Origin of the sequence: Blastococcus saxobsidens, from assembly GCF_010682065.1 — a bacterium.
In the GTDB taxonomy this organism is placed as follows: domain Bacteria; phylum Actinomycetota; class Actinomycetes; order Mycobacteriales; family Geodermatophilaceae; genus Blastococcus; species Blastococcus saxobsidens_B.
Map to the genome: position 1 here is coordinate 1 of NZ_JAAGWG010000031.1, position 52,735 is coordinate 52,735.

Genomic DNA, 52,735 nt, shown 5'->3' on the forward strand with positions numbered 1-52,735 from the left:
CACCGCGGCCACACCGCGCTCGGCGGACGAACCCCCGCCGCCCGCGTCACCAACCTGGCGGGTCAGTACACCTAGGGTCGGCACATGAGCGCTTCGGACTCCCCCACCGATCTGTCCGTCCTCGCCGGCGAGCTGCTGACCAGGGCACGCACCGAGCACGCCGGCCGAGCAGGGCACACGCTTCCGCACCCGGTCGACGGGCTGCGCCAGACGGTGATCGCGCTGCGGGCGGGCGCCGAGCTGGCCGAGCACGAGAGCCCCGGCTCCGCATCGCTCCAGGTTCTCCGTGGCCGGGTGCGCCTGGTGGCAGGCGAGCAGTCGACCGAGCTGACCACCCAGCAGATGAGCCCGATCCCCGACCGGCGGCACAGCCTGCACGCCGACGAGGACTCCGTCGTCCTGCTCAGCGTCGCCGTCCCGCAGCGCGCGCCCGCCGCGGACTGACGTGACTGCCGGCGGTCAGCCGACGCCGAGGTCGCGGGCGATGAGCATCCGCTGCACCTCGGATGTGCCCTCACCGATCTCCAGGATCTTGGCGTCGCGGTAGAACCGGCCGACCGGGAACTCGTTCATGAACCCGTACCCGCCGTGCACCTGGGTGGCGTAGCGGGCGTTGTCCATCGCGACCTCGGAGCTGTACAGCTTCGCGATCGAGGCCTCGCGCTTGAACGGCTCCCCGCGCAGCATCTTCTCCGCGGCGCGGTAGTAGGCCAGCCGCGCGGTGGAGGCCCGGACCTCCATGTCGGCGATCATGAACTGCACCGCCTGGTTCTTCCCGATGGCCTGCCCGAACGCCTCCCGCTCAGCGGCGTACTTCACCGACTCGTCGACGCAGCCCTGCGCCAGACCGACCGAGAGCGCGGAGATCGCGATGCGGCCCTCGTCGAGGATCGAGAGGAACTGCGCGTAGCCGCGCCCCCGCTCCCCCACCAGGAACTCCTGAGGCACCCGGCAGTCGTCGAAGGCGAGCTCCCGGGTGTCCGAGGCGTTCCAGCCGACCTTCGAGTACCGCTTGCCCACGGTGAAGCCGGGAGTCCCCGACGGCACGATGATCGCCGAGATCTCCTTGCCGCCGTCCGGCCGCGTGCCGGTGACGGCGGTGACCGTGACCAGGCCGGTGATGTCGGTGCCGCTGTTGGTGATGAACGCCTTCGAGCCGTTGATCACCCAGTGCCCGTCCTCCAGGCGCGCGGTGGTCCGCGTGGCGCCGGCATCCGAGCCGCCACCGGCCTCGGTCAGCCCGAACGCGCCCAGCAGCTCACCGGTGCACAGCCGGGGCAGCCACTGCTGCTTCTGCTCCTCGGTGCCGAACCGGTAGATCGGCATGGCGCCGAGCGAGACACCGGCCTCCACGGTGATCGCCATCGACGAGTCGATCCGCGCCAGCTCCTCGAGCGCGACGCAGAGGTCGAAGTAGGTGCCTCCCGCGCCGCCGTACTCCTCGGGGAACGGCAGCCCGAACAGCCCGAGCTCCCCCATCTGCCGCACGATGTGCGTCGGGAACTCGTCGCGCTCGTAGTACTCGCCGATCTGCGGGGCGATGACCTCGCGGGCGAACTCCCGCACGGTCGTCCGCAGGGCCTCGGTCTCGTCGCTGAGCCGGTAGTCCAACATCAGTTCTCCTGCTGCTCGGGCGCGGCCGCCGGGGTCACCAGCGCCAGCCGCTCGTCCAGCGCGACCGTCTGGCCCGCCGTCACTGCGAGCTCGGCCACCGTCCCCGCGACGGGGGCGGTGAGCACGTGCTCCATCTTCATCGCCTCGACGACGAGCAGCGGGGTCCCCGCCTGCACCTCGTCGCCGACGGATGCCTGCACCACCGTGACCGTGCCCGGCATGGGCGAGGTGACGACGCCGTCGCCGGCCGTCGCGCCGGCCGTCGACGACAGCCGCTCGTGCTCGCGCAGCCCGGTCACGTGCCCGTCGGCGGCCAGCCACACCGTGCCGCCGGAGTGGACGACGGCGTAGGAGGTGGTCTGGTCCCCCACGGTCACGCTCAGGCGGTCGCCGTCCACGACGGCCCGGGCCGGCACCACACCGCCGGCCACCTGCACCTCGGCCGCCGCCGCACGGCCCCGGAGCCGCACCTCCACCGGCTCGCCGCCGGCCGCCTGCAGCCGGCGCACCGTCCACGCGGGCTCGCCGATCCGCCAGCCGTCGGGCACGTCCCAGCGGTCGACGACGGGGCCGGTCGGCTCGGACTCGACCAGCAGGGCCAGGGCCGCCGCGGCGTACACGGTGAACGGCACGGGCTCGGCGGCGGTGAGCTCCTCGCCCCGCCGCTCGATCAGCCCGGTGTCCAGCTTCCCGGCGACGACGTCGGGGTCGGTGAGCAGCGCGCGCAGGAAGGCCGCGTTGGTCGTGACCCCGAGGACGGAGGTCCGGCCCAGCGCCCCGACGAGCCGGGCGCGGGCGGTCTCGCGGTCCGGCGCCCAGGCGATCACCTTGGCCAGCATCGGGTCGTAGTCGGTGCCGACGACCGAGCCGACGGCCAGCGAGCTGTCCACCCGGATGCCGGGGCCGGAGGGCTCCGCCAGCCCGAGCACCGTGCCGGCCTGCGGCAGGAAGCCGCGCACCGGGTCCTCGGCGTAGAGCCGCGCCTCGATGGCATGCCCGTCGAGGGAGACGTCGCTCTGGTCGATCGGCAGCCGCTCGCCGGCCGCCACCCGGATCTGCTGCTCCACCAGGTCCAGGCCGGTGATGCACTCGGTGACCGGGTGCTCCACCTGCAGCCGAGTGTTCATCTCCAGGAAGAAGAAGTCGCGCGGCCGGTCGGCGTCGACGATGAACTCGACGGTGCCCGCCCCGGTGTAGCCGACGGCCCTCGCCGCCTCGACGGCGGCGCGGCCCATCGATGCGCGCCCGGCCGTGTCCAGCAGCGGCGACGGCGCCTCCTCGATCACCTTCTGGTGCCGGCGCTGCAGGCTGCACTCGCGCTCGCCGAGGTGGATGACGTTGCCGTGGGAGTCCCCCAGCACCTGCACCTCGATGTGCCGGGAGTTGCCGACGTAGCGCTCCACGAGCAGCGTGTCGTCCCCGAAGGAGCCGCTCGCCTCGCGGCGGGCCGAGGCGATGGCGTCGGGCAGCTCGTCCTTGGCCCGCACCACGCGCATGCCCTTGCCGCCCCCACCGGCGCTGGGCTTGAGCAGCACCGGGAAGCCGACGGCGACGGCCGCGTCGGTGACCTGCGCGTCGCTCATCCCCGGCTCGGTGCGACCGGGCACGACCGGGACGCCGGCGGCCATCACGGTCTGCTTGGCGCGGATCTTGTCGCCCATCGCCTCGATCGCGGCGACCGGCGGCCCGATGAACACCACTCCGGCGTCGGCGCAGGCCCGGGCGAAGTCCACGTTCTCCGACAGGAACCCGTAGCCCGGGTGGATCGCCTGCGCCCCGGTCGCGCCGGCCACCGCCAGCACCCGCTCGATCGACAGGTAGCTCTGCGCCGCGGGTGCGGGGCCGAGCCGGACGGCGACGTCGGCCAGCCGGGTGTGCAGCGCGCCGGCGTCGGCGTCGCTGTGGACGGCGACGGAGCGGATGCCCATCTCCCGCAGCGTGCGGATCACGCGGACGGCGATCTCGCCACGGTTGGCGACCAGGACTGTGTCGAACACCTACGCCACCGCCCCTGCGCCGACCCCGTGTGCTTTTCCGCGGAAAAGCACACGGGGGTTTCCGCGGAAACTCACGTCGGGGTTTCCGGGGTCACATGCGGAAGACGCCATAGCCGACCTCCTCGAGGGGCGCGTTGGCGCAGGCGGACAGGGCGAGCCCCAGGACTGTGCGGGTGTCGGCTGGGTCGATGACGCCGTCGTCCCAGAGCCGTGCGGTGGCGTAGTACGGGTGACCCTGCGCCTCGTACTGCTCACGGATCGGCGCCTTGAACGCCTCCTCCTCCTCGGCCGGCCACTCCTCGCCGCGGGCTTCGATCCCGTCGCGGCGGACCGTCGCCAGCACCGAGGCCGCCTGCTCCCCGCCCATCACCGAGATGCGGGCGTTGGGCCAGGTGAAGAGGAAGCGAGGCGAGTACGCCCGCCCGCACATCGAGTAGTTGCCGGCGCCGAACGAGCCGCCGATGACGACGGTCAGTTTCGGGACGCGGGCAGTGGCGACGGCGGTGACCATCTTCGCGCCGTGCTTGGCGATGCCGCCGGCCTCGTAGTCGCGGCCGACCATGAAGCCGGTGATGTTCTGCAGGAACAGCAGCGGGATCTTGCGCCGGTCGCAGAGCTCGATGAAGTGCGCGCCCTTGAGGGCCGACTCGGCGAACAGCACCCCGTTGTTGGCGATGATCCCGACCGGGTGGCCGTGCAGGCGCGCGAAGCCGGTGACCAGCGTCTGCCCGTAGAGCGGCTTGAACTCGGCGAACCGGGACCCGTCGACGAGCCGGGCGATGACCTCGCGCACGTCGTAGGGCGTGCGCGGATCGGTCGGGACGACGTCGTAGAGCGACTCCGCCCGGTGCAGCGGCTCCTCGACCGGGTCGACGTCCCACGGCAACGGCTCGCGCGGGCCCAGCGTGCCCACGATCTGCCGGACGATCTGCAGCGCGTGCGCGTCGTCGTCGGCCAGGTGGTCGGTGACCCCGCTGACCCGGCTGTGCAGGTCTCCCCCACCCAGGTCCTCGGCCGTGACGACCTCGCCGGTCGCGGCCTTCACCAGCGGCGGCCCGCCCAGGAAGATCGTGCCCTGCTCGCGGACGATCACCGCCTCGTCGCTCATCGCCGGCACGTAGGCGCCACCGGCGGTGCAGGAACCCATGACCGCGGCGATCTGCGCGATGCCCGCCTTGGACAGGTTCGCCTGGTTGAAGAAGATCCGGCCGAAGTGCTCGCGGTCGGGGAAGACCTCGTCCTGCATGGGCAGGAACGCCCCGCCGGAGTCCACGAGGTAGATGCAGGGCAGCCGGTTGTGCAGCGCCACCTCCTGCGCCCGGAGGTGCTTCTTCACCGTCATCGGGTAGTAGGTGCCGCCCTTGACGGTGGCGTCGTTGGCCACGATCACGCACTCGCGGCCGGAGACCCGGCCGATGCCGGTGATGATGCCGGCCGCCGGGGCGTCGCCGTCGTACATGCCGTGCGCGGCGAGGGCGGAGAGCTCCAGGAACGGGCTGCCGGGGTCCAGGAGTGCGTCCACCCGTTCGCGCGGCAGCAGCTTGCCGCGGGAGGTGTGCCGCTCCCTCGCCCGTTCACCACCGCCCAGCGCCACCCGCCGCAGCTGATCGGCCAGGTCGGCGACCAGCTCGGCGTGCGCGGCGGCGTTGCGGGCGGCCACGTCGGGGGGAGCCACAGCTCTGGGCAGCACCGGTGCGTCCACGAGCCGAGGTTAACGGTGGTTCACACCGCCAGTCCACTCATCCCGACGAGGAGTTAACAGCGGTTCACGGCGGGGCTAGCATCCCGGCATGACCTCGACGCGGGACGCGGCGCTGCACGCCGACGTGGACCGCCCGTCCCGTCGGGAGCAGATCCTGCAGGCCGCCGCGCAGTTGTTCGCCGAGCGCGGCTCGCGGGCGGTCGGGGTCGACGACGTGGGCGCGGCCGTCGGCGTCACCGGCCCGGCGATCTACCGGCACTTCGCCAGCAAGGACGCGATGCTGGCCGAGATGCTGCTGCGCATCAGCGAGCGCCTCGCCGAGGGCGGCCGGGAGCGCGTGGCGGCCGCCGGCGCGGAGCCGGCCGACCAGCTGCGCGCGCTCATCGAGTTCCAGGTGGAGTTCGCGCTGGACAACCCCGCGCTGATCGTCGTGCACGACCGCGACCTGACGTCCCTGGCGGAGAGCGAGGCCGGCCAGGTCCGCCGGCTGCAGCGCCGGTACGTGGAGGTGTGGGTGACCGTCCTAGCCCGCCTGCACCCGACAGACGAGGCGGCGGCCTGCCGCGCCCGCGCGCACGCCGTCTTCGGGCTGATCAACTCCACCCCGCACAGCGCCGGGCGGCTGGACCGGCCGGCCATGCAGGAACTGCTGTGCCGCATGGCGTGGGCGGCCGCGACCGCCTGAGTCAGCTCTCGGGCAGCGGGAGGGTCGGCAGGGACAGGCCGTCGGTGGCCACCGCGGCCAGGGCCCCTGCGCTGCCGGCCGCGGCGGGGTCGAACCACGAGGTCTCGACGATCGTCACCGTGGGCCCGGAGACGGCGCTCGCGTACTCAGCCGAGGCGAGCCTGGCCGGCCCTCCGTCGAAGGTCACGCCCTCCCGCAGCAGGTCGCTGACGTTGCCGCTGCCGTTGGTGTCGGTCAGCACGCGCAGCTGCCGGGCCGTCGCCGGGTCGGCCATGGTCACCCGCACCACCGAGACGACCACCGGCGCACCCTCCACCGAGGCCGAGTACAGCGCCCGGGACAAGCCCGTGCAGTCGTTCACGGCCAGGGCGGTCTCGACGTCCCCGTAGGCGTGGCCGGCGCACGTGTCCGTCAGATCCGTGGCCTGGAGGGTGTACCGCGTCCCGTCGACGAGCTGGACGTCGCCGGGCCGGGGGCCGGCCTCGACCGTGGGAGTCGCGGGCGTGCCGGCACCGCCGCCGTCGTCGTCCCCTCCGGTGCCGGGCAGGAGCCAGACCACGACGCCGACGATCGCGACGAGCGCGACCAGCGCAGCGGCCAGCAGCACGGTCCGACGGCGGCCGCTCGCGTCCCCGTCCGAGGGCGGACGCTCCCGGGCGGGTGGTGGCGGACTGCCCCATGCCGGCGACAGCGGCGGGCGCTCGCGCGGTGCGGCGGTGGCCCCCGAGGCGGTGGCCCCCGAGGCGGCCGGCAGCACCGAGGTCTGCGGCGAGCCGGCGGAGGCGTCGGGTCCGGCGGAGGCCGCGGGCCTGGAGGGCGTGGGCCGGTCCTCGACCTCGACCGTGTCGCGCTGCTCGGTCAGGCCGGGCACCGGTCGGGGCGGCGCCGCGGCCGCGACGGCGGCGGCGTTCGCGGCGGCGACCGACGCCGCCACGGCGCGGGCCACCGACGTGGCGCTCAACTGCTGGGGAACACCGGCGGCCGGGGCCTCGGCCTCCGACTCCTCCTCCGCAGCGGCCTCGTCGGACGGCGCCAGCTGGATGGGCGAGGCGGCCATGGCCGCGGGGGCGACCAGCTGCCGCCGGCGCAGCACGTACGGCGAGTAGGGGAACGCCTCGCCGTTGAGCTCCTCCACGGTCGGGCCGCGACCGGGGAGCTCGAGGGCCTGCAGCGCCGCGCGCACGTCCGCCGTCGTCCAGAAGCGGGGGTTGTCCACGCCGGCGTGCCGGCTGGCCCGGGCGAAGGCGAGCAGCAGGGAGCGGGGGTCCAGGGTCGCGACGATGTCCCCCTCGCCCAGGTCGCCATCGGCCGGCACCAGGCCGGTGACCTCGCCGACCAGCACGGTCAGCCGCGCGATGCGCCCGGGCTCCAGTCCGGCCCGGCGGAGCTTCATGGCGGTGTCCATGCCCGCCCGCATGAGCCCGTCCAGGGGGCTGGACCCACCGCCGACCAGCTGCAGCACCTGGCTCGGCCCACCCTCGGCGGCGATGCTCCAGGCGCCCTCGGGGGTTGCGGTGACGACCCCGGACTGCCGCAGCACCTCGACGATGCGGATGACGGCGACGCCCTCGGGGACGAGGAGCACCGCGTCGGACTGGCGACGACCCAGCGGACCGTCGACCAGCGGGATCGAGGCGACGACCGCGGCGCGCACCGAGGCACCGGTGTCCCAGCGCGCGAGCTCGCCGAAGAAGGCGCGTTCCCCTGCCGTCTGCAACGGCTCCGGGGTCAGGGCCAGCACGTCGTCGTCCTCCGGGCGTTCGGTCGGGCGGGTCGGGGCCGGCGCCCGTCCGGACGCGGCCAGGGGCGCGGCTCGGCGGACGCCCCCGTGACGCAGCCGCCATCGACGCTACGTCATGCCGCGGACGGCTCCGGCGCTCCGCGCCGGGCCTGGGTCGATCAGGCGGCGGCGGACGCCGACAGCGCGGCGGGCTCGTCGGCCGTGCGCCAGCGGTCGAACCACGAGCTGCCCGCGACGAGGTCGACCAGCGCCCACAGCGCGGCGAAGCCGACGGCGACCGGCAGCGCCGACCACCAGTTCCACGGCGGGAGCAGGCCCATCGCCTCGAGCGGGAAGGCCGCACCGTAGACGGCGGCGGTGACCGCGACCCCGGCGATCCAGCCGGGCACGTGGTGGGTCACCGCGAGGTCGACGAGCACGGCGCCGAGGATCAGCACGACCGGGAGCACCGAGGGCGGGAAGCCCGTGGCCACCAGGCCGAGCCACATGACGCCCCGGTAGCCGAGGTACACCACGGCGATGACCGTCGCGGTCCAGCGCAGGGCGACGACCTTGCGGGCCACCACCAGGGAGAGCAGGCCGGCGCAGATCAGCCAGGCAGGGTGCACCCACGACGGCACCGGGAGCATGAACATGGCCGGGGTCTGGCCCTGGGCGGCCGCGAAGTCCAGCAGCGAGGCCTCGGCCGTCGTCCGTCCGGCGTCGTACGCCTCCAGCGACAGGACGCCGTACTCCTGGTGCTGGTTGGGGAAGACCACGTTCTCCACGAAGAACAGCCACAGCCCCAGCGAGACCAGCTCGCGGATCCGCCCCGGGGCGGCGTAGAGCCACCAGCCGCGGAGCGCACCGGCCAGCATGATCGCCGTCCCGATGTAGAGCAGCGCGTGGCTGGGGCTCCAGCTGGTGATGTCCAGGCCGTTGATGCGGTGGTTGACGATGTCGATCGGGATCGCGATCAGGAAGGTGCCGATGCCCGCCTGCATCAGCCGCAGCGCCCGGCGGTCCACGCCGTAGCCGCTGTAGCTGTGGAAGACCACCAGCGCGACGACCACCGCGGTGCCGACCGTGTTGAGCAGGTGCGGGGGCGCCAGGTCGTCGCGCAGCCACTTGAAGTGCCAGGAGACGTCCCAGGACGAACCGAGCATCTTGAGCAGGAAGGCGCCGAGCCAGGCGGTGTAGATCCAGCGCAGCTCGGTCTGGTCGGTGGCGCGCCCGGGGCGGCCCGGCGTCATGTACGCCACCCAGAGCCACCTCAGCAGGGCCACCGGGTGGGTGAGACCGGCGCGGAGCGTGCCCGGCGCCTGCGGCACCGGGGTCGTGGTGGGGGCGGGTGCAGAAGACACTGGCTTTGCTTCCTGACGTGGGGCGTTCCGGCGACACTAGCCGTGATGGGCGCCGATTCCGAGACATTCGAGTCGCGCCACGGAGCCCGATCCGGTAGCCGGCGAACGCACGGGGTGTGCGGGGCGCCCGGTGCCGGCGGTGCGTACTGTGAGCCGACGTGGCGGAGAGCGCGGGGCACCTGGTCTGGATCGACTGCGAGATGACCGGTCTTGACCTCACCAAGGACAAGCTCATCGAGGTCGCGGTGCTGATCACCGACTCCGAGCTCAACGTCCTGGACCCGGGACTGGACCTCATCATCTCGGCCGAGGACGCCGACCTCGACGGGATGACGGAGTTCGTCGCCGAGATGCACGCGAAGTCGGGGCTGACCGAGGAGGTCCGTGCCTCGACCCTCACCTTGGCCGAGGCCGAGCAGCAGATCCTGGCCTACGTGAAGCGGTTCGTGCCCGAGCGCCGGACCGCCCCGCTGTGCGGCAACTCGATCGGCACCGACCGCGGCTTCCTCGCCCGGGACATGCCCGAGCTCGACGACCACCTGCACTACCGGATGGTCGACGTCTCCTCGGTCAAGGAGCTGGCCCGCCGCTGGTTCCCGCGGGTCTACTTCGCCCAGCCGGCCAAGGGGCTGGCGCACCGGGCACTGGCCGACATCATCGAGTCGGTGCGGGAGCTGGCGTACTACCGGGACACGCTCTTCGTCGCCGCGCCCGGGCCGAACAGCGACCAGGCGAAGAAGGCCGCCGACGGGGTCGTCGGCAGATTCGCCGACCTGCTAGCCGCGGGCGACGCCGGCACCGCCTGACCGCTGCCACTCCCCCGGCGGGCCGCCGTCCGGCCTCCGGTATCGTTGTGCCGTTCCCCCGGGCGTCCGCGCCCGGTGGAGTCACGGTGGGTGTAGCTCAGTCGGTAGAGCACCAGGTTGTGATCCTGGGTGTCGCGGGTTCGAGCCCCGTCACTCACCCCACCGGTGAAGGCCCTGGTCAGTTCGCTGACCAGGGCCTTCACCCGTTCCGGCACCGTTGGCGGCGCCCCGCACCGCGCGTACTGGCGCCATGGCGTCCCCCGCCTCCCCGCCCGGTCCCACTGCGCCTGCTACGCGGCGGCCGAGCCGTTCGTCAGCTGGGCACGTCTGCTCGAGCTGGAGACCAACCGCCGGGCGATCTCCACCGCGGATCCACTGGTAGCCGCCGCGCTGCTGCCGGCTGCACCGGCCGGGCACGGCCTCGCGCCGGCCACCCCCGCGCCGCAGCCGGCGTCCGTCGACGCGTTCCGCAGCACGGTTCGCGAGGACGCCGGTCCGCGCATCAGGTACGCCGCGACGGACTCGAGAGGCCCTCGACCCGTCCTCCCTCGGGCGAGGGACGCAGTCACCGCTGCATCAGGTGCCGCCGCGAGCTCCGCCCCGAAAGCGGGTGCCTCCATCCCACTGGCGAGCATCCGTTGCGACCCCTACCCCCTAGGGGTATGTTCGCCGTGTACCTCGAGCACTGCCCCGCAAGGGGCCGTGGTCGGCGAAGACACTCGGCGCAGGAGATGACAGGTCATGTCACATCCCATGAACCGCTCCGGTCACGACCACACGGAGCCGCGTACCGGGCACCAGACCCACGGGCAAGGCATGCCCGTCACCGGCGGCGCCTCCGGCACTCGTTCCACCGTCGAGGACCCGCTGCACGCAGCCACGCAGTCGGCCCTCGGCGAACACCCCGGGTCCGGCGTCGACCACGCCGATCACCGCGGTGGAAGCGCACCGGCGGGGCACACCGGCCATGGGGGTCACGGCGGCCACGGAATGGGCCACGGCGGCGGCGACCACGTGGCGATGTTCCGCCGGCTGTTCTGGCTCATGCTGGTGCTGGCTGTGCCGACGGTACTGCTCAGCGGCATGTTCGCCGACATCATCGGCTACCCGCTGCCCGACGCCCCCGGCCTGGCCTGGGTCTCCCCGGTGCTGGGCACGGTCATCTACATCTGGGGTGGGCGACCGTTCCTCACCGGCGCAATCGGTGAGATCCGGAGCCGCAAGCCGGGGATGATGCTGCTCATCGGCATGGCCATCACCGTGGCCTTCGTCGCGTCCTGGGGCTCCACCGTCGGCCTGCTCTCCCACGAGCTGGACTTCTGGTGGGAGCTGGCGCTGCTGATCGTGATCATGCTGCTCGGGCACTGGCTGGAGATGCGGTCGCTGGCGCAGACCTCCTCCGCGCTCGACTCGCTCGCCGCGCTCCTGCCGGACGGGGCGGAGAAGGTGGTCGGCGACGACCTCGTCACCGTCTCCCCGGCCGAGCTGGCCGTCGGCGACGTGGTGATCGTCCGCCCGGGCGGCCGGGTACCGGCCGACGGCGAGGTCGTCGACGGCACCGCCGACGTCGACGAGTCCATGATCACCGGCGAGTCCAAGCCGGTGCGCCGAGGGGTCGGTGACACCGTGGTCGCCGGCACGGTGGCCACCGACACCGCGATCCGGGTGCGGGTGGCCGCGGTCGGCGAGGACACCGCGCTGGCCGGCATCCAGCGGCTGGTCGCCGAGGCACAGTCCTCCACCACCCGGGCACAACTGCTGGCCGACCGGGCGGCCGGCTGGCTGTTCTGGTTCGCCGTGGCCGCCGCGGCGGTCACCGCCGTCGTGTGGAGCCTCTACGGGGCGCCGGACAGCGCTCTGGTCCGGGTGATCACGGTGCTGGTCATCGCCTGCCCGCACGCCCTGGGCCTGGCGATCCCGCTGGTCGTGTCGATCTCCACCGAACGGGCTGCGCGCGGCGGCGTGCTCGTCAAGGACCGTGGGGCGATGGAGCGGATGCGCACGGTCGGCACCGTGCTGTTCGACAAGACCGGCACGCTGACCAAGGGGGAACCGGCGGTCGACCACATCGCCGGAGTCGGCCGGACCGAGGACGAGGTGCTGGCGCTGGCCGCCGCAGCGGAGGCCGACAGTGAGCACCCGCTGGCCCGCGCGATCGTCGCCGCTGCCCGCCAGCGGAACCTGCCTGTGCCCCCGGCGACGGAGTTCCGGGCGTCGGCCGCGGTGGGGGTCACCGCCACCGTCGACAGGCAGACCGTCGCCGTCGGCGGCCCGAACCTGCTGACCGAGCACGGCCTGGCGCCGCTGCCGGACGCGCAGCCGTGGGCCGAGGACGGGGCGACGGTGCTGCACGTGCTCGTCGACGGGCGCGTCGCCGGAGCCCTGGCCCTTGCCGACGAGATCCGGCCGGAGTCCCGCCAGGCGGTCGATGCGTTGCACGCCCTCGGCGTCGACGTGGTCATGATCACCGGCGACGCCGAGCCGGTCGCCCGCGCGGTGGCCGCCGAACTCGGCATCGACCAGGTGTTCGCCGGTGTGCGCCCGGAGCACAAGGCCGAGAAGGTGGCCGCCCTGCAGCGACAGGGCCGGGCCGTCGCCTTCACCGGAGACGGCGTCAACGACGCCCCCGCGCTGGCGCAGGCCGACGTCGGCATCGCGATCGGGGCCGGCACCGACGTCGCCATCGCTTCCGCCGGGATCATCCTGGCCTCCTCCGACCCGCGCGCGGTGGTGTCGGTGATCCGGCTGTCGCGGGCCGGCTACCGCAAGATGCAGCAGAACCTGTGGGCCGGAGCCGGGTACAACCTGATCGCAGTCCCGCTGGCCGCCGGCGTGCTCGCCCCGATCGGCTTCGTCCTCCCGATGGAGGTCGGTGCGTTGCTGATGAGCCTGTCCACCGTCGTCGTGGCCTCCAACGCCCAGCTTCTGCGGCGGCTGGACCTGCGTCCGGAGGCAAGCGTCGCCGAGGTCACCAGCGGCCGAGCGGCACCCGCCCGGGGCGCCGCAGCCGCCGAGCCGGCCGCCGCCGGCCGGCGCTGATCGGCTACGCGCCGCCGGGCACCGTGCCCGGCGGCAGGTGACCGCAGGCGTCGTAGCCTCGCAGAGGAAAGGGGTGGGCATGGCGGCACGAGCATGGACAGCGCTGCTGCTGCTGGCCGCCGTCTTCGCGATGCACGGCCTGCAGTGCACCGCCGCCGGTACCGCGCACACGACCGGGCACGGCGCCGCTCCGGTGGCCTCAGCCCCTGCCGGGCTGCTGGAGGACGGTCCGCATCCGGCGATGGCGAGCCCCGGCCTCGAGGCGCACAGCGGCGACCACGACACCGCCGCAGTGGCTGCCGCCGCCCCGCTGGCCGGACTGCTCGGCGCCGGGCACGACAGCGCACCGGCTGGGGCGGGCGGGCACCTGTGGGCGCTGTGCCTGGCGGTGCTCGCCGCCGGGCTGGCGGTGCTGGTCGCCCTGCTGCTGCCCCGCCTCCTGACGCTGCTGCCCGCCGCGTGGGCGCGGCTACGCACGCACACCTCCACCAGCCTGGCGCCACTGCGTCCGCCGGACCTGCACTCCCTCTGCCTGCTGCGGATCTAGGCCGACCGCCTCCACCGCCCCGCCCCAGCTCCGCGCTGGCCCGGCGGCGGTCTGCGCGCACGCCCACCGATCACATCCGCAGCATCAGGAGAACCAGTCATGACCCGCACCACCACACGCCTGACCGGCCTCACCGCCGCCCTGCTCACCGGCGCGCTCGTCCTCACCGGCTGCGCCGACGACACCGACGCCGCCGGACACGGCTCGATGATGAACGGCAGCAGCTCCTCGGCCGGCCCCTCGGCCGCGCAGGGCGAGTTCAACGACGCCGACGTCGCATTCGCCCGCGAGATGATCGGGCACCACCGGCAGGCGATCGCCATGGCCGAGCTGGCCGAGGGGCGCACCGCCGAACCCCGGGTGCTCGACCTGGCCGCCCGCATCCGGGCAGCGCAGGGCCCCGAGATCGAGACGATGTCCGGCTGGCTGCAGGAGTGGGGAGCCGACGGCAGTCACATGGACGACGGGATGGGGGGCATGGGTCATGGCGAGGGCGGGATGATGTCCCCGGACGACATGCACGCGTTGATGTCCGCGGCCGGTCCGGAATTCGACCGCCTCTTCCTCTCCGGCATGATCGTCCACCACCAGGGCGCGGTGGAGATGGCCGCCGAGCTATCCGCGAACGGCCGCAATGCCGAGGCACTCGCGCTGGCCGGCTCCATCCGCGACAGCCAGAACGCCGAGATCGCCGAGATGGAGCAGCTGCTGACCGAGCTCGGCGGCTGACCCGGCCTGCGGCGGGGCGGGCGCACCGGCTCGCCCCGCCGCACCCCAGCCGGGCCGGCAACGCACCGCACCGCACCGCACCGATCTGGAGTCCTCTCATGCGCTTGGAACGCACCGCTCGTCTCGCTCTCGCGGGCGCCGTCCTGCTCATCCCGCTGACCGGCTGCGCAGCCACAGACGGCACCGCCGCGCCCGAGTCGGGCGACACCAACGGCAGGCTCCCGGCCGCGCATGTGCACGGCATCGCCGTCGACCCCGGCGACGGTGCGCTGCTGCTGGCCACCCACGAAGGGCTGATCACCATCGGCGACGACGGCCGGCCGGCAGCCGTCGGCCCGGTCATCGATCTCATGGGGTTCACCGTCGCCGGGCCCCACCACTACCTGGCGTCGGGGCACCCCGGGCTGCGCACCGACCTGCCCAACCCGGTCGGGCTCATCGAGAGCACCGACGGCGGGAAGAGCTGGACGCCGCTGTCGCGGGCCGGCGAGTCGGACTTCCACGCCCTCACCGCCCTGCCCGGCGGCGGGGCGCTGGGCTACGACGGGTCGCTGCGCCGCACCGCCGACGGCAGTGGCTGGGAACCGCTGGAGACCCCGGCCGAGCCGCACACCCTCAGCGCCGCGCTCGATGGCCCGGTGCTGGCCACCACCGGAGCGGGGCTGCTGCGCTCCACGGACGCCGGAACGACGTGGGCGCCGGTGGACGGCGCTCCGCTGCTGCAGGTGGTGACCTGGTCCGGCGACGGCACGGCCGCGGTCGGCATCACGCCGGACGGGTCGGTGTGGACCAGCACCGATGCCGCGGTCAGCTGGGTCCAGCGGGGGCAGCTGGACGCGGCGCCGGAAGCCGTGGCCGCGACCACCGCCGACGGCGACCTGCGCATCCTCGTGGTGACCGACGACGGCCTGCTGGAGTCAACCGACGGCGGCGCCTCGTTCACCACGTTGTTGCCCACCTGAGCCCGGGGCCCCGGGCAGCGAGCGCGGACGTCCCGACGGGCGGCTCGTCGCTCACGGGGTCTGCCGACGATGTGCGCGGGCGGCGCGTTCCGGGTCCCGGAAGGCGCCGCCGGCGCACAGCGCTCAGGTGGCCGCCGCCTGCTGGGCCGGCGTCTCCCCGCCTTCGAGGTCGCCCTCGGTGTCGAGGTAGGCCTGCTGCAGCTCGGCGAGCAGCGCCGGGTCCGGCTCGGCCCACATCTTCCGGTCGACGGCCTCGAGCAACCGCTCGGCGATGCCGTGCAGCGCCCACGGGTTCGACGTCTCCAGGAACTCGCGGTTCTCCGGGTCCAGCACGTAGGTCTGCGCCAGCTTCTCGTACATCCAGTCGGCGACCACGCCGGTGGTGGCGTCGTAGCCGAACAGGTAGTCGACGGTCGCGGCCAGCTCGAAGGCGCCCTTGTAGCCGTGCCGGCGCATCGCCGCCAGCCACTTCGGGTTCACCACCCGGGCGCGGAACACCCGGGAGGTCTCCTCCACCAGCGAGCGGGTGCGCACCTGCTCCGGCCGCGTCGAGTCACCGACGTAGGCGGCGGGAGCCGTCCCGGTGAGCGCGCGGACCGTCGCCACCATGCCGCCGTGGTACTGGAAGTAGTCGTCGGAGTCGGCGATGTCGTGCTCGCGGGTGTCCACGTTCTTGGCCGCGACGGCGATCCGCTTGTAGGCGGCCTCCATGTCCGGCCGGGCCTGCACGCCGTCGAGGTCGCGGCCGTAGGCATAGCCGCCCCAGACGGCGTAGACCTCGGCGAGGTCGGCGTCCCCCCGCCAGTTGCGGCTGTCGATCAGCGACAGCAGACCGGCCCCGTAGGCGCCCGGCTTGGAGCCGAAGACCCGGGTGGTGGCCCGCCGCCGGTCGCCGTGGGTGGCGACGTCGGCGTCCACGTGCGCCTTCACGAAGTTGACGTCGTCCGGCTCGTCGAGGGAGGCGGCCAGGGTGACGGCGTCGTCCAGCATGGTGACCACGTGCGGGAAGGCGTCGCGGAAGAACCCGCTGATCCGGACGGTGACGTCGATCCGCGGCCGGCCCAGCTCATCGAGGGGAACGGGTTCGAGCCCCGTCACTCGCCGAGAGGCGTCGTCCCAGACCGGGCGGACGCCGAGCAGCGCGAGCACCTCGGCGACGTCGTCGCCGGACGTGCGCATCGCCGACGTGCCCCAGACCGAGAGCCCCACCGAGCGCGGGTACTCGCCGGTGTCGGTGCGGTAGCGCTCGACGAGCGACTCGGCCAGCGCCTGCCCGGTCTCCCACGCCAGCCGCGACGGCACGGCGCGCGGGTCGACGGAGTAGAAGTTCCGGCCGGTCGGCAGCACGTTGACCAGTCCGCGCAGCGGCGACCCGGACGGGCCGGCCGGCACGTACCCGCCCTCGAGGGCGTGCAGGGTGGCGTCCAGCTCGTCGGTGGTGCGCTCCAGCCGGGGCACCACCTCGTCGACGGCGAACCGGAGCACGGCGGCCACGGCGTCGTCGTCGCGGCCGAGGACCTCGCGCACCACGACGTCCACCGCCTCGGCGGTCCAGCCGCGCTCCTCCATGCCGCCGACGAGCGCCGCCGCCTGCGCCTCGACGGCGTCGGTGGCGTGCAGCCCGGCGGTGCCGTCCTCGGTCAGCCCGAGCGCCTCGCGGAGGCCGGGCAGCGCCACCGACCCGCCCCATATCTGCCGGGCGCGCAGCATCGCCAGCACCAGGTCCACCCGGTTCTGCCCCGACGGCGGCGTGCCCAGGACGTGCAGGCCGTCGCGGATCTGGGAGTCCTTGATCTCGCAGAGCCACCCGTCGACGTGCAGGATCATCTCGTCGAAGTGGTCGTCCTCCGGGCGCTCGTTGAGCCCCAGGTCGTGGTCGAGCTTGGCGGCCTGGAGCAGCGTCCAGATCTGGGCCCGGACGGCCGGCAGCTTGGCCGGGTCCATCGCCGCGACGTTGGCGTGCTCGTCGAGCAGCTGCTCCAGCCGGGCGATGTCGCCGTAGGAGTCGGCCCGGGCCATCGGCGGGACCATGTGGTCGACCAGGGTGGCGTGCGCGCGGCGCTTGGCCTGGCTGCCCTCCCCCGGGTCGTTGACCAGGAACGGGTAGACCAGCGGCAGGTCGCCCAGCGCCGCGTCCGGCCCGCAGGAGGCCGACAGGCCCACGTTCTTGCCGGGCAACCACTCCAGGTTGCCGTGCTTGCCGACGTGGACCAGCGCGTGCGCGCCGAACACCTCGCGCAGCCACCAGTAGGCGGCCAGGTAGTGGTGCGACGGCGGCAGGTCGGGGTCGTGGTAGATCGCGATGGGGTTCTCCCCGAAGCCGCGCGGCGGCTGGACCATCACGACGACGTTGCCGGCGCGGAGTGCGGCGAAGACGATCGCCTGATCCGGGCCGGAACCGTCCACGAACAGCGACCCGGGCGCCTCGCCCCAGTGCTCGACCATGGCCTCGCGGAGGTCGGCCGGGAGGCTGTCGAAGTGCCGGCGGTACTCGGCGGCCGGGATGCGCACCGGGTTACCGGACAGCTGCTCCTCGGTGAGCCAGTCGGCGTCCTGCCCGCCCGCGGCGATGAGGGCGTGCACCAGCGCGTCGCCGTCGAGGTCGGCCACGCCGGGCAGCGCGTCGGGACCGTCGAACGAGCCGATGTCGTAGCCCTGGCCCTGCATGGCGGCCAGCAGCCGGACGACGGACGCCGGGGTGTCGAGACCGACGGCGTTGCCGATCCGGGCGTGCTTGGTCGGGTAGGCGCTCAGCATCACGACGATGCGGCGCTCGGCGGGCGCGGTGTGCCGCAGCCGGGCGTGCGCGACGGCGGTGCCGGCCACGCGGGCGGCCCGCTCGGGGTCGGCGACGTACTGGGTGAGGCCGTCGGCGTCGGTCTCCTTGAACGAGAACGGCACGCTGATCAGCCGGCCGTCGAACTCCGGGATCGCGACCTGGTTGCCGACGTCCAGCGGCGAGAGTCCGTCGTCGTCGGCCGCCCACTCGGCCCGCGACCGGGTGAGGCAGAGCCCCTGGATCACCGGGACGTCCAGGGCGGCCAGCTCGCCCACGTCCCAGGCGCCGTCGTCGCCGCCGGCCGAGGCCGTCGCCGGGCGCGAGCCGCCGGCGGCGAGCACTGTCACGACCATCGCGTCGGCGCCGCGCAGCGTCTCCAGCAGCCCGGCGTCGACCGACCGGAGCGAGGCGGTGAACACCGGCAGCGCGGTGCCGCCGGCGTCCTCGATCGCGCGGCAGAGGTCCTCGACGAAACCGGTGTTCCCGGAGAGGTGGTGGGCCCGGTAGTAGAGGACGGCGACCGTCGGGCCGTCGCCCGAGCTGTCCCGCTCGAGCACGCCCCAGTCGGGAGCCACCGACGGCGGCTCGAAGCCCTCGCCGGTGAGCAGCACCGTGTCGGAGAGGAACCGCTGCAGCTGCACGAGGTTGTCCGGCCCGCCCTGGGCCAGGTAGCCGTGCGCCTCGGTGGCCACGCCCATCGGCACGGTGGAGAGCTCCATGAGCTCGGCGTCGGGGATCTGCTCCCCGCCCTGCACGACCACCGGGGCCGGGCCGGCCAGCAGCGGCGCGAGCATCTCCTCGTACTGCCGTCGCACACCCAGGATGCGGACCACGACGACCGCGCTGCCCTCGACCAGTGCGGCGATGCCGGCCTCGTCGAGCCGGGACGGGTTGCCCAGCCGCCAGTCCGCCGCGCTGGCGCGCGCGGAGAGCAGGTCGGTGTCGCTGGTGGACAGCAGGGTGAAGACGGGGTCGCTCACGGCGCGTTCCTCACTCGGGGTCCGCGCCCCGGGTCGTCGGGCACGGCAGCCGGAGTGTCTGGCTCACCCACGCTCCTGAATGTGCAGAGCCGGGCTCACAGTGGCGGGACCGCGTCGGAGTTGCACCGACTTCCTCGCTGACTGCCGTGATGCCGGGACCGTACCCGGCGCCCGGCCCCGCCCCGCGACGGACGTCCCTCCGGCCGGCCGACGTAGCCTCGCCAGCGCCATGACCGACGCCCTCCCGATCCGCGTCCGCGCGGACGCCTGCCCCGGCGCCCTGCAGACGCATGCCGCCGCCGACGGCGCGCTGGCCCGCGTCCGGGTGCCCGGGGGCGTGCTGACCCATGCCCAGCTGCGGGTGCTCGCCGCCGCCGCGCGGGACCTCGGCGACGGCGCGCTGGAGCTGACCAGCCGGGGGAACGTGCAGCTGCGCGGCCTGCGGGCGGGGTCCGAGCCGGAGCTCGGCGCGCGGCTGTCCGAGGCCGGCCTGCTGCCCAGCGCCACCCACGAGACCGCGCGCAACCTCCTGGCCAGCGTGCTGAGCGGTCGGGCCGGCGGGCTGCTCGACGTGCGGCCCTGGGTGCCGGCCTTCGACGCGGGCCTCTGCGCCGATCCGCGGCTGGCCGACCTGCCCGGGCGGTTCCTCGCCGCCTTCGACGACGGGCGCGGCGACGTCGCCGGGCTGAGGGCCGACGTCGGGCTGCTGGCCCTCGACACGCGAACCGTGGCGCTGCTGCTGGCCGGGGCCGACACCGGGCTGCGCACCGGGCCGGACGGCGCGGTGGCGCTGGCGCTGGCCGCGACCCGCTCCTTCCTCGACGTCCGCGCGCAGCAGGGCGGCACGGCCTGGCGGGTCGCCGAGCTGGTCGAGGGGCCGGACCGCATCGCGACACGCCTGGGGGGCGACCGCTCGCCGGCTGTCGACGTCCCGGCCGCACCGGGCACCGGGCCGGTGGGCCGCGTCGTCCAGGACGACGGCCGCACCGCCCTGGTCGCCGTCGTCCCGCTCGGCCGGCTCACCGCCGCGCAGGCGGAGGTGCTCGCGGGCACCGCGACCGGCGAGGTGCAGCTGACCCCGTGGCGGAGCGTCGTGCTGCCGGACCTGCCCGGCGCGGGAGCCGCCCCGGAGCTGACCGCTGCCGGTCTCGTCCTGGACCCCGGCAGCCCCTGGGCGCGGGTGACCGCCTGCGCCGGACGACCGGGCTGCGCGAAGTCCCTGGCCGATGTGCGGGCCGACGTCACCGCCGCCGTGGCGGCCGGCACGCTGCCCGCCGGAGGGGGCCGCCAGCACTGGGTCGGCTGCGCCCGGCGGTGCGGGCGGCCGCAGGGGGACGTCGTGGACGTCGTCGCGACGGGGAACGGGTACCGGGTCGGCTGAGCGGTCGCCCGTGCAGCGTGCCGACGACGTCGGGCCCGGCCGGAGCCGGTGTCGTCAAGGGGCGCCCGAGATCTGTGGAAAGCAGCCCTGACCTGCGGATATCCGTGGTGGACGACAGCTTCGCACGGTAGAATTCGTACATGTGTTCGAGTGGCTGCGAGACCCCGGTGCAGTGCCTCACGGGTGCTCTCGACACGCTCGCCGCACAGGACCTGAAGCCGCTGTTCGGGCCGGCTGTCCTGGAGCGACTGAGGCCGTTGCTCGTTGCCGGGAACCGGCTGTCGGCCGAGGTGGCGCGCACGGTGCGGGAAGGCGAGCTGACGCAGGCCGCCGAGCACGACGGCAAGGCGTCGATGGCTTCCTGGCTGCGCGGACACCACCGGTTGTCGCAGGGGAAGGCGAGCCGGCTCGTCCGCAACGGGCGGGCGCTGGAGCAGTTGCCGGCCCTCGCCGTCGCATCGGCGGCCGGAGCGGTGACCGCCGAGGCGGTGGACGTCATCGCGCCGGTCGCGTCGGCGGAGAACCTGGCCCGCGCCGGAGCTCAGGGCGTGGACGTCGCCGCGGTCGACGCCGCACTGGCCGAGGTGGCGGCCACCCGCCCGCACGCCGAGCTGCGCCAGGTGGTCGGGCACTACCTGGCGCGGCTGGACCCCGACGGCACCGAGCCGGACCCCACCGAGTCCCGCAGCCTCGTCACCGCCCGGGACAGCAACGGCCTGGTCACCGGCCGGTTCGTGCTCGACCCGGTCGGCGGGGAGAAGCTGCTGGCGGCGGTCGAGTCGATCGTGCAGGCCTCCCGCCCGGCCGGCGACATGCGCACGCGCGCCCAGCAGCAGGCCGACGCCTTCGTCCAGCTCTGCGACAACGCCCTGGCCTCCGGCGACCTGCCCACCCTGCGCGGGCACAAGCCGCACGTGGTGGTGACCATCGACCTCGATGACCTGATGGACACCTCGACCGGGGGCGCAGGTGCGGGGCGGACCGGGTTCGGCGGGGTCATCTCCGCGGCGAAGGCCCGCTGGCTGGCCTGCGGCGGCAACGTCACCCGCATCGTCATCGGTCCCGAAGGTCAGCCGCTGGACCTGGGCCGCAGCAAGCGGCTCTTCCCGCCGCACCTGCGCCGCGCGGTCGAGGTCCGGGACGAGCACTGCGTGTTCGCCGGCTGTGACGCCCCCAGCCACTGGTGCGACGTCCACCACCTGCTGCACTGGATCGACGGTGGAGAGACGTCGCTGGAGAACTCAGCACTGCTCTGCGAACGGCACCACACCAGGGTGCACCACGGTTTCCGGGTCGAGCGACAACCCGACGGCCGATGGCGCACCTGGCGCCCCGACGGCACCGAGATCCTCCTGCCCGAACCGCTCCTCGTCGGCGCCTGACTGCCCGCCGGCCGGGGCCGGTCGTCGTCGGGTGCCCGGGAGCCGGGACGTAGCCTCGCCCCCGCACGGCGCTCGACCGCGCCGGCACCGAGTGCGATGGAGACCCCGCAGCGCATGTACGAGTACGAGAAGGACGGCGCCGAGATCTACCGGCAGTCGTTCGCCACGATCCGCGCCGAGGCCGATCTGGGCGGCATGCCCGAGGACGTCGCCCGGGTCGCGGTGCGCATGATCCACGCCTGCGGGCAGGTCGACCTGGTCGAGGACGTGGCGTACTCCCCCGCCGTGGTCGAGCGCGCCCGGGCCGCCCTCGACGCCGGCGCACCCGTGCTCTGCGACGTCCAGATGGTCGCCTCCGGCGTGACCCGGCGCCGGCTGCCGAAGGACAACGACGTGGTCTGCACGCTGAACGACCCGCGCACCCCCGCGCTCGCCGCCGACCTGGGCACCACCCGCACCGCCGCCGCGCTCGAGCTCTGGCGCGACCGGCTCGACGGCGCGGTCGTCGCGATCGGCAACGCACCGACTGCGCTGTTCCACCTGCTGGAGATGGTCGCCGCCGGTGGCCCCCGCCCCGCCGCCGTCCTCGGCATCCCGGTCGGCTTCATCGGCGCGGCCGAGTCCAAGGACGCCCTGGCCGCCAGCGACCTCGACTTTCTGGTCGTCCGCGGCCGGCGCGGCGGCAGCGCGATCACCGCAGCGGCCGTGAACGCGATCGCGAGCGACGTCGAATGAGCGCCGAGCAGCGAACGACCGGGCGCCTCTACGGGGTCGGGCTCGGCCCCGGCGACCCCGAACTGGTCACCGTCAAGGCCGCCCGGCTGATCGGCGCGGCCGACGTCGTCGCCTTCCACGCCGCCCGGCACGGCCGGTCGGTGGCCCGCGGGATCGCCGAGCCCTACCTGCGCGAGGGGCAGGTCGAGGAGCTGCTGGTCTACCCGGTGACCACCGAGACCACCGACCACCCCGGCGGCTACCAGGGCGCCATCGACGAGTTCTACGAGGCCGCGGCCGCGCGGCTGGCAGCCCACCTGGACGCCGGTCGCGACGTCGTCGTGCTGGCCGAGGGCGACCCGTTCTTCTACGGCTCGTACATGCACATGCACAAACGGCTGGCGCACCGGTACCCGACCGAGGTCGTGGCCGGCGTGACCAGCGTCAGCGGCGCGGCGGCAGCGGTCGGCCGGCCGCTGGTGGAGCGTGACGAGGTGCTCACCGTCCTGCCGGGCACGCTCGGCGCCGACGAGCTCACCGAGTGGCTGTCGACGACGGACTCGGCCGCGGTGATGAAGCTGGGCCGTACGTTCCCGGAGGTCCGCGAGGCCTTCGACCGCGCGGGCGTCCTGGACCGCGCCCTCTACGTCGAGCGCGCGAGCACCGACCGCCAGCGGACCCTGCCCCTCGCCGAGGTGGACCCGGCGACCGTCCCGTACTTCTCCCTCGCGCTGCTGCCGAGCCTGCTGACCGACGAGCTGCCCGCCGCGGACCGGCCGGGCGACGACGACGAGCCCACCGGCGAGGTCGTCGTGGTCGGCCTCGGGCCCGGCGCGCGCCACTGGACGACGCCGGAGGCCGCGGACGCACTGGTCTCCGCCGAGGTGCTCATCGGCTACGGCCCCTACCTGGACCGCGTGCCCGCCAACCCGCGGCAGGAGCGGTTCCCCACCGACAACCGGGTGGAGGCCGAGCGGGCCGCCCACGCGCTCGAGCTGGCCCGCTCCGGGCGGCGGGTGGCGGTGGTGTCCAGCGGGGACCCGGGGGTGTTCGCCATGGCGGCCGCGGTGCTGGAGGTGGCCGGCCGGCCGGAGTTCGCGGGCGTGCCGGTGCGCATCGTGCCCGGGCTCACCGCGGCCCAGGCGGTGGCCTCGAAGGTCGGCGCGCCGCTCGGGCACGACTTCTGCGTCCTGTCGCTGTCCGACGTCCTCAAGCCGTGGCACGTCGTCGTCGACCGGCTGCGGCACGCGGCGGCCGCCGACCTGGTGATCGCCCTCTACAACCCGCGGTCCAAGCACCGTCCGCACCAGCTCGGCGAGGCGCAGCAGGCGCTGCTCGAGACCCGCTCGGCCGACACCGTGGTGGTCGTCGGCCGGGACGTCGGCGGCCCCGAGGAGCAGCTCACCGTCACCACGCTCGGCGACCTGGACCCCGCGACCGTCGACATGCGCTGCCTGCTGATCGTCGGGTCCTCGCAGACGCGGGTGGGCCCGTCCGGGCTGGTCTGGACGTCGCGCACCTATCCCGGCTGACCGCGCAGCCAGGTCAGCGCCTCGTCGACGGTCGCGACCGTCGGCAGACCGGGCGGCAGCGGTGGACGCCGGACCAGCACGACCGGCAGCCCGAGCGTGCGGGCGGCGGCGAGCTTGGCCTCCGTCATGGACCCGCCGCTGTCCTTGGTGACGACGACCTCCACGGCGTGCTCGCGGAGCAGCGCCAGCTCCTCGTCGACGCCGAACGGGCCGCGCCGGAGGACGACGCTGGTGCGTGCCGGCAAGGGTGGCTCCGGCGGGTCGACGGCCCGCACCAGGCAGTGCGCCGTCAGCCCGGCGAAGGCGGCCAGCCCCTGCCGGCCCGTGGTGAGGAAGACGCAGCCGAACCCCCGCACCGCCTCGGCCGCCTCCTCCGGCGAGTCGACCCAGCGCCAGTCGTCGCCCGGCTGCGCGGACCACCCCGGCCGCTGCAGCCGCAGCAGCGGAACGCCGGTGACGTCGGCGGCCGCGGCGGCCGACGCGGTCATCGCGGTGGCGAACGGGTGCGTGGCGTCCACGACCGCGTCCACGGGGTGCGCCCGCAACCAGGCCGCCAGACCGGCGGCCCCGCCGAAGCCACCGATGCGCACCTCGCCGGGCGGCAGCAGCGGATCGGCGACCCGACCGGCCAGCGAGCTGAGCACGTCGACCCCGTCGGCCACCAGGGCGGTGGCCAGCCGTCGCGCCTCCCCCGTGCCGCCCAGGACGAGCACCCGGCCGGTCACCCGCGGCGCCCAGGCATGCTGGTCCCGTGAGTCGGGACGGCGCCACGGGGCTGCGCTACGGGTGGACGACGGGCGCCTGCGCGACCGCGGCCACCACCGCGGCCTACACCGCGCTGCTCACCGGCGAGTTTCCCGACCCGGTGCGCATCGACCTGCCTCGCGGCTTGCACCCGTCGTTCGCGCTGGCGAAGGAGCTGCTCGCCGACGGCGCGGCCACGGTCGGCGTCGTCAAGGACGCCGGGGACGACCCCGACGTCACCCACGGCGCCCTCGTCTCGGCCCGGGTCACCGCCGGGGAGCCGGGCACCGGGGTCACCTTCCGCGCCGGGGAGGGCGTCGGCACGGTGACCAAGCCCGGGCTGCCCCTGGCGGTCGGGGAGCCGGCGATCAACCCCATGCCCCGGCAGTTCATGCGCGAGCACGTCGCCGCAGTCGCCGCCCGGCACGGGGGCACCGGCGACGTCGTCGTCGAGATCTCCGTCGAGCACGGCGAGGAGCTGGCCCGGAAGACCTGGAACCCGCGGCTGGGCATCCTCGGCGGGCTGTCGATCCTGGGCACGACCGGCGTCGTCGTCCCGTACTCGTGTTCGTCGTGGATCGACTCGATCCGCCGCGGCATCGACGTCGCCCGGGCCGCCGGGCACCAGCACGTGGCCGGGTGCACCGGCTCGACCAGCGAGCGGGTGGTCACCGAGCTGCACGGCCTGCCGGAGGACGCGCTCCTGGACATGGGCGACTTCGCCGGCGCGGTGCTCAAGTACCTGCGCCGGCACCCGGTCCCCCGGCTGACCGTCGCCGGCGGCATCGGCAAGCTGGCCAAACTCGCCGACGGTCACCTCGACCTGCACTCGGGTCGGTCCCAGGTGTCGACCGAGTCGCTGGCGACGATGGTGCGTGACGCGGGCGGCGCACCGGCGCTGGTGGACGGTGTCCGCGCCGCCAACACCGCGCTCGACGCGCTGCAGCAGTGCTCGGCCGCCGGGCTGCCGCTGGGCGACCTCGTGGCCGCGGGCGCCCGCACCACCGCGCTCGGGGTGCTGCGCGGCGCCCCCGTCGAGGTCGACGTCGTGGTGATCGACCGCGGCGGGACGGTGGTCGGTCGGGCCTAGCGGCATCGCGTCGTCGAGTAGAGGTGGCTGTCGGGGAACTCCCCGGCGGTGAGCACGGCCCCGACGATCACCACCGCCGTCCGCTTCACCCCGGCCGCCTCGACCTGCGCCGCGATGTCGGCGAGGGTGCCGCGGAGGATCAGCTCGTCGTCCCGGCTGGCGCGGGCGACCACGGCCACCGGGCAGTCGGCGCCGTAGTGCGGGACGAGCTCGGGCACGAGCTCGGTGATCCGCTGCACGGCCAGGTGCAGCACCAGCGTGGCGCGGGAGGCCCCCAGCGTGGCGAGGTCCTCGCCGTCGGGCATCGGCGTCGAGCGGGCCGAGGTGCGGGTGAGGATCACGGTCTGGCCCACCCCCGGCACGGTCAGCTCCCGCTTGAGCGACGCCGCGGCCGCCGCGAACGCCGGCACCCCGGGCACGACCTCGTAGGGCACGCCGTGCGCGTCGAGACGGCGCATCTGCTCGGCCATCGCGCTGTAGACCGACGGGTCGCCGGAGTGCAGCCGGGCGACGTCGAGACCGGCCTCGGAGGCACCGACGAGCTCCGCGGTGATCTGGTCCAGGTCGAGGTCGGCGGTGTCCACCAACCGCGCGTCCGCGGGCGCGGTGTCCAGCAGCTCACGCGGCACCAGCGCACCGGCGTACAGGCAGACCGGGGCGGTGGCGATGAGGCGGGCGGCCCGGACGGTGACCAGGTCCGCGGCGCCCGGGCCGGCCCCGATGAAGTGCACGGTCATGGCGCTACCGAACCACGGAGAAGATCGTCACCGGCATCGCCGGCCGCCAGCCGGTGAACGAGCCGACCGGCCGGGCACGGTCCACGCCGATCCGGACCAGCTCGCCGCCGACGCGGGCGAACCAGCCGGCGAGCACCGCCTCGCTCTCGACGGTCACCGCGTTGGCCACGAGCCGCCCACCGGCCGGAAGGGCCGCCCAGCAGGTCTCCAGCAGCTCCGGCGTCGTCGCCCCGCCACCCACGAAGGCGGCGTCCGGGGCCGGCAGCCCGGCGAGCGCGTCGGGCGCCCGTCCCTCGACCACCTGCAGGCCGGGCACCCCCAGCTGCGCGGCGTTCCGCGCGATCCGCGCGGCCCGTTCCGGGTGCGACTCGACCGCGACGGCGCGGCAGGAGGGGTGGGCACGCATCCACTCGATGCCGATCGACCCGGCGCCGGCGCCCACGTCCCACAGCAGCTGCCCGGGCAGCGGGCCGAGGTGGGCCAGCGTCACGGCGCGGACCTCGCGCTTGGTCAGCTGGCCGTCGTCCTCGAAGGCGGCGTCGGGCAGGCCGGGAACGGTGGGCAGCGGCACCGTGCCCGGATCGGCGAGGACCTGCACCGCGGTGACGACCAGCGGGTCGACCACCCCGTGCGGCCAGCCGGCGGCCGAACCGGTCAGCACCCGCTCCACGGGCCCGCCGAGCTGGGCGAGGGCGCTGATCCGGCTGGCGCCGTAGCCGAGCCGCGCGCACAGCGCGGCGACCTGCGCCGGGGTGCCGCCGTCGGAGCCGAGCACGACCAGCCGCCGCCCGGGCGTCACGTGCGGGGTGACCAGTTCCAGCGCGCGGCCGACAACGGTGACCACGGCGGTCTCCTCGACCGCCCAGCCCAGCCGGGCGCAGGCGAGGCTGACCGAGGAGGGGTGCGGGAGGACGTGCACCGCGCCCGCGCCGTGCAGTCGCACCAGGGACGTGCCGACGCCGGACAGCATCGGGTCCCCGCTGGCCAGGACCACGATCCGGCGGCCGGCGTGGGCGGCGGGCAGGGTCGCCAGCGCCGGTCCCATCGGCGAGGGCCACGGCACCCGCTCGGCGGGCACGTCGTCGGGCACGAGCCCGAGCTGGCGGTCGCTGCCGCGCAGCACGTCGGCCTGCCCGACGGCCCGCTGTGCCGCCGGCGACAGCCCGTCCCACCCGTCGGCGCCGATGCCCACGACGGTCACCTGCGCGGTCGTCTCCCGCTCGTCGGCACGCACGACGGGCGATCCTAGGCACCTGCCCTCGCCGGCCGGTTGACACGATGAGCGGGTGGACCTCCCGATGACGACCTGCCGATGAGCGGCGCCCTGCTGGTCGCCGGCACGACGTCGGACGCCGGCAAGTCGGTCGTCACCGCCGGCATCTGCCGCTGGCTGGTGCGCCAGGGCGTCTCGGTGGCACCGTTCAAGGCGCAGAACATGAGCAACAACTCGATGGTCACCCTGGACGGCGCCGAGATCGGCCGCGCGCAGGTCATGCAGGCGGCCGCCGCGCGGGTGGAGCCCGAGGCGGCGATGAACCCGGTGCTGCTCAAGCCGGGCGGGGACGACTCCAGCCAGGTCGTCGTCCTCGGCCGGGCGATCGCCGACGTGACCGCGCTGTCCTACCGGCCGATGAAGGCCGCGCTGCTGGAGCAGGTCCTCAGCAGCCTGGCCGACCTGCGCGCCCGGTTCGACGTGGTCGTCTGCGAGGGCGCCGGCTCCCCCACCGAGATCAACCTGCGCGCCGACGACATCGCCAACATGGGCCTGGCGACGGCGGCGGAGCTGCCCGTGCTGGTCGTCGGCGACATCGACCGCGGTGGGCTCTTCCCGGCCCTCTACGGCACCGTCGCGCTGATGCCGCCGGCCGACCAGCGCCTGGTCGCGGCGTTCCTGGTCAACAAGTTCCGCGGGGACGTCCGCCTGCTCGAGCCGGGGCTCGTCGAGCTCCAGCGCCTCACCGGCCGTCCGACGCTCGGCGTGCTGCCCTGGCTGGGCGGTCTCGAGCTCGACGTCGAGGACTCCCTCGGCCTGCCGACCACGGCCACCCTGTCGGCCCCACCGCACGGCGAGGACGTGCTCCGCGTCGCGGTCGCCCGGCTGCCGCGGCTGTCGAACTTCACCGACCTCGACGCGCTGGCCGCCGAGCCCGGGGTCCTCGTCCGGTACGTCACCCGGCCAGAGGAACTGGCCGACGCCGACCTCGTCGTGCTCCCGGGCACCCGGTCGACGGTCGCCGACCTCGCCTGGCTGCGGCGGACGGGCCTGGCCGAGGGGGTGCACCGGCACGCAGCGGCAGGTGGTCCGGTCCTCGGGATCTGCGGCGGGCACCAGATGCTGGCCCGCACCATCACCGACGACGTCGAGTCGCGGGCCGGGACCGTCCCCGGGCTGGGGCTGCTGCCCGCCGACGTGACGTTCGCCCGCGAGAAGACCCTGGGCCGTCCCACCGGCGCGGCGCTGGGCCGGCCGGTCCGCGGCTACGAGATCCACCACGGCGTGGTCACCGTCGACGACTCCGCCGAGCCGTTCCTGGACGGCGCCCGCGCCGGGTCGGTGCGGGGCACCACCTGGCACGGCGCCCTGGAGAACGACGGGTTCCGGCGGGCCTTCCTCGCCGAGGTGGCCGAGACCACCGGACGGCGGTTCGTCGCCGCCCCGGACACCGACTTCGCCGGTGTCCGGGAGGCCAGGCTGGACCGGCTCGGCGACCTGATCGCCGAGCACGCCGACACCGATGCGCTGTGGCGGCTGATCGAGAGCGGCCCGCCGGGCGGGTTGCCCCTGCTCCCCCCGGGGTCGGCGGCCCGCTGACCCGGGGGTCTGTCGGCGCCCCGACCGGCTGTGGTCTGATGACGCCGCCACACGCGACGGCAGTGGAGGAAGCCCGGTGAGATTCCGGCGCGGTCCCGCCACTGTGAGCCGGCCCTCGGGTCGGTGAGTCAGGAACTCCCGCCGTCGCGCTCCTGCCACCTCCGGGCGTGGACACCCGGGGAGAGGACGCGTGTTCCGTGCGCCGTTTTCACGCATGACCTACCCCTTCAGCGCCGTCGTCGGCATGGACGACATGCGGCTGGCCCTGCTGCTCAACGCCGTCTCCCCCGCCGTCGGCGGCGTGCTGGTGCGCGGCGAGAAGGGCACGGCGAAGTCGACGACGGTCCGCGCGCTGGCCGCGGTGCTGCCGCCGGTCGCCGTCGTCCCCGGGTGCCGCTTCGCCTGCGACCCCGATGCGCCCGACCCCGGCTGCCCCGACGGCCCGCACGAGCCCACCGCGAGCGGCCCGGTCCGCCCGGCCCGGCTGGTCGAGCTGCCCGTCGGCGCGTCGGAGGACCGCGTCGTCGGCTCCCTGGACCTCGAGCGCGCGCTCACCGAGGGCGTGAAGGCGTTCGAGCCGGGCCTGCTGGCCGCGGCCCACCGGGGCGTGCTCTACGTCGACGAGGTCAACCTGCTGCACGACCACCTGGTCGACCTGCTGCTGGACGCCGCCGCCATGGGCACCGCCTACGTCGAGCGCGAGGGGATCTCGGTCCGGCACGCCGCCCGCTTCCTGCTGGTCGGGACGATGAACCCGGAGGAGGGCGAGCTGCGCCCGCAGCTGCTCGACCGGTTCGGGCTCACCGTCGAGGTCGCCGCGCCGCGCGACCCGGCCGAGCGCGCCGAGGTGGTGCGCCGGCGGTTCGCCTCCGACGCCGACCCGGCCGGGTTCGCCGCCGCGTGGTCGGCGCAGGAGACCGGCCTGGCCGAGCGGATCGCCGCCGCCCGCACCCAGCTGCCGCACGTCGTCCTCTCCGACGCCGCGCTGCAGCAGGTCACCGCGGTGTGCGCCGCCTTCGACGTGGACGGCCTGCGCGCCGACCTGGTCACCGCCCGCGCGGCGATCGCACACGCCGCCTGGTGCGGCCGCGACGAGGTGACCGAGGACGACGTCCGGGTGGCCGCCCGGCTGGCACTCCCGCACCGCCGCCGGCGCAACCCGTTCGACGCCCCGGGGCTCGACGAGGAGACGCTGGAACAGGCGCTGTCCGACAGCCGTCCCGACGACGGCGGCCCCGACGACCAGGGCCCCGACGACGACGGCCCCTTTCCGGGCCGAAGTGGCGACAATGGCCCCGACGACGGCGGTGGCTCCCCTCCGCCGCCGTCCGGCGCCCCCGACGGCCCGGCTCCCGAGGGCCGAAGTGGCGACAATGGCCCTGGAGGGGCGGAGGGGCCGACGACGGCGCCGCAGGGCGAGGGCGGCGGACGGACCGACGCGGCCCCGGCCGGGGACAGGGCCGCGGTCGCGCCCTCCGACCCGTTCCGTGCCCGCCGCCTGGAGGTGCCGGGCATCGGCGCGGGCGCGGCCGGCCGCCGGTCGCGGGCCCGAGCCGAGCGCGGCCGGGTCGTCGGCTCCACCCGCCCGAGCGGCACCGTCACCAAGCTGCACCTGGCGTCCACCGTGCTCGCCGCCGCGCCGCACCAACGGGCGCGCGGCCGCACCGGTCCCGGCCTGCGGCTCGCCCGCGAGGACCTGCGCCAGGCCACCGTCGAGGGCCGGGAGGGCAACCTCGTCCTCTTCGTCGTCGACGCCAGCGGCTCGATGGGCTCCCGTGCCCGGATGGGCGCGGTGAAGGGCGCGGTCCTGTCCCTGCTCCTGGACGCCTACCAGCGCCGCGACAAGGTCGGCCTGGTCACCTTCCGCGGCTCCGCGGCGGAGGTCGCGCTGCCGCCCACCTGGTCGGTGGAGGCGGCTGCCGCCCGGCTGACCGCGCTGCCCACCGGCGGGCGCACACCGCTGGCCGAGGGGCTGCTGCGCGCCTCCGAGGTGCTGCGCGTGGAGCGGATCCGCGACCCGCGGCGCCGCCCGCTGCTCGTCGTCGTCACCGACGGGCGGGCCACCGGCCGGCGGGGCGGCGCCCCGCTGGCCGAGGCCCACGCGGCGGCCGGTCGCCTCGCGGCGTCCGGCGCCGCCAGCGTCGTCGTCGACTGCGAGTCCGGACCCGTCCGGCTGGGGCTGGCCGCCACCCTGGGCGCCCACCTGGGCGCGCAGACGCTCCGCCTGGAGGAGCTGGCCGCCGACGCGCTCGCCGCCACCGTCCGCTCCGCGCGTCGGGCCGCCTGATGCCGCAGGGACAGGTTCCCACCGTCCCCGCCGACGGGCTCACCACCCGGCAGCGGCGCAACCGTCCGCTGCTGGTGGTGCACACCGGCGAGATGAAGGGGAAGTCCACCGCCGCCTTCGGGATGGCGATGCGCGCCTGGAACCAGGGCTGGTCGATCGCGGTCTACCAGTTCGTCAAGAGCGCCAAGTGGAAGGTCGGCGAGGAGAACGCGCTGACCGCGCTGGGCCGCCTCCACGAGCAGACCGGCGAGGGCGGGTCGGTGGTCTGGCACAAGATGGGCTCCGGCTGGAGCTGGTCGCGCCGCGCCGGCACCGAGACCGACCACGCCGCCGACGCCGCGGAGGGCTGGGCGCAGATCAAGCGCGACCTCGCCGCCGAAGCCCACCGCTTCTACGTGCTCGACGAGTTCACCTACCCGATGAAGTGGGGCTGGGTGGACATCGACGACGTGGTCTCGACGTTGTCCGCTCGCCCCGGCACCCAGCACGTGGTGGTCACCGGCCGGGACGCCCACCCCGCGCTGCTCGACGCCGCCGACCTGGTGGTGGAGATGACCAAGGTCAAGCACCCCATGGACGCCGGCCAGAAGGGCCAGCGGGGGATCGAGTGGTGACCGGGGTGGGGCGGGTCCCGAGGATCGTGATCGCCGCACCGAGCAGCAACGCGGGGAAGACGTCGGTGGCCACGGGGCTTCTCGCCGCGCTCACCGCCCGCGGGCTCACCGTCTCCCCGCACAAGGTCGGCCCCGACTACATCGACCCGGGCTACCACGGGCTGGCGGCGGGGCGCCCGGGCCGCAACCTCGACCCGTGGCTCGTCGGCGAGGAGCGGATCGCGCCGCTCCTCCTGCGCGGCGCCCTGCACCCGCGCCCGGCCGACGTCGCCGTGATCGAGGGCGTGATGGGCCTGTTCGACGGCGCCACGCACCCGTCGGTCGAACCCGGCTTCTCCTCCACCGCGCACGTCGCCGGGCTGCTGCGGGCGCCGGTGCTGCTGGTGGTGGACGCCTCCTCGCAGGCCCGGTCGGTGGCCGCGCTCGTGCACGGGTTCGCGACCTTCGACCCGGGCGTCCGGCTCGGCGGCGTCGTCCTCAACCGGGTCGGCAGCGACCGGCACGAGGCGATCCTGCGCGACGCGCTGGCCGCCGCCGGGGTGCCGGTGCTCGGGGCTGTCCGCCGCATGGAGCAGCTGCACACGCCCTCCCGGCACCTCGGGCTGATCCCGGCGGCCGAGCGGTCCGACGCGGCGCTGGCGACGGTCCGCCGGCTCGGCGAGGTCGTGGCCGCGTCCGTCGACCTGGACGCCGTGCTCGCCCTGGCGCGGTCCGCTCCCCCGCTGGACGCCGTGCCCTGGGACCCGGCCGCGGAGGTCGCCCCCGCACCCGGCCGCCCCCGCATCGCCGTGGCGGGCGGCCCCGCTTTCACCTTCGGGTACACCGAGAACACCGAGCTGCTCGAGGCCGCCGGCGCCGAGGTGGTCGTGGTCGACCCCCTGCGCGACGAGCACCTGCCGCCGGGCACCGCGGGGCTGGTCGTCGGGGGCGGCTTCCCCGAGGTGCACGCCGCCGAGCTGTCGGCCAACGCGTCGTTGCGCGCCGACGTCGCGGCGCTCGCGGCCCGCGGCGCTCCGGTCGCCGCCGAGTGCGCCGGGCTGCTGTACCTGGGCCGCGAGCTGGAGGGCCTGCCGATGTGCGGCGTCCTGGACGTGGCGACGGCGATGTCGCCCCGGCTGACCCTCGGCTACCGGGCCGCGGTCGCCGTCACCGACTCGGTGCTCGCGCCGGCCGGCACCCGGGTCCGCGGTCACGAGTTCCACCGCACGCACGCCGACCCACCGGCCGGCGCCCCCGGCGCGTGGCGGTGGTCGGCGACCGGCCCCGAGGGGTTCGCGACCGGCGGCGTGCACGCCTCCTACCTGCACCTGCACTGGGCCGGCTCCCCGCAGTTGGCCTCCCGCTTCGTCACCGCCTGCGCCCGCCGATCGGAGAACGTCCGTGCACATCGCTGAAGGTTTCCTCCCGGCCGGGCACGCGGCCGGCTGGACCATCGCCGCCGCCCCGTTCGTGGTGCACGGCGCCCGGGCCGTGGTGAAGGAGGTCCGGGAGAACCCGGAGTCCACGATGCTGCTCGGCGCGGCCGGGGCGTTCACCTTCGTGCTCAGTGCCATCAAGCTGCCGAGCGTCACCGGCAGCTCCAGCCACCCGACCGGCACCGGACCCGGCGCGATCCTGTTCCGGCCACCGGTGATGGCGCTGCTGGGCACCGTCGTCCTGCTGTTCCAGGCGCTGCTGCTCGCGCACGGCGGGCTGACCACGCTCGGGGCCAACGCGTTCGCCTTCGCCGTCGTCGGACCGTGGGCCGGGTACGGCGCCTACCGGCTGGCCCGCGCGGCCGGGGCCGGCCTGCTGCCCGCGGTGTTCGCCGCCGTCGCGCTGGCCGACCTCGCCACCTACGTCACCACCTCGCTGCAGCTGGCGCTGGCCTTCCCCGACGCCGAGAGCGGCTTCGCCGGAGCGCTGCTGAAGTTCCTCGGCGTCTTCGCGGTCACCCAGATCCCGCTGGCCATCGGCGAGGGGCTGCTCGGGGTCCTGCTGTTCCGCGTCCTCACCGTCAACGCCCGGCCGGAGCTCGAGCGGCTGGGCGTGCTGAAGCCGGCTCCGCTCGCCACCACCGGAGGTGCCGCGTGACCCGCCGCACGCTCGTCAACGCGCTGCTCCTGCTCGCCGTCGTCGCGCTCTTCGCCGTGCCGCTGCTGCTCGACGGCGGGACCTCGGAGTACGGCGGCACCGACGCCGCCGTCACCGAGGAGCTGGAGGCCGAGGGCTACACCCCCTGGTTCGACCCGCTGTTCAGCCCGGCCGGCGAGGTCGAGTCCGGGCTCTTCGCGCTGCAGGCCGCCCTGGGCGGGGGCGTGCTCGGCTACGTGCTCGGCCGGCTGCGCGGACGACGGACGGCGACCCCCGCGGCTGCCACGGGAGCCGGCGAGCAGTGACCGGTCTGGCCGTCGACGACGCGGCGTGGGCCAGCGCCTGGCGCCGGCGCGCGCCGGGCGACAAGGTCCTGCTCTGCGGCGGCCTGGTCGTCGCCGCGCTCGTGCTCCCGGCCTGGCCGGGCAGCGTCCTGGTCGGGATCGTCGCCGTCGTGCTGGCCGTGGGCCCGGCCCGGGTGCCGGTGCGCACCTTCGGCCGGGCGGTGCGCTGGCCGCTGGCGTTCGTCCTCACCGGTGCGGTGACCGCCGTGGTGGAGATCGGGCCGGGCGGCCCCGGCTGGGCCCCCGACGCCGCCGCCCGCGCGGGCTCGCTGCTCGGGCACGCCCTGGCCGGCAGCGCCGCCGTGCTCCTGCTGGCGACGACGACGCCGATGTCGGACCTGCTGCCGGCGCTGCGCCGTGCCCGGGTGCCGGCCGCGGTCGTCGACGTCGCCGCGGTGGTCTACCGGCTGCTGTTCGTCCTGCTCGACAGCATGCGCACCATCCGCGAGGCGCAGACCGCGCGCATGGGGCACTCCTCGCTGCGCCGGTCCTACCGCTCCTCGGGCGCGCTGGCCGCCGCCGTCCTCACCCGCTCCTGGGACCGCGCCCACCGGATGCAGGAGGGGTTGGCCGGCCGCGGCATGGACACCGGCCTGCGGGTGCTGCCCGAGGCGCTCCCCTCCTCCCGCGCGTTCCTCGCCGCCACGGTCGCCGGGCTGGCGGCCGTGGTGGCCGCATCGGTGGTCCTGGCATGAGCCACCGGACCCTCGCGGCGGCCGGGCTGGTCGCGGGCTACCAGCACGGGCGGCCGGTCCTCGACGGCGCCTCGCTCACCGTGCCGGCCGGGCGGCGGCTGGCGGTGCTGGGCGCCAACGGCTCCGGCAAGACGACGCTGCTGCGCTGCCTGTCCGGCGCGCTGGTGCCCTCGGCCGGGGAGGTGACCGTCGACGGCGTCCGGCTGACCCACGGGCGCCGGGCCCTGCGGGCGCACCGGCAGGAGGTCCAGCTCGTGCTGCAGGATCCCGACGACCAGCTGTTCAGCGCGTCGGTGGCGCAGGACGTCTCGTTCGGCCCGTTGAACCTCGGCCTGCCCGAGGGCGAGGTGCGCGCCCGGGTCGCCGAGGGGCTGCGGCTGCTGGCCGTCGAGGACCTCGCCGCCCGGCCGACGCACCAGCTCTCCTACGGCGAGCGCAAGCGGGTGGCGATCGCCGGCGCGGTCGCGATGCGCCCCTGCGTGCTGCTGCTCGACGAGCCCACCGCCGGCCTCGACCCCTGCGCGGTCGCCGAGACGCTGACCGCGCTCGACCAGCTGCAGGCGAACGACTCGACCGTGGTCATGAGCACCCACGACGTCGACCTCGCGCTGCGGTGGGCCGACGAAGTGGCCGTCGTGGTGGACCGGACCGTCGTCCAGGGGAGCCCCGACGAGCTCCTCGCCGATCCGTCCCTCCTGGGGCGCGCCCGGCTGGACCGGCCGTGGGCGCTGACCGTCGGCGCCCGGCTGCGCGCGCTGGGCCTGCTGCCCTCCGGAGCGCTCCCGCGCACCACCGACGAGCTGCTGGCCGCACTCCCCCAGGCGCCGGCGGTGCGCGCGTGATCACCGTGGGCGTGGGGACGTCGACCGGGGTGAGCGCCGAGGAGGTGCTGGCCGCGGTGGACACGGTGCTGCCCGCGGGGACGACCGCCGTGCGCCTGGCCACCGTCGCCTCGCGCCTGCGCGAACCGGGGCTGCGGGAGGCGGCGGCCCGCCGGGGCTGGGAACTCGTCGGCCACCCCGCGACGGAGTTGACCCGCGTCGCCGTGCCGTCCCCGTCCGAGCGGGTGCGGACGGCGATCGGCACCGCCTCGGTCGCCGAGGCCGCCGCCCTGCTGGACGGCGGCTCGCTCGCCGTCCCCAAGCGGGTCGTCGGCCGGGTCACCGTCGCTGTCGCGGTCCCCCCGCCTCCCGTTCCTGCCGCCGTCGGCACCGATGCCCTCCCGTCCGTCCCCAGTCCCCGAGGAGGTGCCGTGAGCACCCTGTCGCCCCCCGGCCCGTCCGCCCCCCTCCACCCGGTCGGCCTCCGGCTGCACGGCCGGCCGGTGGTCGTCGCCGGTGGCGGTGCCGGCGCCTACCGTGCCGCCGTCGGGCTGCTGGACGCCGGCGCGCTCGTGACGGTCGTGAGCCCCGGAGTCGTCCCCGCGCTCCAGGCGCTGGCCGACTCCGGGTCCCTGGTGTGGAGCCGACGTCCCTACGCGACCGGCGATCTCGACGGCGCCTGGTACGCCGTCGCCGCGACCGAGGACCGGACGCTGGACGAGGTCGTGGCCGCTGACGCCGAGGTCGCCCGCGTCTTCTGCACCCGCGCCGACGACCCGGGTGCCTCCAGCGCCTGCCCCGCTCTCCCGGACGGCCCCGAACCGCTGCCCGCCGGCCCGCGGCGCGGCCGCGTCGTGCTCGTCGGTGGTGGACCGGGTGACCCGGGGCTGATCACCGTGCGCGGGCGGGAGGCGCTGTCGCAGGCCGACGTCGTGGTCGTCGACCACCTCGGTCCCCGCTCGCTGCTGGCCGGGCTGCGGCACGACGTGCGGATCGTCGACGCCTCCAAGCTGCCGCGCGGACGGGCCATGCCGCAGGAGGAGATCAACGCGCAGCTGGTGTCGCACGCCCGGGCGGGCCGGCTCGTCGTCCGCCTCAAGGGCGGGGACCCGTTCGTCTTCGGCCGCGGCATGGAGGAGCTCCTCGCGTGCACGGCCGCCGACGTCCCCGTGGAGGTCGTTCCCGGCGTCACCAGCGCGGTCGGGGTCCCGGCGGTCGCCGGCATCCCGGTGACCCACCGCGGCCTCACCCACGAGTTCGTCGTCGTCTCCGGTCACCTGCCCCCGGAGCACCCGCAGTCGCTGGTCGACTGGGCCGCGATCGGCCGGCTGCGCGGCACCGTCGTCGTCCTCATGGGGGTGGAGACGGCGCCGGCGATCGCCGAGGCGCTGATCCGGCACGGCCGGCGCCCGGACACCGCGGTGGCCGTCGTGGTCGACGGCACGACCGGCGGCGAGCGGACGGTTCGGACGACGCTGGCCGACCTCGGGACGACGATCGCCGAGCAGTCGGTGCGGCCGCCGGCGGTGTGGGTCGTCGGCGAGGTGGTCCAGCTGGCCGCAGCGGCCGCGCGACCGGCGCGGGCGGCGGCCGTCGGCCTCTGACCACCGCGCCGGGCGTCAGCTCCGTCCGCCGCGCCTGCGGACCACCAGGGCGAGCGCCCCGGCGCCCAGCAGCACCGACCAGAGCAGCTGGACGGCCAGCAGCACCGGCGTGGGGCCACCCGTGACGAGGGCCGCGGCGACCGGCAGGCTGCCGAGGACCCCGACGTCGACGCCCTGCACGAACCCCGCGCCGGCCCCGACGGGCAGCACGCCCATGGGGGTGGACACCACCGGGCCGGCCCAGTCCATCTCCGGGCGGAACGCGCCCCGCAGGGAGGCCGCCGCCCAGGCCGGCGCCGTGGCGGCGCAGAGACCGGTCCACAGCAGCGGGGTGTCGCCGGCCAGGCCGACGAGCAGCCCGGTCAGCGCGGTCACCGTCGTGACGAGGACGAGCGGGACGACCGCGCGGGCGACGGTGACCCCGGGAGTCGAGAGCGGCAGCAGCCGGTCCAGCGCGGGCAGGGCCTGGGCCTGCCGCGCCGGGTGCCCGGCGGCGACGGCGGCCAGCGACCAGCCGACCAGGCAGGCGCCCCAGACGGCGAGCGGCAGGGCGCCGAGCCCGTCGGTGCGGGCCACCAGGACCGGCACGGCCACCGCGACCAGCGCCTGACCGACGTGCCAGGGCGAGCGGCTCAGGGCTGCGCGGTCCCCCGCGACGACCGCCTGCCAGGCCCCGGACACCCGGCCGAAGCGCCGGGCCCGCCTCGGCGCCCGCGGCCGCCGCGCGGTGAGGGCCCGCCCCAGCTCCCGGGTGTCGAGGGAGACCGCGGAGGCCGCCGCGTACTGCGCCGTCGCGCCGGCCGCCCGTAGCTGCGCGGCTCCCAGCCGGTCCAGACCGGCGACCGCCACGACCACCAGGGGGACGGCGGCCCCGAGCGCCGCGAGCGCCCACCCGGCCGGCACCGACGGGAGGGCGGGCACGTCCGCACCGCCGGTCACTGCCAGGGCGGTGCACGCAGCGACCGCGACGACGGCGACCCCGACCGCCACGGCCCCGGCGAGCGGCGCCAGCCGGCCACTGCGTCCCCGGGTCTGGTTGACCGCGGCGGCACCCACCAGCGCCGCCGCGCTCCCGGCCGTCCCGGCGAGCACGACGGCCACGCCGAGCACGCTGGGGGCATCGGTCAGCGCGAGCGCGAGCGGCAGCGACAGCACGACGGCGGTGCCGACGACGGCCGAGGTGATGCGGGCGAGCTCTCCGCGGAGGAGGCCGCCTCGACCGGCCGGCAGGGGCAGCCACCACGCGGCCGCGGCCGGCGTGCTGCTCACCGGCCCCAGCCGGTCCAGGCAGACGACCAGCCCCGCGATCGCCAGCACCGCGGCGATCGCGACGGTCACCCCCGCCGGGAGCACCGGCACGGTGGCCGGCGCGCCGGCGAGCGCCATCGACTCGCGGACGGAGGACAGCGCCCCGGCCAGCACTCCCACCCCGATGGCGATCGTGACCAGGTTCGCCCACAGGTCGCCGAGCCGTTCGGCCAGCGTGGTGTCCGCCCGGGCCGCGGTGGCCCGCCGGGTGAACCGCCGGACCTGCGCGCCCGACAGCTCCGCCTCGAGCACCGCCGTTGCCCCCGTCACAGCGTCGGCAGGACGTCGGCGGCCACCTCCGGGGCGAGCCGCCGGGTCTCCTCCTCGTCGACGAGCAGGACGTCGTCGGCCACCGCGCGCAGGAAGTCGGCGTCGTGGCAGGCGAAGACGATCGCCACCCCGTCGTCCCGGTGCCGGGCCAGCCGCTGCGCCAGCCGGGCGCGCATGCCGGCGTCGAGCCGGCGCTCGGGCTCGTCGAGGACGACGAGCCGGGCCGGCCGGACGAAGACGGCCGCCAGTGCCAGCCTGCGCCGCTGGCCCGACGACAGCTGCGAGGGCAGGGCGTCGGCCCGCTCGGCCAGGCCGAACTCCGCCACCTCCGCCGCCACCACGGATTCCGGATCGGTGACCCCGTGGCCCCGGGCGGTGAGCAGCAGGTGCTCCCGGCCGGTCAGGGACGGGAAGAAGGCCTCGTCGTCGAGCACGCAGGCGACGTCGCGCCGGAAGTCCGCCTGCCGCTCGTCGACCTCCCGGCCGTCGAACTCCACCGTCCCGCCGAGCGGCTCGAGGAGGCCCACCAGCGTCTGCAGCAGCGTGGACTTGCCCGCGCCGTTGGCACCGACCACGCCCAGGGCCCGCCCCGGCTCGACCACGAGGTCGACCGGTGCGCACACCGGCTCGCCGGCGTAGCCCACCTCGAGCCCCTCGGCCCGGAGCAGCGGGGTCCGGTCGGTCGTGTTCGTCATCGCCCCGCAACGGTAGGGCCCCGGCCGCGTCCTCCCCCGCGCACGCGCCGGGGTCGGGTGGATGCCGTCGTAGCTGTAGCCGGAGCGCCACGTCCCGCCTCGTCGGCCAGCACGGAGAAGAAGTCGATGACCGTGGTGCCGGCCTCCTCCCGGTGGGCAGAGATGGCCTCGTCGAGCGCGATGGCCCGGCAGCCCGTGCCCGGCCGGCGGAGTGGGAACGGCTGACCATGACGAGAGAAGTCGGGACCCCGGCGTCGCCTCCCCGGAGGCGTTCCGGCAGCGGCACCCCGCGTCGACTCCCGGGACTCCCCTGCGGTGGAATGTCCGGCGTGACCCCGGAGCGCCCCCGGCCGGCCCGGCGCCGACGGCTGTGACGCCGGCCTCCCCGCCCGGGACCTCGCCCGAGCCCACCGCCATCCCCTTCCGCACCGCCGTCCGGGCCTGGTTCCTGATCTCGCTGCAGACCTTCGGCGGCCCCGCCGGCCAGATCGCGGTCATGCAGCGCACCCTGGTCGACGAGCGCCGGTGGATCGGGCAGCGCCGGTTCCTGCATGCGATGAACTACTGCATGCTGCTGCCGGGTCCCGAGGCGCAGCAGCTGGCCACCTACGTCGGCTGGCTGCTGCACGGCACTCGCGGCGGCCTGGTCGCCGGTGGCCTGTTCGTCCTCCCGGGCGTTCTCGCGCTGCTCGTCCTCTCCGCGGTCTACGTCGCCTTCGGGACCACCACCGCGGTGCTCGCGCTGTTCGCCGGCCTCGCGCCGGCCGTCCTGGCGATCGTGACGCAGGCCGTCGTCCGCGTGGCCAGGAAGACGCTGGACCGGCCGGAGCTGGTCGCCCTGGCGGTCGCGGCGTTCCTCGCCCTGGCTCTCCTCGGCGTCCCGTTCCCGGTCGTCGTGGCCCTCGCCGGCCTCGCCGGGTGGGCACTCGGTCGGTGGCGCCCGGCCGTCCGGCGGACGAAGGTGGAGGACGCCGATGCCGGCCCGCCGCCGGTGGTCTCCGACGACGTCCTGCACACCGAGGCGCCGTCGACCCGGCGCACCCTGCGCGTGCTCCTCGTCGGGCTGCTCGTCTGGGGCGTGCCGATCGCCGTCGTCGCCGTACTCACCGGGACCGGCAGCACGCTCACCGAGCAGGGACTGTTCTTCTCCGGCACCGCAGTCGTCACCTTCGGCGGCGCCTACGCCGTGCTGGCCTTCGTGGCGCAGCAGGCCGTGGCCACCTACGGCTGGCTCTCCCCCGGCGAGATGGTCCGCGGCCTGGCGCTGGCCGAGACGACGCCCGGCCCGCTGATCATGGTCGTGCAGTTCGTCGCGTTCCTCGGCGCCTACCGGGCGCCCGGGTCGCTCGACCCCTGGGTGGCCGCGGTGCTCGCCTCGCTGCTGGTCACCTGGGTGACGTTCGTGCCGAGCTTCCTGTTCGTGCTGCTCGGCGCCCCGTACATGGAGCGGCTCCGCGGCAACGCCTCGCTGTCGGCGGCGCTGACCGGCATCACCGCGGCCGTCGTCGGGGTGATCGCCAACCTGGGCGTCTACTTCGCCGTGCACACGCTGTTCGCCGAGTCGGCCCCGGTGAGCTGGGGCGTCCTGCAGGTGGAGCTGCCCGACCTCGGCACGCTGCGCCCGCTCGCCGTCGGGATCGCGATCGTGGCCGCGGTCCTGCTGTTCCGGTTCCGGTGGTCGGTGCTGCGCACGCTCGGCGTCTGCGCCGCGCTCGGCCTGGCCGCCGGGCTGGCGGGCCTGCCGGTCGGCTGAGGCGACGAGGGCCCGCCGTCGGCGGCGCTCGTCCACGCTGCCGAACCCGCCCGGCAGGTCTAGCGTTCGCGCCACTTGCGAACCGGCGGAGGTGCGACAGTGCCCGAATCGATCGTCGTGGGTCTGGACGGGAGCGAGTCGAGCGGCCGTGCCGCCGACGCCGCCGCCGACGCCGCGCGCCACCACGGACTGCGGCTGGTGCTGGCCTGCGTCGTCCCCTGGTCGCCCTACTCCTTCACCACGGCCGAGGAGAACGAACGCAGGTCGGTGGAGAAGGAACGCGAGGCCTCCGACGCCCGCGACCGGGTGCTGGCCCCCGTCGCCGCCAGGCTCGCCGAGGCCGGCGACCTCCGGATCGAGGGCGTCGTCCGGCACGGGCACCCGGCCGAGACGCTGGTGACCCTCGCCCGCGAGAACGACGCGGCCTGGATCACCGTCGGCCGCGTCGGCCAGAGCCGCGTGCGCACCCTGCTCTTCGGCTCGACGCCGAGCAGCCTCATCCAGCTCTCCCCCGTGCCCGTCCTGGTGGTGCCCTGATGGATGTCCTCGCCGCCACGTTCGACGAGCGGGTCGACAGCTTCTTCGCCCCGGTCTCCGAGGTCATCACCGCGATCGTCTTCTTCGCCGTGCCCCTGGACTTCATCGACGAGGGGGTGGAGCTGCCGCTGATCGTCGTCTGGCTGGTGGTCGCCGGCTTCTTCTTCACCATCTACCTGCGCGGGTTCCAGTTCCGCGCGTTCAAGCACGCCATCGCGCTGACCCGGGGCGACTACAACGACCCGAAGGACGCCGGCGAGGTCACCCACTTCCAGGCGCTGGCGACGGCGGTGTCGGGCACCGTCGGGCTCGGCAACATCGCCGGGGTGGCGGTGGCCATCTCCCTGGGCGGGCCCGGCGCCACGCTGTGGATGATCGTCGCCGGGCTGGTCGGCATGTGCACCAAGGGCGTGGAGTGCACCCTCGGCGTGAAGTACCGCAACGTCTACGCCGACGGTCGCGTGTCCGGCGGCCCCATGTACTACCTGACCAAGGGGCTCAAGGAGCGGAGCCCGCGGCTGGGCACGCTCGGCAAGGTCCTCGCCGTCCTGTTCTGCATCTTCACCCTCGGCGGCGCCGTCGGTGGCGGCAACATGTTCCAGGCCAACCAGGCGTTCAGCCAGGCGCAGTCGGTGACCGGCGGCGAGGACGGCCCGCTGGGCGGCGGCGCGGCCGGCGCCGTGTTCGGCCTGGTCATGGCCGTCCTCGTCGGGGCGGTCATCATCGGCGGGATCCGCAGCATCGCCCGGGTCACCGACAAGCTCGTGCCGTTCATGGCGGTCTTCTACGTCATCGCCTGCCTGACCGTGCTGTTCGCCAACGTCTCGGCGATCCCGGACGCGCTGTGGGCGATCGTCTCCCAGGCCTTCAGCCCGGAGGCCGGCTACGGCGGCATCGTCGGCGTGCTGATCCAGGGCTTCCGGCGCGCGGCGTTCAGCAACGAGGCGGGGCTGGGGTCGGCGGCCATCGCGCACTCCGCCGTGAAGACCAACGAGCCGGCGACCGAGGGGCACGTCGCGGTGCTCGAGCCGTTCATCGACACCGTCGTCATCTGCACGATGACCGCGCTGGCCATCGTCATCACCGGCACCTACGCCGATGAGAGCAGCGCCCCGGGGGTGCAGACGACGTCGGCGGCCTTCGAGTCGGTGGTCGGCTGGTTCCCGATCGTCCTGGCGGTGGCGGTCGTGCTCTTCGCCTACTCGACGATGCTCGCCTGGAGCTACTACGGCCTGAAGGCCGCGACCTACCTCTTCGGTGAGTCGATGCTGGTGGACCGCACGTGGAAGCTGATCTTCTGCCTGTTCGTGGTCATCGGCGCCTCGTCGACGCTGGACGCGGTGATCGGCTTCTCCGACAGCATGATCTTCCTGATGTCGCTGCCCAACATCATCGGGCTCTACATCCTGGCCCGGGTGGTGAAGCGGGAGATCTACGGCTACCGCGAGCGCCTGGACAGCGGGGAGATCGTGCCCGCCCAGCAGCGGTCCTGAGCGCGGCGGTGCGGGTGGACCCCGCACCGCCGCGGTTGCTACATGTTGCTGACGATGCAGCGCAGGTCCTCGGCCATGCGCGTGGCCTCCCGGGACGCGCCGACGATGGCGTCCTGCGCCTGGGCGGTGGAGGCGTTCTGCTCCTCGACCGCGGCGGCGATGGTGGTCTGCGCCTCGACGACGCCCTGGATGACCTCCTGCACGCTGCCCAGCGCGGCACCGGCGGCCTCGACGTCGCCACGGACGGCGTCGACGACCCGGCGGATCCGCTCGGTGGCCTTGGCCGTCTCCCCCGCGAGGTCCTTCACCTCGCCGGCGACCACGGCGAAGCCCTTGCCCGACTCCCCGGCTCGAGCCGACTCGATGGTCGCGTTGAGCGCGAGCAGGTTGGTCTGGTCGGCGATCGTGGAGATGCTGCCGGCGATCTGGTCGATCTCGGCCATCGTGGCGGCCAGCCGCTCGACGGTCTCCGCGCTCTCCCGGGAACCGACGCTGGCCTGGTTGGCCGTGGTGGTGGCGTGGCTGGCCGCGGCGGCGATCTCGGCGATCGCGCTCCGCAGGCCGGTCATGACGTCGGTGGCGGTGCCGACGTTCTCGTCCAGGCGCCGGCCCGCGTCGACGAGCCCGGCCAGCTGCTCCTCCAGCGCCGCGGCGCGCTTCTCGCGGTCGGCCAGGGCCGTGGCGGCGTCCTCGGCGGTGCGAGCCCGCTCGGCGGCGAGCTCGGCCTGGGCCTGCGCCTGCGCGTGTGCCTGCTCCTCGGCACGGCGCGCCTCGGTCCGCCGGCCCCGGTCGGCCTCCTCGGTGAACTTCCACGAGTAGGCGAGGAAGAAGGCCTCGGCCAGCAGGAACACCGCGTGCAGACCGGCGAAGAGCAGCGGGTTCTCCCGGGCCTCGGTCGTGGAGAAGACCGAGTCCGGCATGAGCAGGCTCATGACCGCGTGGTGCACCGCGACGAAGGCGACGGCCACCAGGAACGGCGTCCACATCTGGTACAGCGCGACCAGCGCCAGGATCGCGTAGAACCAGATGTGCAGATCGGTCAGGCCGCCGCCGACGTGCACGAGGACGTCCGCGCCCACCATGAGCCCGAGGGCGACGGCGCTGGCGCGGGCCACCCGGCTGCGCAGCACCTGCCCGGCCACCAGCAGCACGCCGAGCGCGGCGAGCTGGCCCCAGAGGAGCCAGCCTCCCACCCCGCGCACCAGGCCGATCCCCACGAGCACCGGCAGGTGCAGCGCCAGGACGACGGAGATGATCCGGTGTCGCCCCTGGAACCCCGCCTCGTCGAGCCGGGCGCCGCGCGGGATGGAGGCCCAGAACCCCGTGGGGGCCGGGGATGAGGTGGTGGTCACCCCGCATCTATCGGCAGCGGATCCGTTGTATCGAGTAGAACCATTCAGCCGGTCGGGTTCCTGCTCCCCGTCGGGCGGAGCACCGTCAACGGCAGCCGCAGCGCACCGGGCGCCGCGGCGGGGACCACCGGCCGCCGGGGCGGCACCGGCGCGACGGGGCGGTAGGCCTCCCCCGGCGCCGGCCGCGGGTCGGCCTCGCCGTTGTTCGGCCACAGCGCCACGGCCCGCTCGGCCTGCGCGGTGATCGTCAGCGACGGGTTGACCCCCAGGTTCGCCGACACCGCCGAGCCGTCGACGACCGAGAGCCCCGGGTGACTGTGCACCCGGTGGTAGGGGTCGACGACGCCGTCCTCGCGCGTGGCCCCGATGGCGCAGCCGCCGAGGAAGTGCGCGGTCATCGGGATGTTGACCAGCTCGGTCATCGCGCCGCCGGGGTCGCCGTCGATCTTGGCCGCGATCCGCCGCACCGCCTCGTGCCCGCCGGGGATCCAGGTGGGCACCGGCTTCCCCGGGCCGGGCCGGCTGGTCAGCCGCCGGCCGAACCGCCGCTTGCCGCCCGACACGACGATGCTGTTGTCCAGGCTCTGCATGACCAGCGCGATGACCGTGCGCTCCGACCAGCCGCGCACCGACAGGCTGCGGACGAACGCCGCCGGGTTGCGCGCTATGACGCCGATCGCCCTGAGCCAGCGGGGCAGCCGGCCGCCGCCGTCGACCAGCACCGTCTGCAGCAGGCCGATCGCGTTGCTGCCCTTGCCGTAGCGCACCGGCTCCAGGTGGGTGTGCTCGTCGAGGTGGAAGGAGGAGGTGATCGCCACCCCGCGGCTGAAGTCGGTCGGCCCGCCACGGCGGCCGGTCGCGGCGAGCACGGCCTCGGAGTTGGTGCGGGTCTGGTGCCCCAGCCGCGGCGAGAGCTCCGGCAGCGCGCCGCTGTCGCGCATGGCGTGCAGGAGTCGCTGCGTGCCGTAGGTCCCGGCGGCGAGCACGACCTGGTCGCACGTCCAGCGCCGCAGGGTGCGCTTCCCGGACCAGGCGCCGCTGCGCACCGCCTCCACCACCCAGCCGCCGCCGGGGCGGGGCCGCACGCTGGTCACGGTGGTCAGCGGGTGCACCACCGCGCCGGCCTTCTCGGCCAGGTAGAGGTAGTTCTTCACCAGCGTGTTCTTGCCGCCCACCGCGCAGCCGGTCATGCACGAGCCGCACTCGGTGCAGCCGGTGCGATCCGGGCCGACCCCGCCGAAGAACGGGTCGGGCACGGTCCTGCCGGGCTCGCCGTAGAAGACGCCGACCGGCGTGGACACGAAGCTGTCGCCGACCCCCATCTCCTCGGCCACCTCGCGGAAGATCTCGTCGGCGGGCGTCGTCGTCGGGTTGGTCGTGACGCCGAGCATCCGGGACGCCTGCTCGTAGTAGGGCGCGAGCTCGGCCTCCCAGTCGGTGATCCCGGCCCACTGCGGATCCCGGAAGAACGCCGACGGTGGCTTGTAGAGGGTGTTCGCGTAGTTCAGCGAGCCGCCGCCCACGCCGGCCCCGGCCATGACCAGCACGTCGGGCAGCAGGTGGATCCGCTGGACGCCGTAGCAGCCGAGCTGCGGCGCCCACAGGTAGCGGCGCAGGTCCCAGGAGGTCTTCGGCAGCTCGTCGTCGGCGAACCGGCGGCCGGCCTCGAGCACCTCGACGCGGTAGCCCTTCTCGCTCAGCCGCAGCGCGGCGGTGCTGCCGCCGAAACCGCTGCCCACGACGACGACGTCGGTGTGCCGCTCAGACCTGCGCAACGGGACCCCCCACGGGAACGGGAGCGGGCTCGAAGTCCGCGAGGTCGAGGCGCCGCAGCCGCCGCCGGAAGGTCAGCGTCGACGCCGGCCAGTTGGTGGTGTTCCGGCCGCTCTCGGTCAGGTACCAGCTGCGGCAGCCGCCGGCGAACACCGTGCCGCCGACCCGCCGCTGCACCCAGGAGTCGAAGGCCGCGGCGACGTCGGCGCGCACCTCCAGCCAGCGCCGCCTGCCACGAGCCAGCTCCCGCACCGCCTGGACGACGTAGCCGACCTGGGCCTCGAGCATCACGATGATCGAGTTGTGCCCCAGGTTGGTGTTCGGGCCGTACAGCACGAACAGGTTCGGGAAGTTCGGCACGGTGGTGCCGAGGTAGGCGCTCGCGCCGTCGGCCCACTGCTGGTGCAGGTCCCGCCCGCCCCGGCCGGTGAACCGCACGGGAGCGAGGAACTCCGTCGCGGCGAACCCGGTGCCCAGGACGATGGTGTCGACCTCGCGCTCGGTGCCGTCGGCGGTGACCACCGAGTGCTCCCGCACCTCGGTGATCCGCTCGGTCACGACCTCCACCTGGGGCAGCTGGAGGGCGGGGTACCACTCGTTGGACATCAGGATCCGCTTGCAGCCCATCGGGTCGGTCGGGGTGACCTTGGCCCGCAGCGCCGGGTCGGGGACCGCCGTGCGGAGGTGGGCGAAGAACCGCTTCCGGTGGGCGAACAGCAGCCGCGGCTCGGTGTTGAAGCCAAGCGTGCGCAGCTCGTTGGAGACGTAGTTGGCCTCGCGGGACAGCCGCAGCAGACCCGGCACCCGGGCGAAGGCCCGCTTGGCCCGCTCCTGGTAGGCGCGGTCGGGCTTGGGCAGGACGTAGGGCGCCGAGCGCTGGAAGACGCTCAGCGCCGCCGTGCGCCCCGCCACCGCGGGCACGAACTGGATCGCGCTGGCACCGGTGCCCAGGACGGCGACCCGCTCGCCGGTCACGTCGTGGTCGTGCCGCCACTGCGCCGAGTGGAACAGCGTGCCCTGGAACCGGTCCAGGCCGGGCACGTCCGGCGTGCTGGGCCGGCTCAGCTGGCCGAGGGCGGGAATCAGCACGTCGGCCTCGTGCGTGCCGCCGTCGGCGAACCGCAGCCGCCAGGTCGCCGACGCCTCGTCGAAGGCGGCCTCGGTGACCTCGGTGCCGAACCGGATCAGCGGCAGCAGCCCGAAGTCGCGGGCGACGTCGCGCAGGTAGGAGTGGATCTCCGCCTGCGGGGCGAAGCGCCGCGACCAGTCCGGCTTGGGCGCGAACGACAGCGAGTACAGGTGCGAGGGGACGTCGCACGCCGCGCCCGGGTAGGTGTTCTCCCGCCACACCCCGCCGACGTCGTCGCTCTTCTCGAACAGCACGACGTCGTCGATCCCGGCCTGGCGCAGCCGCACGGCCATCGCCAGCCCACCGAACCCGGTGCCGACGATCGCCACCCGCGGGCCGCCCATCAGCCGGCCGTCCACGTCGGCGCGCGGCCCTCGAGAAAGGCCACGATGCCCTCCATGGCGTCGGCGCTCTTCCCGACCGCGGCGATCTCGGCGTCGTTGCGCTCCCACGCGGCTGCCTCGTGCGGCAGGTCGCCGTCGACCATGCCGAGGGCCAGCCGCTTGCTGGCCTGCACCGCCAGCGGCGCGTTGCCGGCCACCTTCTCGGCCAGCCGCAGCGCCGCGGGCAGCACCTCGGCGGCCGGGACGACGTCGTTGACCAGCCCCCAGCGCAGCGCGTCCTCGGCGCTCATCGGCTCACCGGTGAGGATCAGCCGCATCGCCACCTTGCGGGGCAGTTGCTCGGGCAGCCGCAGCACGCCGCCGGCCGCGGCGAAGATGCCCCGGGAGATCTCCGGCAGCCCGAACGTGGCGGTGTCCGCCGCGACGGCGAGGTCGCTGGCCAGCACCAGCTCGGTGCCGCCGCCGAGGGCCGGACCGTTGACCGCGGCGATCACCGGCGTGCTGATCGGGTGCCGCACGAAGCCGGCGAACCCGTAGTGCTCGCGGCCCGGGGCCAGCGGGTGCTCGCCCCGGCCCAGCGCCTTGAGGTCGGCGCCGGCGCTGAAGGCCTTGTCGCCCGCGCCGGTGAGCACCACGCAGCGGACGTCGCGGTCGGCGTCGGCGGCCTCGAGCGCGTCGGCGACCCGGGTGGCGACGTCGGAGTCGACGGCGTTGCGCGCCCGCGGGCGGTTCAGCGTGACGACCAGCGTGGCGCCGACCCGCTCGGTGCGGACGGCGGGCTCCTGCTCGGGGGTGCTCATGGCGGCTCTCCTGGGATCAGACGGCGACGGCGGCGGTGCCGTCGCGCGAGACGACGGAGACGGTGCGGCCGACCTGGGTGGTCGCGCCGCCGGACAGGGCGGCGAGCGAGAGCGCGGCCGCGGTGGCGGTGTCACCCGGCGCGCTCGGCAGCGCCACCCGCTGCCCGGCGGAGGTCCGCCCGACGACGAAGGCCTGCTGCGGCGCCCCGTCGCGGCCGTGCTCGACGGTGGCGGTCTCGACGACCAGCTCCTGCCCCCCGGCCTCGGTGGCGGGCAGCAGCGGCGGGGCGTGGGGATGGCCGACCGCCACCGGCTCGGGCCGGCCGACGTAGCCCTCGGGGTGCGGCCGGCCGCTCAGCAGCACGCCGTGCTGGTAGCTCAGGTAGCCGCCGTTGGCGTGCACCAGGCCGACGCCGTCGGTCCCGCGCAACCGCTGGGCGGCCGTGGCGATCGCGTGCAGCGAGTAGGTGTTGAGCGGCCCGCCGAAGGAGGAGTGGCCGCCGGCCACGCTGAGCACGGCCTCGCGGGGCAGCCCGAGGTGCAGGGCGGCCAGCTTGGGAACCACGGGGAAGCAGCTGTAGACGTCGACCAGCGCGAGGTCCTGCGCCGTCAGCGAGGCCGCCGCCAGGGTGCGGTCGAGCGCGGCCGCGAGCGCCTCGGACCGGTCGAACCGGGTGCGGCGGAGCGGATCGGGGTCGTCGTCGGCACCGGCACCGCCCCACACGTGGGTGAGCCGGTCCTCCGGGACGCCGGCCGCGCGGGCGACGGCCAGCGAGGTGACGATCACGGCGGCGGCCTGGTCGACGTGCGGCATCGCGTTCATCGCCAGCGGATAGGGCTCGCAGACCATCCGGTTGCCCGGGCCCACCGTGCCGATCTCCTCCGGCGTCCGCCGCTCCTGGTTCCAGGCGGTCGGGTGCCCGGCCGCGACCGCGCTGTAGTCGGCGTAGAGCCGCGCCGACCACTCGGCGTTCTCCTGCGGGGTGAGCCCGAGTGCGGCCTGCAGCGCGTTCTCGTGGAGGGGGTAGACGCGGGCCGGCAGGAACAGGCCCGCCTCCAGCTGTGCCGGCGTCCCCAGCTGGTCGAGGTCCAGCGGCGGCGGACCGCCCGGCTCGGCGCTCCAGCCGAGCTCGGCGACCGGGTCGACGCCGGCCTTGCCCAGCGCACCGACCGAGGCCTGCGCCTCGCCGCCGACGAGGAGCGCGACCCGGCTGGTGCCCGCGGCGATCGCGGCGGCCGCGGTGTCGAGCAGCCGGGCGGGCAGGTGCCCGCCGAGCGCGGTGTCGGCCGCGGTGCGCGGAGCGGCGCCGACGCGGGCGGCGACCGTGGCCGCGAGGTCGGCGTAGGCCCAGCTCGCCGTCCGGATCGCGTGCACCGTGTCGGCCTGCCGGAGCAGCTGCGGCGCACCGGCGTCGGCCGCGGCGAGCTCCAGCGCCTCGACCATGAGCGCGAGCGGCTCCCGGGCGCCGGTCGTCGTCCGCTCGCGGTTGGCCCGCAGCTGGCCGACCCCGACCAGGACGGGGACGCGGGACTCCTCGGGCACGCCGATCTCCTCCGGTCAGAGCCGCGCGGCGGCGGTGTAGAGCGCGGTCAGGTGGTCGAGCAGCGGGCCCAGCTCCGGCGGGACCGGCCGGGACGCGTGCGCGATGAGCAGCTCCACCAGCCCGCCGGTGAGGACGGCGGCGCTGAGCTCGACGTCGCTCCCGCCGGCTCCCGACGGCCACAGCGAGCGCATGAGCCGCGCGGCCAGCGCGTTGAACGCCTCCAGCAGCTCCCGCCGCTGCTGCCGGAACTCCTCGGTGGCCAGCGACTCCATGAGGGCCACCCGGACGGTGCGCGGGTCGGCGGTGAACCAGTCGGCCAGCGCGCCGAGCACGGCGCGGGCCCGCTCCTCGGGGTTCCCGGTGCTGCCGTCCAGCGCGACCCGCACGGTGGTGTGCACCCGCTCGGCGATGCGGGCCGTGACCGCGCGGAAGAGGTCTTCCCGGCTGCCGAACAGCTCGTAGAAGTACCGCGGGCTCAGCCCCGCCGCGCGGCACACGTCGGAGACCGTGCTCGCCGCCCAGCCGCGCTCGGCGAAGACCTCCAGCCCCGCGTCGAGGAACTGCTGCAGCCGGCGGGCGGAGCGCTCGTCGGCGCTCATGCCTGCGTACAGCCGCTCCACCACGACGCCTCCCCGACCCAAGTTGAACGGCACTTTACAAGATGAACGCCGACGATCAAGATGTTGCCGCCACCACTTTCCACCCCCTGAGGAGCGGCGTGACCACCTGGGACACCGACGAGCGCAGGGCCCTCCGGGCGTCCGCCCGCCGCTTCGCCGAGGCCGAGATCGTCCCGAACATGACGGCGTGGGAGAAGGCCGGTGCGCTGCCCCGCGAGCTGCACCGGAGGACGGCCGCCGCGGGCCTGCTCGGCGTCGGCTTCCCGGAGGCGGCCGGCGGCGAGGGCGGGACGCCGATCGACACCCTGGTCATCGCCGAGGAGCTCATCCAGGCGGGCGGCTCCAGCGGCCTCGTCGCCGCGCTCTTCACCCACGGGATCGGCCTGCCGCACCTGATCGAGGCCGGCGACCCGGCGCTCGTCGAGAAGGTCGCGCGACCCGTCCTGGCCGGCGAGAAGATCGTGTCGCTGGCGGTGACCGAGCCCGAGGGCGGTTCCGACGTCGCCGGCCTCACCACCCGCGCCGTGCGCGAGGGCGAGGAGTACGTCGTCGACGGGGCCAAGACCTACATCACCTCGGCCACCCGCGCGGACTTCTTCACCGTCGCGGTGCGCACCGGTGACCGCGGCGCCGCCGGCGTCTCGCTGCTGCTGCTCGAGCGCGACATGCCCGGGCTCACCGTCTCCGCGCCGCTGGAGAAGATGGGCTGGCTGTGCTCCGACACCGCCGAGCTCTCCTTCTCCGGCGTCCGCGTGCCCGCGGGGAACCTGATCGGCGAGGAGAACGAGGGCTTCTACGCGATCATGGGCCAGTTCGCGGCGGAGCGGCTGAGCCTGGCCGTCCAGGCCTACGCCACCGCGCAGCGCTGCCTGGACCTCACGATCGCCTGGGTCAAGGACCGGCAGACGTTCGGCCGTCCGCTGTCCAGCCGTCAGGTCGTGCAGCACCGGGTGGCCGAGATGGCCCGGCAGACCGACGTCGCCCGCACCTACACGCGGGCGGTGATCGACCGCTGGCAGGCCGGGGACAACGTGTTCAGCGAGGTCGCGATGGCCAAGAACACCGCGGTGGCCGCGTGCGACTTCGTCGTCGACAACGCCGTCCAGCTGTTCGGCGGCCTGGGGTACATGCGCGAGTCGGAGGTCGAGCGGCACTACCGCGACAGCCGGATCCTCGGCATCGGCGGCGGGACGAACGAGATCATGACCGAGATCGTCGCCAAGCTCCTCCTCGCCTGACCGAGCTTTTCCGCGGAAACTCACCGGTGAGTTTCCGCGGAAAAGCGGGGGATGCTCCTATGGATCGTCAAGCTGCCGCGGTGAGGTTCTGGGCTCGTTGGGCGGGGCGTAGGAGGTAGTAGAGC

General features: G+C 75.0%; 42 protein-coding genes, 1 tRNA gene and 2 riboswitches. Of the genes, 26 read left to right on the forward strand and 17 right to left on the reverse strand.

Annotation, left to right across the window (positions count from 1 at the left end; genetic code table 11):
• Window positions 1-84: 84 nt before the first annotated feature.
• On the forward strand, window positions 85-444 hold the full coding sequence (locus GCU60_RS16585) for a LuxR family transcriptional regulator (protein ID WP_163207247.1): 360 nt from the start codon (window positions 85-87) through the stop codon (window positions 442-444).
• Window positions 445-459: 15 nt separating this feature from the next.
• Here the strand turns inward: GCU60_RS16585 and GCU60_RS16590 are convergent, their stop codons facing one another.
• The 3 genes from GCU60_RS16590 to GCU60_RS16600 all read right to left on the reverse strand — a co-directional run bounded on the left by GCU60_RS16590 (window position 460) and on the right by GCU60_RS16600 (window position 5,313).
• Window positions 460-1,614: an acyl-CoA dehydrogenase family protein gene (locus GCU60_RS16590; RefSeq protein WP_163207249.1), complete on the reverse strand. Its 1,155-nt coding sequence runs from the start codon at window positions 1,612-1,614 to the stop codon at window positions 460-462.
• The gene (locus GCU60_RS16595; RefSeq protein ID WP_163207251.1) at window positions 1,614-3,611 is read right to left on the reverse strand and encodes a biotin carboxylase N-terminal domain-containing protein; all 1,998 of its coding nucleotides are present in this window, start codon (window positions 3,609-3,611) and stop codon (window positions 1,614-1,616) included. The genes GCU60_RS16590 and GCU60_RS16595 overlap by 1 nt, the downstream gene beginning before the upstream one ends.
• Before the next feature lie 91 nt (window positions 3,612-3,702).
• Window positions 3,703-5,313 carry a carboxyl transferase domain-containing protein gene (locus GCU60_RS16600; protein WP_163207253.1) on the reverse strand — a complete coding sequence of 537 codons (1,611 nt, stop codon included), beginning with the start codon at window positions 5,311-5,313 and terminating at the stop codon, window positions 3,703-3,705.
• Window positions 5,314-5,401: 88 nt separating this feature from the next.
• Between GCU60_RS16600 and GCU60_RS16605 the strand changes: the two genes are divergently transcribed.
• Window positions 5,402-5,998, forward strand: coding sequence for an SACE_7040 family transcriptional regulator (locus GCU60_RS16605; RefSeq protein ID WP_163207255.1), 597 nt, complete (start codon window positions 5,402-5,404; stop codon window positions 5,996-5,998).
• 1 nt (window position 5,999) lies between these two features.
• Here GCU60_RS16605 and GCU60_RS16610 read toward each other — a convergent pair whose 3' ends face one another.
• Together GCU60_RS16610 and GCU60_RS16615 are read right to left on the reverse strand one after the other, a co-directional pair.
• Window positions 6,000-7,739 carry a hypothetical protein gene (locus GCU60_RS16610; protein ID WP_163207257.1) on the reverse strand — a complete coding sequence of 580 codons (1,740 nt, stop codon included), beginning with the start codon at window positions 7,737-7,739 and terminating at the stop codon, window positions 6,000-6,002.
• A 158-nt stretch (window positions 7,740-7,897) separates the two neighbouring features.
• Window positions 7,898-9,082 (reverse strand): hypothetical protein, encoded by a 1,185-nt coding sequence (locus tag GCU60_RS16615; RefSeq protein ID WP_163207259.1) that lies wholly within the window; start codon window positions 9,080-9,082, stop codon window positions 7,898-7,900.
• Between the two features lie 158 nt (window positions 9,083-9,240).
• Here GCU60_RS16615 and orn point away from each other — a divergent pair, with 158 nt between their 5' ends.
• The 6 genes from orn to GCU60_RS16645 all read left to right on the forward strand — a co-directional run bounded on the left by orn (window position 9,241) and on the right by GCU60_RS16645 (window position 15,165).
• Complete coding sequence (gene orn, locus GCU60_RS16620) at window positions 9,241-9,888, forward strand: oligoribonuclease (protein WP_163207261.1); 648 nt, start codon at window positions 9,241-9,243, stop codon at window positions 9,886-9,888.
• Between the two features lie 86 nt (window positions 9,889-9,974).
• Window positions 9,975-10,050: transfer RNA gene (locus GCU60_RS16625), tRNA-His, on the forward strand.
• 858 nt (window positions 10,051-10,908) lie between these two features.
• Complete coding sequence (locus tag GCU60_RS16630) at window positions 10,909-12,927, forward strand: heavy metal translocating P-type ATPase (protein WP_204262204.1); 2,019 nt, start codon at window positions 10,909-10,911, stop codon at window positions 12,925-12,927.
• A gap of 79 nt (window positions 12,928-13,006) precedes the next feature.
• Window positions 13,007-13,474, forward strand: coding sequence for a DUF6153 family protein (locus tag GCU60_RS16635; protein WP_163207265.1), 468 nt, complete (start codon window positions 13,007-13,009; stop codon window positions 13,472-13,474).
• Between the two features lie 99 nt (window positions 13,475-13,573).
• Window positions 13,574-14,203: a DUF305 domain-containing protein gene (locus GCU60_RS16640; protein ID WP_163207267.1), complete on the forward strand. Its 630-nt coding sequence runs from the start codon at window positions 13,574-13,576 to the stop codon at window positions 14,201-14,203.
• Between the two features lie 98 nt (window positions 14,204-14,301).
• Window positions 14,302-15,165, forward strand: coding sequence for a F510_1955 family glycosylhydrolase (locus GCU60_RS16645; protein WP_239521336.1), 864 nt, complete (start codon window positions 14,302-14,304; stop codon window positions 15,163-15,165).
• Window positions 15,166-15,288: 123 nt separating this feature from the next.
• Here GCU60_RS16645 and cobN read toward each other — a convergent pair whose 3' ends face one another.
• Complete coding sequence (cobN, locus tag GCU60_RS16650; protein ID WP_163207269.1) at window positions 15,289-18,924, reverse strand: cobaltochelatase subunit CobN; 3,636 nt, start codon at window positions 18,922-18,924, stop codon at window positions 15,289-15,291.
• 52 nt (window positions 18,925-18,976) lie between these two features.
• Window positions 18,977-19,060, reverse strand: a riboswitch (cobalamin riboswitch).
• Between the two features lie 93 nt (window positions 19,061-19,153).
• Here cobN and GCU60_RS16655 point away from each other — a divergent pair.
• The 4 genes from GCU60_RS16655 to GCU60_RS16670 all read left to right on the forward strand — a co-directional run bounded on the left by GCU60_RS16655 (window position 19,154) and on the right by GCU60_RS16670 (window position 23,933).
• The gene (locus tag GCU60_RS16655; RefSeq protein WP_163207271.1) at window positions 19,154-20,305 is read left to right on the forward strand and encodes a nitrite/sulfite reductase; all 1,152 of its coding nucleotides are present in this window, start codon (window positions 19,154-19,156) and stop codon (window positions 20,303-20,305) included.
• A gap of 140 nt (window positions 20,306-20,445) precedes the next feature.
• Window positions 20,446-21,687 carry an HNH endonuclease signature motif containing protein gene (locus GCU60_RS16660; RefSeq protein WP_204262196.1) on the forward strand — a complete coding sequence of 414 codons (1,242 nt, stop codon included), beginning with the start codon at window positions 20,446-20,448 and terminating at the stop codon, window positions 21,685-21,687.
• A 96-nt stretch (window positions 21,688-21,783) separates the two neighbouring features.
• The gene (locus GCU60_RS16665; protein WP_239521337.1) at window positions 21,784-22,422 is read left to right on the forward strand and encodes a precorrin-8X methylmutase; all 639 of its coding nucleotides are present in this window, start codon (window positions 21,784-21,786) and stop codon (window positions 22,420-22,422) included.
• Complete coding sequence (locus GCU60_RS16670; RefSeq protein ID WP_163207273.1) at window positions 22,419-23,933, forward strand: precorrin-2 C(20)-methyltransferase; 1,515 nt, start codon at window positions 22,419-22,421, stop codon at window positions 23,931-23,933. Before GCU60_RS16665 ends, GCU60_RS16670 begins: the two co-directional genes overlap by 4 nt.
• Here GCU60_RS16670 and GCU60_RS16675 read toward each other — a convergent pair.
• Complete coding sequence (locus GCU60_RS16675) at window positions 23,921-24,658, reverse strand: cobalt-precorrin-6A reductase (protein ID WP_163207275.1); 738 nt, start codon at window positions 24,656-24,658, stop codon at window positions 23,921-23,923. The two genes, GCU60_RS16670 and GCU60_RS16675, sit on opposite strands and share 13 nt — an antisense overlap.
• Before the next feature lie 26 nt (window positions 24,659-24,684).
• On the opposite strand from GCU60_RS16675, the gene GCU60_RS16680 reads away from it, so the two are divergent.
• The gene (locus GCU60_RS16680) at window positions 24,685-25,767 is read left to right on the forward strand and encodes a cobalt-precorrin-5B (C(1))-methyltransferase (RefSeq protein WP_163207277.1); all 1,083 of its coding nucleotides are present in this window, start codon (window positions 24,685-24,687) and stop codon (window positions 25,765-25,767) included.
• On the opposite strand, the gene cobM is transcribed toward GCU60_RS16680, so the two are convergent.
• A complete protein-coding gene (gene cobM / locus GCU60_RS16685) occupies window positions 25,764-26,504 on the reverse strand; it encodes a precorrin-4 C(11)-methyltransferase (RefSeq protein ID WP_163207279.1) in 741 nt (246 codons plus the stop codon). The two genes, GCU60_RS16680 and cobM, sit on opposite strands and share 4 nt — an antisense overlap.
• Window positions 26,505-26,508: 4 nt before the next feature.
• Window positions 26,509-27,738: a precorrin-6y C5,15-methyltransferase (decarboxylating) subunit CbiE gene (gene cbiE, locus GCU60_RS16690; RefSeq protein ID WP_163207281.1), complete on the reverse strand. Its 1,230-nt coding sequence runs from the start codon at window positions 27,736-27,738 to the stop codon at window positions 26,509-26,511.
• 78 nt (window positions 27,739-27,816) lie between these two features.
• On the opposite strand from cbiE, the gene GCU60_RS16695 reads away from it, so the two are divergent.
• The 9 genes from GCU60_RS16695 to cobA all read left to right on the forward strand — a co-directional run bounded on the left by GCU60_RS16695 (window position 27,817) and on the right by cobA (window position 37,754).
• Window positions 27,817-29,316 carry a cobyric acid synthase gene (locus tag GCU60_RS16695; RefSeq protein ID WP_163207283.1) on the forward strand — a complete coding sequence of 500 codons (1,500 nt, stop codon included), beginning with the start codon at window positions 27,817-27,819 and terminating at the stop codon, window positions 29,314-29,316.
• A gap of 25 nt (window positions 29,317-29,341) precedes the next feature.
• A riboswitch (cobalamin riboswitch) is annotated at window positions 29,342-29,473 on the forward strand.
• 57 nt (window positions 29,474-29,530) lie between these two features.
• Window positions 29,531-31,603, forward strand: coding sequence for a putative cobaltochelatase (locus tag GCU60_RS16700; protein ID WP_163207285.1), 2,073 nt, complete (start codon window positions 29,531-29,533; stop codon window positions 31,601-31,603).
• Window positions 31,603-32,217 (forward strand): cob(I)yrinic acid a,c-diamide adenosyltransferase, encoded by a 615-nt coding sequence (cobO, locus tag GCU60_RS16705; protein ID WP_163207287.1) that lies wholly within the window; start codon window positions 31,603-31,605, stop codon window positions 32,215-32,217. Before GCU60_RS16700 ends, cobO begins: the two co-directional genes overlap by 1 nt.
• 26 nt (window positions 32,218-32,243) lie before the next feature.
• Window positions 32,244-33,611: a cobyrinate a,c-diamide synthase gene (locus GCU60_RS16710; RefSeq protein WP_345770652.1), complete on the forward strand. Its 1,368-nt coding sequence runs from the start codon at window positions 32,244-32,246 to the stop codon at window positions 33,609-33,611.
• The gene (locus GCU60_RS16715) at window positions 33,598-34,290 is read left to right on the forward strand and encodes an energy-coupling factor ABC transporter permease (protein WP_163207291.1); all 693 of its coding nucleotides are present in this window, start codon (window positions 33,598-33,600) and stop codon (window positions 34,288-34,290) included. The genes GCU60_RS16710 and GCU60_RS16715 overlap by 14 nt, the downstream gene beginning before the upstream one ends.
• Window positions 34,287-34,595, forward strand: a complete 309-nt coding sequence (locus GCU60_RS16720) for an energy-coupling factor ABC transporter substrate-binding protein (RefSeq protein WP_163207293.1) — start codon at window positions 34,287-34,289, stop codon at window positions 34,593-34,595. The genes GCU60_RS16715 and GCU60_RS16720 overlap by 4 nt, the downstream gene beginning before the upstream one ends.
• Window positions 34,592-35,329, forward strand: coding sequence for a cobalt ECF transporter T component CbiQ (cbiQ, locus tag GCU60_RS16725; protein ID WP_163207295.1), 738 nt, complete (start codon window positions 34,592-34,594; stop codon window positions 35,327-35,329). Before GCU60_RS16720 ends, cbiQ begins: the two co-directional genes overlap by 4 nt.
• Window positions 35,326-36,171 carry an energy-coupling factor ABC transporter ATP-binding protein gene (locus GCU60_RS16730; RefSeq protein WP_163207297.1) on the forward strand — a complete coding sequence of 282 codons (846 nt, stop codon included), beginning with the start codon at window positions 35,326-35,328 and terminating at the stop codon, window positions 36,169-36,171. Before cbiQ ends, GCU60_RS16730 begins: the two co-directional genes overlap by 4 nt.
• Window positions 36,168-37,754 carry a uroporphyrinogen-III C-methyltransferase gene (gene cobA / locus GCU60_RS21720; protein WP_163207299.1) on the forward strand — a complete coding sequence of 529 codons (1,587 nt, stop codon included), beginning with the start codon at window positions 36,168-36,170 and terminating at the stop codon, window positions 37,752-37,754. Before GCU60_RS16730 ends, cobA begins: the two co-directional genes overlap by 4 nt.
• 15 nt (window positions 37,755-37,769) lie before the next feature.
• Here the strand turns inward: cobA and GCU60_RS16740 are convergent, their stop codons facing one another.
• Together GCU60_RS16740 and GCU60_RS16745 are read right to left on the reverse strand one after the other, a co-directional pair.
• Window positions 37,770-39,332: a DUF6297 family protein gene (locus GCU60_RS16740; RefSeq protein ID WP_163207301.1), complete on the reverse strand. Its 1,563-nt coding sequence runs from the start codon at window positions 39,330-39,332 to the stop codon at window positions 37,770-37,772.
• On the reverse strand, window positions 39,329-40,027 hold the full coding sequence (locus tag GCU60_RS16745) for an ABC transporter ATP-binding protein (RefSeq protein WP_163207303.1): 699 nt from the start codon (window positions 40,025-40,027) through the stop codon (window positions 39,329-39,331). The genes GCU60_RS16740 and GCU60_RS16745 overlap by 4 nt, the downstream gene beginning before the upstream one ends.
• A gap of 370 nt (window positions 40,028-40,397) precedes the next feature.
• On the opposite strand from GCU60_RS16745, the gene chrA reads away from it, so the two are divergent.
• The 3 genes from chrA (at window position 40,398) to GCU60_RS16760 (ending at window position 43,810) form a co-directional block, all read left to right on the forward strand.
• Window positions 40,398-41,780 (forward strand): chromate efflux transporter, encoded by a 1,383-nt coding sequence (gene chrA, locus GCU60_RS16750; protein ID WP_163207305.1) that lies wholly within the window; start codon window positions 40,398-40,400, stop codon window positions 41,778-41,780.
• Window positions 41,781-41,879: 99 nt separating this feature from the next.
• Window positions 41,880-42,317 (forward strand): universal stress protein, encoded by a 438-nt coding sequence (locus GCU60_RS16755; RefSeq protein ID WP_163207307.1) that lies wholly within the window; start codon window positions 41,880-41,882, stop codon window positions 42,315-42,317.
• Window positions 42,317-43,810 carry an alanine/glycine:cation symporter family protein gene (locus tag GCU60_RS16760; RefSeq protein WP_163207309.1) on the forward strand — a complete coding sequence of 498 codons (1,494 nt, stop codon included), beginning with the start codon at window positions 42,317-42,319 and terminating at the stop codon, window positions 43,808-43,810. Before GCU60_RS16755 ends, GCU60_RS16760 begins: the two co-directional genes overlap by 1 nt.
• 38 nt (window positions 43,811-43,848) lie before the next feature.
• Here the strand turns inward: GCU60_RS16760 and GCU60_RS21725 are convergent, their stop codons facing one another.
• From GCU60_RS21725 to GCU60_RS16790, 6 genes are read right to left on the reverse strand one after another with little or no spacing between them, the layout of a single operon-like run.
• Complete coding sequence (locus GCU60_RS21725; RefSeq protein WP_204262197.1) at window positions 43,849-45,162, reverse strand: methyl-accepting chemotaxis protein; 1,314 nt, start codon at window positions 45,160-45,162, stop codon at window positions 43,849-43,851.
• A 44-nt stretch (window positions 45,163-45,206) separates the two neighbouring features.
• Window positions 45,207-46,937 carry a GMC family oxidoreductase gene (locus GCU60_RS16770; RefSeq protein ID WP_163207311.1) on the reverse strand — a complete coding sequence of 577 codons (1,731 nt, stop codon included), beginning with the start codon at window positions 46,935-46,937 and terminating at the stop codon, window positions 45,207-45,209.
• Entirely contained in the window at window positions 46,924-48,423 is a 1,500-nt protein-coding gene (locus GCU60_RS16775) for an NAD(P)-binding domain-containing protein (RefSeq protein WP_204262198.1), read from the reverse strand. Before GCU60_RS16775 ends, GCU60_RS16770 begins: the two co-directional genes overlap by 14 nt.
• Window positions 48,408-49,208, reverse strand: a complete 801-nt coding sequence (locus GCU60_RS16780; RefSeq protein WP_163207312.1) for a crotonase/enoyl-CoA hydratase family protein — start codon at window positions 49,206-49,208, stop codon at window positions 48,408-48,410. Before GCU60_RS16780 ends, GCU60_RS16775 begins: the two co-directional genes overlap by 16 nt.
• Before the next feature lie 16 nt (window positions 49,209-49,224).
• Window positions 49,225-50,751 (reverse strand): acetyl-CoA acetyltransferase, encoded by a 1,527-nt coding sequence (locus GCU60_RS21730; RefSeq protein ID WP_163207314.1) that lies wholly within the window; start codon window positions 50,749-50,751, stop codon window positions 49,225-49,227.
• A 15-nt stretch (window positions 50,752-50,766) separates the two neighbouring features.
• A complete protein-coding gene (locus GCU60_RS16790) occupies window positions 50,767-51,375 on the reverse strand; it encodes a TetR family transcriptional regulator (protein ID WP_163207316.1) in 609 nt (202 codons plus the stop codon).
• Window positions 51,376-51,470: 95 nt separating this feature from the next.
• Here GCU60_RS16790 and GCU60_RS16795 point away from each other — a divergent pair, with 95 nt between their 5' ends.
• Window positions 51,471-52,610: an acyl-CoA dehydrogenase family protein gene (locus GCU60_RS16795; RefSeq protein ID WP_204262199.1), complete on the forward strand. Its 1,140-nt coding sequence runs from the start codon at window positions 51,471-51,473 to the stop codon at window positions 52,608-52,610.
• The last annotated feature ends 125 nt before the right edge of the window (window positions 52,611-52,735 follow it).

Excerpts from the sequence above, each read along its gene's own strand:
- GCU60_RS16605 (WP_163207255.1), top strand. The coding sequence starts at position 5,402 with ATGACCTCGACGCGGGACGCGGCGCTGCACGCCGACGTGGACCGCCCG.
- GCU60_RS16630 (WP_204262204.1), top strand. The coding sequence starts at position 10,909 with ATGTTCCGCCGGCTGTTCTGGCTCATGCTGGTGCTGGCTGTGCCGACG.
- GCU60_RS16640 (WP_163207267.1), top strand. The coding sequence starts at position 13,574 with ATGACCCGCACCACCACACGCCTGACCGGCCTCACCGCCGCCCTGCTC.
- GCU60_RS16780 (WP_163207312.1), bottom strand. The coding sequence starts at position 49,208 with ATGAGCACCCCCGAGCAGGAGCCCGCCGTCCGCACCGAGCGGGTCGGC.
- GCU60_RS16665 (WP_239521337.1), top strand. The coding sequence starts at position 21,784 with ATGGAGACCCCGCAGCGCATGTACGAGTACGAGAAGGACGGCGCCGAG.
- GCU60_RS16590 (WP_163207249.1), bottom strand. The coding sequence starts at position 1,614 with ATGTTGGACTACCGGCTCAGCGACGAGACCGAGGCCCTGCGGACGACC.
- GCU60_RS16745 (WP_163207303.1), bottom strand. The coding sequence starts at position 40,027 with ATGACGAACACGACCGACCGGACCCCGCTGCTCCGGGCCGAGGGGCTC.
- GCU60_RS16730 (WP_163207297.1), top strand. The coding sequence starts at position 35,326 with ATGAGCCACCGGACCCTCGCGGCGGCCGGGCTGGTCGCGGGCTACCAG.
- cobO (WP_163207287.1), top strand. The coding sequence starts at position 31,603 with ATGCCGCAGGGACAGGTTCCCACCGTCCCCGCCGACGGGCTCACCACC.
- GCU60_RS16695 (WP_163207283.1), top strand. The coding sequence starts at position 27,817 with ATGAGCGGCGCCCTGCTGGTCGCCGGCACGACGTCGGACGCCGGCAAG.
- GCU60_RS16700 (WP_163207285.1), top strand. The coding sequence starts at position 29,531 with ATGACCTACCCCTTCAGCGCCGTCGTCGGCATGGACGACATGCGGCTG.
- GCU60_RS16655 (WP_163207271.1), top strand. The coding sequence starts at position 19,154 with ATGACCGACGCCCTCCCGATCCGCGTCCGCGCGGACGCCTGCCCCGGC.
- GCU60_RS16635 (WP_163207265.1), top strand. The coding sequence starts at position 13,007 with ATGGCGGCACGAGCATGGACAGCGCTGCTGCTGCTGGCCGCCGTCTTC.
- GCU60_RS16670 (WP_163207273.1), top strand. The coding sequence starts at position 22,419 with ATGAGCGCCGAGCAGCGAACGACCGGGCGCCTCTACGGGGTCGGGCTC.
- cobM (WP_163207279.1), bottom strand. The coding sequence starts at position 26,504 with ATGACCGTGCACTTCATCGGGGCCGGCCCGGGCGCCGCGGACCTGGTC.
- GCU60_RS16645 (WP_239521336.1), top strand. The coding sequence starts at position 14,302 with ATGCGCTTGGAACGCACCGCTCGTCTCGCTCTCGCGGGCGCCGTCCTG.
- GCU60_RS16760 (WP_163207309.1), top strand. The coding sequence starts at position 42,317 with ATGGATGTCCTCGCCGCCACGTTCGACGAGCGGGTCGACAGCTTCTTC.
- GCU60_RS16585 (WP_163207247.1), top strand. The coding sequence starts at position 85 with ATGAGCGCTTCGGACTCCCCCACCGATCTGTCCGTCCTCGCCGGCGAG.
- GCU60_RS16660 (WP_204262196.1), top strand. The coding sequence starts at position 20,446 with ATGTGTTCGAGTGGCTGCGAGACCCCGGTGCAGTGCCTCACGGGTGCT.